The organism is Roseomonas chloroacetimidivorans (genome assembly GCF_049629625.1).
GTDB classification, from domain to species: Bacteria; Pseudomonadota; Alphaproteobacteria; order Acetobacterales; family Acetobacteraceae; genus Roseomonas; species Roseomonas chloroacetimidivorans.
In genome coordinates this window covers 224,661-279,068 of record NZ_JBNBZS010000001.1, presented here as the reverse complement: position 1 = coordinate 279,068, position 54,408 = coordinate 224,661, and the positions used below count along the sequence as shown (strand labels likewise).

General features: G+C 68.7%; 58 protein-coding genes (2 of these 58 running past the window's edge). 41 read left to right on the top strand and 17 right to left on the bottom strand.

The features are described from left to right. From ACO1BU_RS01330 to ACO1BU_RS01305, 6 genes are all read left to right on the top strand, one after another. A protein-coding gene (locus ACO1BU_RS01330) for a M81 family metallopeptidase (protein ID WP_424134090.1) crosses the window boundary here: on the top strand, positions 1-1,356 show its 3' portion. Its footprint begins 99 nt before the window's first position; only the last 1,356 of its 1,455 coding nucleotides appear in the window; its start codon lies off the left edge, out of view; its stop codon occupies positions 1,354-1,356. A 156-nt stretch (positions 1,357-1,512) separates the two neighbouring features. Further along, on the top strand, positions 1,513-3,501 hold the full coding sequence (locus ACO1BU_RS01325; RefSeq protein ID WP_424134089.1) for a hypothetical protein: 1,989 nt from the start codon (positions 1,513-1,515) through the stop codon (positions 3,499-3,501). Positions 3,502-3,697: 196 nt separating this feature from the next. Next, positions 3,698-4,831, top strand: a complete 1,134-nt coding sequence (locus tag ACO1BU_RS01320; RefSeq protein ID WP_424134088.1) for a calcium-binding protein — start codon at positions 3,698-3,700, stop codon at positions 4,829-4,831. 180 nt (positions 4,832-5,011) lie between these two features. Continuing rightward, a complete protein-coding gene (locus ACO1BU_RS01315; RefSeq protein ID WP_424134087.1) occupies positions 5,012-5,851 on the top strand; it encodes a FadR/GntR family transcriptional regulator in 840 nt (279 codons plus the stop codon). Beyond that, positions 5,751-6,734: a Bug family tripartite tricarboxylate transporter substrate binding protein gene (locus ACO1BU_RS01310; protein WP_424134086.1), complete on the top strand. Its 984-nt coding sequence runs from the start codon at positions 5,751-5,753 to the stop codon at positions 6,732-6,734. Before ACO1BU_RS01315 ends, ACO1BU_RS01310 begins: the two co-directional genes overlap by 101 nt. Positions 6,735-6,747: 13 nt before the next feature. After that, the gene (locus ACO1BU_RS01305; protein ID WP_424134085.1) at positions 6,748-7,911 is read left to right on the top strand and encodes a mandelate racemase/muconate lactonizing enzyme family protein; all 1,164 of its coding nucleotides are present in this window, start codon (positions 6,748-6,750) and stop codon (positions 7,909-7,911) included. A 66-nt stretch (positions 7,912-7,977) separates the two neighbouring features. Here the strand turns inward: ACO1BU_RS01305 and ACO1BU_RS01300 are convergent, their stop codons facing one another. Continuing rightward, positions 7,978-9,207: a polyhydroxyalkanoate depolymerase gene (locus ACO1BU_RS01300; protein WP_424134084.1), complete on the bottom strand. Its 1,230-nt coding sequence runs from the start codon at positions 9,205-9,207 to the stop codon at positions 7,978-7,980. 242 nt (positions 9,208-9,449) lie between these two features. Between ACO1BU_RS01300 and ACO1BU_RS01295 the strand changes: the two genes are divergently transcribed. Continuing rightward, positions 9,450-10,115 carry a glutathione S-transferase gene (locus tag ACO1BU_RS01295; protein WP_424134083.1) on the top strand — a complete coding sequence of 222 codons (666 nt, stop codon included), beginning with the start codon at positions 9,450-9,452 and terminating at the stop codon, positions 10,113-10,115. A 46-nt stretch (positions 10,116-10,161) separates the two neighbouring features. On the opposite strand, the gene ACO1BU_RS01290 is transcribed toward ACO1BU_RS01295, so the two are convergent. Together ACO1BU_RS01290 and ACO1BU_RS01285 are read right to left on the bottom strand one after the other, a co-directional pair. After that, a complete protein-coding gene (locus ACO1BU_RS01290; protein WP_424134082.1) occupies positions 10,162-11,160 on the bottom strand; it encodes a Bug family tripartite tricarboxylate transporter substrate binding protein in 999 nt (332 codons plus the stop codon). Between the two features lie 4 nt (positions 11,161-11,164). Beyond that, on the bottom strand, positions 11,165-12,166 hold the full coding sequence (locus ACO1BU_RS01285; protein WP_424134081.1) for a Bug family tripartite tricarboxylate transporter substrate binding protein: 1,002 nt from the start codon (positions 12,164-12,166) through the stop codon (positions 11,165-11,167). Between the two features lie 218 nt (positions 12,167-12,384). Here ACO1BU_RS01285 and ACO1BU_RS01280 point away from each other — a divergent pair, with 218 nt between their 5' ends. The 3 genes from ACO1BU_RS01280 to purU all read left to right on the top strand — a co-directional run bounded on the left by ACO1BU_RS01280 (position 12,385) and on the right by purU (position 15,689). Continuing rightward, positions 12,385-14,166 (top strand): glucan ABC transporter ATP-binding protein/ permease, encoded by a 1,782-nt coding sequence (locus ACO1BU_RS01280; RefSeq protein WP_424134080.1) that lies wholly within the window; start codon positions 12,385-12,387, stop codon positions 14,164-14,166. 98 nt (positions 14,167-14,264) lie between these two features. Further along, entirely contained in the window at positions 14,265-14,696 is a 432-nt protein-coding gene (locus ACO1BU_RS01275; protein ID WP_424134079.1) for a CBS domain-containing protein, read from the top strand. A gap of 114 nt (positions 14,697-14,810) precedes the next feature. Next, on the top strand, positions 14,811-15,689 hold the full coding sequence (purU, locus tag ACO1BU_RS01270; RefSeq protein ID WP_424134078.1) for a formyltetrahydrofolate deformylase: 879 nt from the start codon (positions 14,811-14,813) through the stop codon (positions 15,687-15,689). Between the two features lie 46 nt (positions 15,690-15,735). Here purU and ACO1BU_RS01265 read toward each other — a convergent pair whose 3' ends face one another. Continuing rightward, positions 15,736-17,124 (bottom strand): CoA transferase, encoded by a 1,389-nt coding sequence (locus tag ACO1BU_RS01265; protein ID WP_424134077.1) that lies wholly within the window; start codon positions 17,122-17,124, stop codon positions 15,736-15,738. A gap of 74 nt (positions 17,125-17,198) precedes the next feature. Here ACO1BU_RS01265 and ACO1BU_RS01260 point away from each other — a divergent pair, with 74 nt between their 5' ends. Then, a complete protein-coding gene (locus tag ACO1BU_RS01260) occupies positions 17,199-18,335 on the top strand; it encodes a citrate/2-methylcitrate synthase (protein WP_424134076.1) in 1,137 nt (378 codons plus the stop codon). 43 nt (positions 18,336-18,378) lie between these two features. Here the strand turns inward: ACO1BU_RS01260 and ACO1BU_RS01255 are convergent, their stop codons facing one another. After that, positions 18,379-19,989, bottom strand: coding sequence for a GGDEF domain-containing protein (locus ACO1BU_RS01255; protein ID WP_424134075.1), 1,611 nt, complete (start codon positions 19,987-19,989; stop codon positions 18,379-18,381). A 265-nt stretch (positions 19,990-20,254) separates the two neighbouring features. On the opposite strand from ACO1BU_RS01255, the gene thrS reads away from it, so the two are divergent. The 4 genes from thrS (at position 20,255) to ACO1BU_RS01235 (ending at position 25,256) form a co-directional block, all read left to right on the top strand. Then, positions 20,255-22,216 (top strand): threonine--tRNA ligase, encoded by a 1,962-nt coding sequence (thrS, locus tag ACO1BU_RS01250; protein WP_424134074.1) that lies wholly within the window; start codon positions 20,255-20,257, stop codon positions 22,214-22,216. Between the two features lie 127 nt (positions 22,217-22,343). Beyond that, positions 22,344-22,868 carry a translation initiation factor IF-3 gene (infC, locus tag ACO1BU_RS01245; RefSeq protein WP_424134073.1) on the top strand — a complete coding sequence of 175 codons (525 nt, stop codon included), beginning with the start codon at positions 22,344-22,346 and terminating at the stop codon, positions 22,866-22,868. Positions 22,869-23,201: 333 nt separating this feature from the next. Then, complete coding sequence (locus tag ACO1BU_RS01240) at positions 23,202-24,131, top strand: DUF305 domain-containing protein (protein WP_424134072.1); 930 nt, start codon at positions 23,202-23,204, stop codon at positions 24,129-24,131. Positions 24,132-24,266: 135 nt separating this feature from the next. Next, positions 24,267-25,256, top strand: a complete 990-nt coding sequence (locus ACO1BU_RS01235) for an aldo/keto reductase (protein WP_424134071.1) — start codon at positions 24,267-24,269, stop codon at positions 25,254-25,256. Positions 25,257-25,333: 77 nt separating this feature from the next. Here the strand turns inward: ACO1BU_RS01235 and ACO1BU_RS01230 are convergent, their stop codons facing one another. Then, entirely contained in the window at positions 25,334-25,879 is a 546-nt protein-coding gene (locus ACO1BU_RS01230) for a hypothetical protein (protein ID WP_424134070.1), read from the bottom strand. Between the two features lie 139 nt (positions 25,880-26,018). Between ACO1BU_RS01230 and ACO1BU_RS01225 the strand changes: the two genes are divergently transcribed. Both ACO1BU_RS01225 and ACO1BU_RS01220 read left to right on the top strand, forming a co-directional pair. After that, entirely contained in the window at positions 26,019-26,468 is a 450-nt protein-coding gene (locus ACO1BU_RS01225; RefSeq protein ID WP_424134069.1) for a hypothetical protein, read from the top strand. Positions 26,469-26,723: 255 nt separating this feature from the next. Further along, on the top strand, positions 26,724-27,053 hold the full coding sequence (locus ACO1BU_RS01220) for a YMGG-like glycine zipper-containing protein (protein ID WP_424134068.1): 330 nt from the start codon (positions 26,724-26,726) through the stop codon (positions 27,051-27,053). Between the two features lie 110 nt (positions 27,054-27,163). Here the strand turns inward: ACO1BU_RS01220 and ACO1BU_RS01215 are convergent, their stop codons facing one another. Together ACO1BU_RS01215 and ACO1BU_RS01210 are read right to left on the bottom strand one after the other, a co-directional pair. Further along, entirely contained in the window at positions 27,164-27,778 is a 615-nt protein-coding gene (locus ACO1BU_RS01215) for an HD-GYP domain-containing protein (protein WP_424134067.1), read from the bottom strand. 180 nt (positions 27,779-27,958) lie between these two features. Then, a complete protein-coding gene (locus ACO1BU_RS01210) occupies positions 27,959-29,227 on the bottom strand; it encodes a M20 family metallo-hydrolase (RefSeq protein WP_424134066.1) in 1,269 nt (422 codons plus the stop codon). Between the two features lie 146 nt (positions 29,228-29,373). On the opposite strand from ACO1BU_RS01210, the gene ACO1BU_RS01205 reads away from it, so the two are divergent. Both ACO1BU_RS01205 and uraH read left to right on the top strand, forming a co-directional pair. Beyond that, complete coding sequence (locus ACO1BU_RS01205) at positions 29,374-30,813, top strand: SidA/IucD/PvdA family monooxygenase (RefSeq protein ID WP_424134065.1); 1,440 nt, start codon at positions 29,374-29,376, stop codon at positions 30,811-30,813. Then, the gene (uraH, locus tag ACO1BU_RS01200) at positions 30,810-31,157 is read left to right on the top strand and encodes a hydroxyisourate hydrolase (protein ID WP_424134064.1); all 348 of its coding nucleotides are present in this window, start codon (positions 30,810-30,812) and stop codon (positions 31,155-31,157) included. The genes ACO1BU_RS01205 and uraH overlap by 4 nt, the downstream gene beginning before the upstream one ends. A 21-nt stretch (positions 31,158-31,178) precedes the next feature. On the opposite strand, the gene ACO1BU_RS01195 is transcribed toward uraH, so the two are convergent. After that, positions 31,179-31,598 (bottom strand): cupin domain-containing protein, encoded by a 420-nt coding sequence (locus ACO1BU_RS01195; RefSeq protein WP_424134063.1) that lies wholly within the window; start codon positions 31,596-31,598, stop codon positions 31,179-31,181. A 141-nt stretch (positions 31,599-31,739) separates the two neighbouring features. Next, positions 31,740-32,483, bottom strand: a complete 744-nt coding sequence (locus ACO1BU_RS01190) for an SOS response-associated peptidase (protein ID WP_424134062.1) — start codon at positions 32,481-32,483, stop codon at positions 31,740-31,742. 109 nt (positions 32,484-32,592) lie between these two features. Between ACO1BU_RS01190 and ACO1BU_RS01185 the strand changes: the two genes are divergently transcribed. Then, complete coding sequence (locus ACO1BU_RS01185; protein WP_424134061.1) at positions 32,593-32,784, top strand: CsbD family protein; 192 nt, start codon at positions 32,593-32,595, stop codon at positions 32,782-32,784. Between the two features lie 56 nt (positions 32,785-32,840). Here ACO1BU_RS01185 and flgH read toward each other — a convergent pair whose 3' ends face one another. The 4 genes from flgH to ACO1BU_RS01165 all read right to left on the bottom strand — a co-directional run bounded on the left by flgH (position 32,841) and on the right by ACO1BU_RS01165 (position 36,152). Further along, positions 32,841-33,575 (bottom strand): flagellar basal body L-ring protein FlgH, encoded by a 735-nt coding sequence (gene flgH / locus ACO1BU_RS01180; RefSeq protein WP_424134060.1) that lies wholly within the window; start codon positions 33,573-33,575, stop codon positions 32,841-32,843. 11 nt (positions 33,576-33,586) lie between these two features. Beyond that, positions 33,587-34,528, bottom strand: coding sequence for a flagellar basal body P-ring formation chaperone FlgA (gene flgA, locus ACO1BU_RS01175; protein ID WP_424134059.1), 942 nt, complete (start codon positions 34,526-34,528; stop codon positions 33,587-33,589). Positions 34,529-34,533: 5 nt separating this feature from the next. Next, positions 34,534-35,319, bottom strand: coding sequence for a flagellar basal-body rod protein FlgG (gene flgG, locus ACO1BU_RS01170; RefSeq protein ID WP_424134058.1), 786 nt, complete (start codon positions 35,317-35,319; stop codon positions 34,534-34,536). A gap of 89 nt (positions 35,320-35,408) precedes the next feature. Beyond that, the gene (locus ACO1BU_RS01165) at positions 35,409-36,152 is read right to left on the bottom strand and encodes a flagellar hook-basal body complex protein (RefSeq protein WP_424134057.1); all 744 of its coding nucleotides are present in this window, start codon (positions 36,150-36,152) and stop codon (positions 35,409-35,411) included. A gap of 239 nt (positions 36,153-36,391) precedes the next feature. Here ACO1BU_RS01165 and ACO1BU_RS01160 point away from each other — a divergent pair, with 239 nt between their 5' ends. The 10 genes from ACO1BU_RS01160 to ACO1BU_RS01115 all read left to right on the top strand — a co-directional run bounded on the left by ACO1BU_RS01160 (position 36,392) and on the right by ACO1BU_RS01115 (position 44,694). Next, entirely contained in the window at positions 36,392-36,943 is a 552-nt protein-coding gene (locus tag ACO1BU_RS01160) for a flagellar basal body-associated FliL family protein (protein ID WP_424134056.1), read from the top strand. Continuing rightward, positions 36,940-38,028, top strand: coding sequence for a flagellar motor switch protein FliM (gene fliM / locus ACO1BU_RS01155; RefSeq protein ID WP_424134055.1), 1,089 nt, complete (start codon positions 36,940-36,942; stop codon positions 38,026-38,028). The genes ACO1BU_RS01160 and fliM overlap by 4 nt, the downstream gene beginning before the upstream one ends. Beyond that, complete coding sequence (locus ACO1BU_RS01150) at positions 38,025-38,432, top strand: DUF6468 domain-containing protein (RefSeq protein WP_424134054.1); 408 nt, start codon at positions 38,025-38,027, stop codon at positions 38,430-38,432. Before fliM ends, ACO1BU_RS01150 begins: the two co-directional genes overlap by 4 nt. Further along, positions 38,429-39,046 (top strand): MotE family protein, encoded by a 618-nt coding sequence (locus ACO1BU_RS01145; protein WP_424134053.1) that lies wholly within the window; start codon positions 38,429-38,431, stop codon positions 39,044-39,046. Before ACO1BU_RS01150 ends, ACO1BU_RS01145 begins: the two co-directional genes overlap by 4 nt. 13 nt (positions 39,047-39,059) lie before the next feature. Further along, the gene (locus ACO1BU_RS01140) at positions 39,060-39,446 is read left to right on the top strand and encodes a chemotaxis response regulator CheY (protein ID WP_424134052.1); all 387 of its coding nucleotides are present in this window, start codon (positions 39,060-39,062) and stop codon (positions 39,444-39,446) included. Next, positions 39,439-39,993 (top strand): protein phosphatase CheZ, encoded by a 555-nt coding sequence (locus ACO1BU_RS01135; protein ID WP_424134051.1) that lies wholly within the window; start codon positions 39,439-39,441, stop codon positions 39,991-39,993. The genes ACO1BU_RS01140 and ACO1BU_RS01135 overlap by 8 nt, the downstream gene beginning before the upstream one ends. Then, positions 39,993-42,770: a hypothetical protein gene (locus ACO1BU_RS01130; protein WP_424134050.1), complete on the top strand. Its 2,778-nt coding sequence runs from the start codon at positions 39,993-39,995 to the stop codon at positions 42,768-42,770. Before ACO1BU_RS01135 ends, ACO1BU_RS01130 begins: the two co-directional genes overlap by 1 nt. 158 nt (positions 42,771-42,928) lie before the next feature. Continuing rightward, positions 42,929-43,375 carry an adenosylmethionine decarboxylase gene (gene speD, locus ACO1BU_RS01125; protein ID WP_424134049.1) on the top strand — a complete coding sequence of 149 codons (447 nt, stop codon included), beginning with the start codon at positions 42,929-42,931 and terminating at the stop codon, positions 43,373-43,375. Positions 43,376-43,448: 73 nt separating this feature from the next. Next, the gene (gene speE, locus ACO1BU_RS01120; protein WP_424134048.1) at positions 43,449-44,321 is read left to right on the top strand and encodes a polyamine aminopropyltransferase; all 873 of its coding nucleotides are present in this window, start codon (positions 43,449-43,451) and stop codon (positions 44,319-44,321) included. A 130-nt stretch (positions 44,322-44,451) separates the two neighbouring features. Next, the gene (locus ACO1BU_RS01115) at positions 44,452-44,694 is read left to right on the top strand and encodes a hypothetical protein (RefSeq protein WP_424134047.1); all 243 of its coding nucleotides are present in this window, start codon (positions 44,452-44,454) and stop codon (positions 44,692-44,694) included. A 23-nt stretch (positions 44,695-44,717) separates the two neighbouring features. On the opposite strand, the gene fliP is transcribed toward ACO1BU_RS01115, so the two are convergent. The 3 genes from fliP to ACO1BU_RS01100 are packed head-to-tail and all read right to left on the bottom strand — an operon-like array spanning position 44,718 to position 45,937. Further along, on the bottom strand, positions 44,718-45,449 hold the full coding sequence (gene fliP, locus ACO1BU_RS01110; protein ID WP_424134188.1) for a flagellar type III secretion system pore protein FliP: 732 nt from the start codon (positions 45,447-45,449) through the stop codon (positions 44,718-44,720). Further along, positions 45,428-45,673 (bottom strand): flagellar biosynthetic protein FliO, encoded by a 246-nt coding sequence (locus ACO1BU_RS01105; protein WP_424134046.1) that lies wholly within the window; start codon positions 45,671-45,673, stop codon positions 45,428-45,430. The genes fliP and ACO1BU_RS01105 overlap by 22 nt, the downstream gene beginning before the upstream one ends. A gap of 12 nt (positions 45,674-45,685) precedes the next feature. Further along, complete coding sequence (locus ACO1BU_RS01100) at positions 45,686-45,937, bottom strand: hypothetical protein (protein ID WP_424134045.1); 252 nt, start codon at positions 45,935-45,937, stop codon at positions 45,686-45,688. A gap of 95 nt (positions 45,938-46,032) precedes the next feature. Between ACO1BU_RS01100 and flgB the strand changes: the two genes are divergently transcribed. From flgB to alaS, 11 genes are all read left to right on the top strand, one after another. Next, on the top strand, positions 46,033-46,434 hold the full coding sequence (gene flgB, locus ACO1BU_RS01095; protein ID WP_424134044.1) for a flagellar basal body rod protein FlgB: 402 nt from the start codon (positions 46,033-46,035) through the stop codon (positions 46,432-46,434). A 54-nt stretch (positions 46,435-46,488) separates the two neighbouring features. Further along, a complete protein-coding gene (gene flgC, locus ACO1BU_RS01090) occupies positions 46,489-46,896 on the top strand; it encodes a flagellar basal body rod protein FlgC (RefSeq protein ID WP_424134043.1) in 408 nt (135 codons plus the stop codon). Then, positions 46,896-47,201, top strand: coding sequence for a flagellar hook-basal body complex protein FliE (gene fliE / locus ACO1BU_RS01085; protein WP_424134042.1), 306 nt, complete (start codon positions 46,896-46,898; stop codon positions 47,199-47,201). Before flgC ends, fliE begins: the two co-directional genes overlap by 1 nt. Positions 47,202-47,217: 16 nt before the next feature. Next, positions 47,218-47,493, top strand: a complete 276-nt coding sequence (locus tag ACO1BU_RS01080; RefSeq protein ID WP_424134041.1) for a flagellar biosynthetic protein FliQ — start codon at positions 47,218-47,220, stop codon at positions 47,491-47,493. After that, a complete protein-coding gene (locus ACO1BU_RS01075; protein WP_424134040.1) occupies positions 47,490-48,254 on the top strand; it encodes a flagellar biosynthetic protein FliR in 765 nt (254 codons plus the stop codon). The genes ACO1BU_RS01080 and ACO1BU_RS01075 overlap by 4 nt, the downstream gene beginning before the upstream one ends. 17 nt (positions 48,255-48,271) lie before the next feature. Next, on the top strand, positions 48,272-49,321 hold the full coding sequence (locus tag ACO1BU_RS01070) for an EscU/YscU/HrcU family type III secretion system export apparatus switch protein (protein ID WP_424134039.1): 1,050 nt from the start codon (positions 48,272-48,274) through the stop codon (positions 49,319-49,321). A gap of 8 nt (positions 49,322-49,329) precedes the next feature. Further along, the gene (locus ACO1BU_RS01065; RefSeq protein ID WP_424134038.1) at positions 49,330-50,865 is read left to right on the top strand and encodes an ATP-binding protein; all 1,536 of its coding nucleotides are present in this window, start codon (positions 49,330-49,332) and stop codon (positions 50,863-50,865) included. A 193-nt stretch (positions 50,866-51,058) separates the two neighbouring features. Next, positions 51,059-52,096, top strand: coding sequence for a recombinase RecA (recA, locus tag ACO1BU_RS01060; protein ID WP_424134037.1), 1,038 nt, complete (start codon positions 51,059-51,061; stop codon positions 52,094-52,096). Between the two features lie 191 nt (positions 52,097-52,287). Beyond that, positions 52,288-53,379 (top strand): SMP-30/gluconolactonase/LRE family protein, encoded by a 1,092-nt coding sequence (locus tag ACO1BU_RS01055; protein ID WP_424134036.1) that lies wholly within the window; start codon positions 52,288-52,290, stop codon positions 53,377-53,379. 133 nt (positions 53,380-53,512) lie between these two features. After that, positions 53,513-54,115: a transposase gene (locus ACO1BU_RS01050; RefSeq protein WP_424134035.1), complete on the top strand. Its 603-nt coding sequence runs from the start codon at positions 53,513-53,515 to the stop codon at positions 54,113-54,115. A 105-nt stretch (positions 54,116-54,220) separates the two neighbouring features. Next, positions 54,221-54,408 carry the 5' end (the start) of an alanine--tRNA ligase gene (gene alaS, locus ACO1BU_RS01045; RefSeq protein ID WP_424134034.1) on the top strand. Its footprint extends 2,461 nt past the window's final position, so only the first 188 of its 2,649 coding nucleotides appear in the window; it begins with the start codon at positions 54,221-54,223; the stop codon falls past the right edge of the window.

The window sequence follows — 54,408 nt, the reverse complement described above, 5'->3', positions numbered from 1 at the left end:
GGCCCCGAAGCGCTCTCCCGCTACGCCGGCACTGCCGTCGAGCTCGGTGCCGTTGCCACCTTCCTCGCCGCCCGCCCGGACTGGTCCGCCGCGATCCTGCGCTGCGCTAGCGCGCAGCCCGGCGGCCCGATGGCCGATGAAGTCCTCTCCACCTGGCTCGGTGAGGTCATTCCCGCCCTCCGCGCCACCCGCTTCGACGGCGTCTATCTGTCCCTGCACGGCGCCTGCGTCACGGAATCCGATCCTCAGGCCGATCTGACCATCCTCCGCGCCGTCCGCGCCGCAGTCGGCCGCGACACCCCCGTCACCGCCTCCTTCGACTTCCATGCCAACATGGCGGAGGAAGCCGCCACGCTCCTCGACGGCGCCAGCGCCTACCGCACCTATCCCCATGTCGACATGGACGTGGCCGCCGCCCGCGCGCTGGCCATCCTCGAACGCCGCATCGGCGGCGCCCCCGCCCTGCATGGCGCGGTGGAGAAGCGCCCCTTCGTCCTGCAATCCCTGAACATGCGTTCCGCCGGCGGTCCCATGGCCGAGGTCTGGGCCCTGGCCGCTGAGCTGGAGGAAGGCCCGGTCTGTGAGGCCTTTCCCTTCGGCGGCTTCTCCTGGGGCGACAGTCCCCACGCAGGCCCCACCGGCATGGCCTGGGCAGCCGACCCCGGTGCCGCCCGCGCCGCCGCCGCCCATATCGCGGAAGCCATCGAAGCCCGCCGTGACCGCTTCGCCGTCTCCCTGCCGGGCCCCGAGGAAGCGCTGTCGCGCATCCTCCAGGGCCCGCCGGGTCTCGTTGCGCTGCTGGATCCGGCTGACAATCCCTTCTCCGGCGGCATCGCGGATACGCCGGCCATGCTGCGTGTCCTGCTGGAGAACCCGCCCCCGGTTCCCGCCGTCTTCGCCTTCCTGCACGATCCCGCCGCCGTCCAGGCCGCCATCGCGGCCGGGGAGGGGGGGCGGATCACCCGCCCCCTGGCCGCTCAGGTCACCGACGCCTTCGGCCCACCCGTTCCGTTCCGTGGCGTGGTGGAGCGCCTGACCGAAGGCCGCTTCGTCAATGAAGGCCCGATGGAGCGCGGCTCCCCCGTCGATCTCGGCCCCACCGCCGTGCTGCGCGCCGGTGATCTCCGGATCGTCGTCACGACGCGGAAGGAAGCCGCCGTGGACCCCGCCTTCTTCGCTCTCCATGGCATCGACCTCGCCGCCACCCGCCTGATGGCGAACAAGGGCAAGAACCATTTCCGCGCCGCCTTCGCCGAGCGCTGCTCCCTCATCCTGGAATGCGACTGTCCCGGCCCGGCCTCGCTCGACCTCGCCGCGCTTCCTTTCCGGCATGTGCCGCTGGAATGGCGGCGCTGAGAACCGCCGCGCATGCCTTGCGGATCACCAGCCGGAACCCGATGCTGAACCCTCCGCAGGAGAGATGAGGGAAGGGTGCAGGATGGCGGCGATTACTGGCGGCCGCACGGAAGTTCCGAACACGCTGGACAGCGCCGGCCTCGCTGCAGGAACCCGATGACCGCTCCCTCCGACCAGTCGCCGCCTTCCACCCCTGCGCCGTCCAAGGAGCCCGTGGAGGAGCGCTTCCGCCGCCAGCGGGACGAGGCCCGCGCGCAGCGCGACACCGCCCGCGCGCAGCGTGACAAAGCCCGTGCCGAGCGCGATGCGCTACGCGCCCAACTCGCCAGCCTGGCCGAAGATGCCGTGGACGGCCTGCCGCTCGCGGGCGGCGCCCTTACCGAGATCGATGTCTATGAGGAGGAGGTCCAGCGCGCGCAGCGGATTGAGGTGATCCGCGCGCAGCACGAGGCCGGCCTGCCGCTCTCCGTCCGCAAGATAAGCCTCATCCATGACCGGATGGTGCCGCCGCTCCATCGCGGCTTGGTGGAGCGGCGCTGCCCTGGCGAGGACGTCGCCTTCCTCACCGTCGCGAATGCCCGCTTCATGCCGGGGCTGGAGGCGCTGCTCCTCTCGCTGCTCGCCACCTACCCGGAGCTGCGCAGCCCCTTCCACATCTGCCATGACGGCACGCTCACCCCCTTCCTCCAGGCCCGCCTCCGCGCCCTCTACCCGCGCCTGGTCTTCCTCACCCCCGACATGGCCTGGTTCGACAAGGTCCCGACCGCGTCGGACAACCACAAGCGCATCGGCCGCCTCGGCTACATGAACATGCAGGGCCTCGCGCTCACCGGCTTCCGCCGCGTCGTCCTGCTCGATGCCGACCTCCTCATCCTCGACGACATCTCCGCCTTCTGGCAGGGCGAGGACTTCACCATCTGCTACGATGTGGGCGACCGCGAATATGTCTCGCGCTCGCCCTTCACGGGTGACTGGGTGTTCAACAGCGGGCTGATCGGCATCCCCGGCCACCAGACCGGCCCCGAGGCCCTGGCCGCCTTCCAGGATCTGGTGCTGCGCCACGCCGCCGAGCCGCTCTGCCCCATGCTCGACCGCTTCGCCGACCAGAAGATCTGGAACATCTACCTGCGCGACAAACCCCGGCTCTACCTGCCCGTGAACCTCAACTGCAGCGTCAAATACCTCGCCCAGGTCCTCGAGGGCCGGACCGAGGGCCTCTCCGTCCTGCACTTCACCGGCAACAAGCCCTGGAACGACCGCAACTACCTCCCCTCCGGCGCCGTCCAGCCCTCCACCCGCCGCGCCGTCGAGTATCCCAGGCCCTGGACCGACAGCTATCGCCGCCTCGCCTATGCCCAGCGCCTCTCGGCCTACCGCACCCATGCCCGCGCCCATCGCCGCGGCCGCCCGGTGCGCGAGGACAGCCTGGCGCAGGGCCGCCCCACCTGCCTCATGATCGGCAACGGCCCCTCGTTCGCCCACACCGACCTGACACCCGCGGCAGGGCTCGAGAAGTTCGCCTTCAACTGGTTCATCCTGCACGAGCGCTTCGACGAGATCCGCCCCGAGCACCTCGTCCTCGGCTCGCACATGTTCTTCGGCGGCTGGTCCACCCCCGACCCGCGCTTTCCGCCAGGCTATCTCGAGCAGCTGCGCGCCCATCGCCACCGCCCCGTGCTCTGGACCGCCTTCTACTTCCGCGAATCCCTGGAAAGCCTCGGCCTGCACCGGGAGTTCGAAATCAACTACGGCCTGTTCGAAAAGCCCTTCAAGCGCTTCGTCGACCGCGCCGGCCGCTACAACCCCGACCTCGACGGCTTCCTCGATGACGCCCGCACCGGCGTCCTCTCCCTCGGCGTGCCCGCCGCCCTCGCCATGGGCTTCCAGCGCATCCTGCTGGTCGGCTGCGACAGCAACTACAACCAGCCCGGCACGGAGACGAAGTACTTCTACGACATGGCCCGCCACACCTCGGCCGAAACCAGGGAAAGCGAGCTCACCGCCACCTGGACACCCCAGGGCCGCGGCCCCTTCGTCTACCGCCTCGCGGCCGAGGAACTCGCCCGGCGCAACATCGACCTCATCGACTGCACCCCGGGCGGCGCACTCTCCATCACCAAGGGACGACTGGAAGAATGCGTGTGACGGCCGCGCCGGCTCATCCGCGGCTGCACAGTCCCTCAAGGAGCATCCTGAGCGGGTAATTTCGTCAAGCCAGGACAACCGCAGCGCGAAGTGTTGAATTGCACAACCGATGCCCTGCCGCTTTGTTGCTGAAGGCCAACGGGGACGATCCGGCAGGGTGCCCGGCGCATGATCCCCGGGCCGGGGAGATGACCAGATGCCGACGCCCACCAACGGGAATGATCGCCTGACCTATGGCGACGAGAATGACGAGGTATATGCCCTGGACGGCAAGGACATCGTCCATGGCGGTGCCGGTGGCGACATTCTCCATGGCGGGGCCGGGGACGACCGCCTCTACGCCGATATCGGCGTGCAGCCTCCGCTGACCGATCACTGGGACATCCTCTACGGCGATGAGGGCAAGGACACCCTCTACGGCGGAACCGGCTATGCCGAACTGTTCGGCGGCACGGGAAACGACATCATCCACGCTGGCACCGCCGGCCAGGACCTCTATGGCGAGGACGGCAACGACAAGCTCTACGGCAGCAGCGTGGGCGACTCACTCTATGGCGGCACCGGAAAGGACCTGATGGATGCCGGCGCCGGCAATGACTGGCTCGAGGGCGGCGAGGGGCATGACAAGCTTTACGGCAATGATGGCCGGGACATCATGTTCGGCGGGGAGGGGAATGACCGCCTCTATGGCGGCGAGGATTCCGACTACCTGGAGGGCAATGCGGGCAAGGATATGCTCGATGGCGGGGAAGGCGTGGACTACGCCTATTTCCATGGCAGCCGCGCCGATTACCGCATCACGACGAATGCCGAGGGCGTCACCACGGTCGAGGATCTGCGAAGCAATGGCGGGATGGACGGCACCGATCGCCTGGTGAATGTCGAGCGCCTGAGCTTCAACGATGGCCAGCTGGTGCTGCGGAACGACGACGCGGACAGCCGCTTCGCCGGCGCCAATGCCCTCACTCCGGAGGATTTCGAGGACGGCCATTTCAGCACGACGACGCAGTTCGAATACCGGGACGATGTCGATATCTGGAGCATCGTGCTCCAGTCTGGCCAGACCGTCACCGGTCGCGTGTCCACCGATTACGAATATCCCGAGCCGCGCATCACCCTCTGGGGCCCTGCCGGGGAACTCCTGGAAACAGAGAGCGTCTGGGACGACGGCGAGATCACCTTCACGGCTGAAGCCGCCGGCACCTACTACTTCGCCGCCTCCGTACGGCGGAACGAGCCGGTCGACGATCCGGACCTCGCGAACGGCCCTCATTACACCAATACCGGCCGCGATCCGGGCGCGGATTACGTCTTCAGCCTGGATATCTGACGGCATCACCAGGCCTCGACCGTAGAGCCATTTCGCAGCAGCGCCGCCGCCAGGCCAGAAGCCCGCCCTGGCGGCGGTTGGCATGCCCAACAACCCGGAAATCTGTCCGCTCCATTCCGGCCGCGTCCAACGGCCCAGCCATTGACCGCCCGCCGAAAAGACGTCTAGTGGTATGACCACATGAGCAGTTCCGACATCCGGCCGGTCGTCCGCCCATCCCTCTCGACGGAAATCCGCCGGAGCCTTCAGGCCTATATCGCCGAGCAGCGCCTCTCGCCCGGCGAGCGCCTTCCATCCGAACGGGAACTGGCCGAGGCCCTTGGCGTCAGCCGCCCGGCCCTGCGGGAGGCCATGCGCGAACTCGGCGCGCTGGGCATCCTGCAGATGCGCCACGGCTCCGGCGCCTATGTCGCCTCGCCCCAGCATCCCGCCCTGACCAGCCTCACCCAGCTCGGCTCGGCGGAGCGTCTCCGGATGCTCCGACAGGCCTCCGAGGCCCGCGCCCTGGTGGAGGTCGAGGTCGCCGGACGCGCCGCGTCCCTCGACCCGGAGGCCCTTTCCGCCGCCCTCCGCGCACTGGACGAGGCCGAGCGCGGAAGCGAAACCGAGCGCCACCGCCACCGCCTGGACTTCACCTTCGAGCAGCGCCTCTCGGCGGCGGTCGGCGATCCCTACCTGATCGAATTGCAGCGCCACGCGCAGCGCCTTTTCGCGGAGGCATGGGAGGCCTGCGGTGTCATCCCGCGTCCGCATGAGGAGCGCCACGCCCAGCATCTCGCCATCCGCGAGGCGCTGCTGGCCGGCGATCCCGCGGAAGCCCGCCGCCGTATGCGGCGGCATCTGGATATCGACGTGCGCGTCTCGGCCACGACCGGCCGCGCCGGCGTGGTGAAGAATCAAAACCAAATGGAGGAACCGAATGCCGAACTGGAGGAGGCGCGCCCTGCTGGGCGCCGCGGGGGGCGCGCTCGCCGCGCCGCACCTGGCCCGCGCGCAGGGGGTAGCGGGCTGGCCGAATAAACCAGTCACCATCCTTGTCCCCTATGGGCCCGGCGGCACGACGGACATCGTGGCGCGCATCGCAGCGGACCACCTGAAAGCCGCCTTTGGGCAGCCTTTCGTTGTGGAGAACCGCGCCGGCGCTTCCGGCACGATCGCCATGGCGGCCGTGGCCCGCTCAGCGCCCGACGGGCACACGCTGCTGGCCAACGACATCGCCCAGACGGTCGTCTCGGCCCTCATCGCGAAGCTGCCGATCGATCCCATCCAGGATCTGGTGCCCGCCACCATGATCGCGGAAACCCCGGTCGTGCTCGCCGTTGCCAACAAGGTCGAAGCACGCACCCTTCCGGAGTTCATCGCCCTGGCCAAGCGCCGCCCAGGTGAGATGAATTACGGCTCCGGCGGCACGGGCTCCGGCCCGCATCTCGCGATGGAGTTCTTCAAGAGCCTGACCGGCACCGAGATCACCCATGTCCCCTATCGCGGCTCGGGTGCCGCGGTCACGGACCTCGTTGCGGGCAATATCGACGCGCTCAGCTCCGCCGGCCCCACCATCGCGCCGCACGCGGCCAATGGTTCCATGCGCGCGCTCGTCGTCTCCGGCAAGCAGCGCATCCCGCAGCTTCCCAATGTGCCGACGGCAGCGGAAGCGGGCCTGCCCGACTTCATCTTCTCGCTGTGGTTCGGCCTCGCCGCACCGCGCGGCACGCCGCGGCCGATCCTCGACGCGCTGCACCGCGAGGTTGTTGCGATGGCTTCCAAGCCCGAGATCCGGGAAAGGCTGACAGGCGCCGGCGCCGATCCCTCCGCCACCGGGCCGGACGCCTTCAGCCAGCGCATCAAGGAAGAGAACCAGCGTTGGACGGCCTTGATCCAGCGCGCCGGCATCAAGCCGGAATAAGGACAGCAACAGCATGAAGATCGCCAGCGTCCGCCCGGTCCGGGCGGGACAATTCCTCTACGCGCGCGTGGAGACGAGCAACGGCCTGGTCGGCTGGGGCGAGAGCGGCGCCTGGGGCCATCTGGAAGCCTCGGCCACTGCCGTCGAGAAATTCGCCGACTATCTGGTAGGGCAGGACCCCCGCCGGATCGAGCTGCATTGGAATATCATGCAGCGCTTCGCCCATTTCCGTGGTCACGCGGTGAATGGCGCGGTTTCGGCCATCGATATTGCCTTGTGGGACATCGCCGGCCAGGCCCTGGGCGTTCCGGTCCACATTCTGCTCGGCGGCGCGGTACGGGACGAGGCGCGCCTCTACGGCCATGTTTACGCCCCGACCATCGAGGAGGTGCTGGAGGAACTGCGCGGCCTTCGTGCGCAGGGCTTCACCGCCGTTGGCCACATCAACCCCTTCCTCGATGAGTCCGAAGAAGACCGCTTCTTCAAGCCGCAGCTCCGCAAGCTCGGTGATGCGGCCGAGAATGTGCGCCGTTTCCGGGAAGCAGCGGGCGAGGGCATGGACCTGCTTCTGGAACTGCACCGCCGCCTGAATCCGTCCGAGGCCGACCGCCTCGCGCGACTGGTGGAGCCCTATGAGCCCATGTGGCTCGAGGACCCGATCCGCCCCGAATTCCACGACGAGATGGGCGCCCTGGCCAGCCGCATCCCGCTTCCCATCGCGACCGGTGAGCGCTTCACCGGCCCCACGGAGTTCAAGGCCCAGTTCTCGCGCGGCCCAATCGGCTTCGCGCGCATCTCCACCTGCGTCGTCGGCGGCATCACCGGCGCGAAGAAGGCTGCCGCGATCGCCGAGGCCTTCGACATCCCGATCGCGCCGCATAACCCACTCTCGCCGGTCGGCCTCGCCGCCTGTCTCCAGGTCGCGGCCGCGGTGCCAAATTTCGCGATCCAGGAGTATCCCACGGGCTTCAAAAACCTGGAGCTGCGCTCCGACGGCGTGCTCCTCGGCTCGGAATTCGTGGACGCGCCGCCAAAGGCGGAAAATGGCTTCGTGAAGATTCCAACCCGCCCGGGCCTCGGCCTCGCCGTGCTGGAAGATGTGGTCGCACAGACCAAGCCGACGACGCGGCGCGTCTCCATGCGCCGCCATCGCGACGGCTCGCCCATCGACCAGTGAAAAGACCGAACGCCGCGCCAGGAGGCGCGGCGTTCGAAAACCAGTATTGCGGCCGGGGAAGCGCGGTTAGCTGTTCGCCTCAATCATGGCGCGCACCTTCGGATAGACCTCGGTCGCCCAGCGGCGCCCGCTGAACACGCCGTAATGCCCGACGCCGGTTTGCAAATGATGCTGCCGGTTGGCGAGCGGGATGTTCGGGCACAGATCCAGCGCCGCCATGGTCTGCCCGATGGCGCAGATATCGTCCCGCTCGCCCTCCACCGTCAGCAGGGCGGTGCGGCGGATCGCCTCCGGCCGCACGGGGCGGCCGCGATAGGTCAGTTGCCCCAGCGGCAGGTCATGGTCCTGGAAGATCCGCTGCACGGTCTGAAGGTAGTAATCCGCCGGCAGATCCATCACCGCGAAATACTCGTCGTAGAACCTGCGATGGGCGGTTGCGGCCTCGGTGTTGCCGGCCACCAGATTGTCGTATTGCGCCTGATGGGCCTTGATGTGGCGGCCGAGATTCATGGCCATGAAAGCCTGAAGCTGGACGGCTCCTGGATAGACCCGCCGGCCTGCACCGGCATAGCGTGCCGGGACCATGCCGATCAGGTTCCGCTCGAACCAGTCGATCGGCTTGGACTGCGCCAGCTCGTTCACCTGGGTCGGGTTGATCCGCGTATCGATCGGGCCCGCCATCAAGGTCATGCTGGCGGGCGTGGCCCGGTTCCGGTCCTCCGCCATCAGCGCCACCGCGGCCAGCGTCGCCGGCGCCGGCTGGCACACCGCCAGCACATGGCTTCCTGGTCCCATCACCTCCAGGAAGCGGATGATGTGGTCCGTGAAATCGTCAAAGCCGAACTCGCCCGCGGAAAGCGGAACGTCCCGCGCATTCACCCAGTCCGTGATGTAGACGTCATGATCCTGCAGCAGCACCTCCACCGTGCCGCGCAGCAGCGTGGAGAAGTGCCCGGACATCGGCGCCACCACCAGCACGCGCGGCTGGTGCATCGGCGTGTCCTTGGCGAAGCGCAACAGCGTGCCGAAGGGTGTCTCATGCACCACCTCTTCCGTCACCTCCACGTCGCGGTTGCCCACGCGGATGGTGCCGAAGCCGTAATCAGGGCGGCTATGGGTGGTGCGGGAATGCGCGATCAACTCGCAGACGGCACTCGCCCGCCGGATATAGGGCGCGGCCAGCGGCATCGCGGCGGTGATCGGCTCCCACTGGCGGAGAATGCGCCCTGCGGTTTCGGCAAAGGCCCTGAATGGAAATTGGACGTCCTGCTGCGCCTGCAAAAGCTGATAGATCATGCTGTGTGTAATCTGGTCGGGCGCATGGGATGGGAACGGCCCCGATGGGTGCTGGTTTTGATCAGGTCCTGGATCGTGACCGCTCGGACCACCCCGGTCAACCATTTGTGATCGGAGAGGAGGGCGCGACCCTCCAACACCGGCCAAGGAGCACCCCGCCCCCCGCTGGAACAGTTCTGGCATAAACTCCCCCCTTGGGGGCGCTTGCCAGTAACCGGCACCCCCATAGGGAATGTTACGCCATGGACCCGGCCCGGCTTCTCATCAGCAGTCGCAATTATTCGTCATGGTCCCTCCGGGGCTTCCTGCTCGCCCGGCTGGCCGGCCTGGACTTCGTGGTGGAGCCGGTGAACCTCAACGATCCAGCGGTCCGGGCGGAACTGCTGCTCCAGTCCTCCTCGATCCGTCTTCCCTGCCTCATTCATGACGGGCTGCGGATCTGGGACACCATGGCCATCGCCGAATATCTGGCGGAAATCCGCCCGGAGGCCGGTCTCTACCCCGCGGATCGCGTCGCCCGCGCCCGCTGCCGCTCCATTGCCGGCGAAATGCATGCCGGCTTCCACGCCCTGCGCGCATCCCTGCCGATGAATCTGCGCGCCCGGCGGCCGGGCTTCCGCGTCTGGTCCGGGCCGCGCGCCGACATCCAGCGCGTCCTGCAGATCTGGCGGGACTGCCTGGGCACATGGAAAGGCCCCTGGCTGTTCGGGGACCGCCCCTGCATGGGCGACGCCATGTATGCCCCGGTGGTGACGCGCTTCCTGACCTATGACGTGAAGCTGGACAGTGACTGCGCAAGCTATGCGCAGCAGGTCATGCAATGGGCGCCCATGGCCGAATGGATCGCGGCGGCCCAGGACGAACCCGAGCCGCCGATCCATGAGTTGGAGGTCGAGGCGGAGTTCTGACCGCGCCTCCGGGCGGCGGCGCAAGGCCCCGCCGCCCGCTGGTGCCTCAGTCCAGCTTCGCGCCGGACGCCTTCACCACATCGCGCCACTTGTTGTTCTCGGCCGCGATGTAACGGTCCAGCTCGGCCGGCCCGAGCGGCCTGGGTTCGCTGCCGATGTCCCGCAGCCGGTCCATGATGGCCGGCTCCTTCAAGATGTCGGTCACGGTCTTCGCCAGCTTCTCCACGATGGGCCGGGGCACGCGCGCGGGCGCCTGGTACCCGAACCACGCCACCGCCTCGAAATCCGGCACCCCGGCTTCCTGCACCGTCGGCACGTCCGGCAGGGAGAACCAGCGCTTGCCGGAAGTGACGGCAAGGGCGCGCAAGCGGCCTTCCTTCAGATGCGGCAGGTAGCCCGGAAGATTGTCCATCGCCACATCCAGCCGGCCGGCGAGCAGGTCCGGAATGATCTGTGACGTGCCGCGATAGGGAACATGCAGCATGTTCACCCCGGTCTTCGTCTTCAGGTATTCGGCGCAGAGATGGCCGGAAGTGCCATTGCCCGGGCTGCCATGGGTCAGCTCCCCAGGCTTCGCCTTTGCCGCCGCCAGCAGATCCTGCAACGTGCGATAGGGCGAGTTAGGCCCTACCGCGATCACGTTCGCCACCTCGTTGATCAGCGCGACGCTGGTCAGGTCCTTGTTCGGATCATAGGGCAGATGCGTGTAGAGGAACTGGTTGATGCTGGCCGTACCGATGGTGAAGGTCAGCAGCGTGTATCCGTCCGGTTCCGCCTTCGCGACCATGTCGGTCCCGATATTGCCGCCGGCGCCCGGACGGTTGTCGATCACCACGGGTTGGCCCAGCAGCGTACCCATGCGCTCTGCCACCACCCGCGCGGTCAGATCCGTCGCGCCGCCGGCCGGGAAGGGCACGACGATGCGGATCGGCCGGTTGGGATAGCTGGCCGCGCCATTGGCGCCCTGGGCCCGGACCACCGCGGGGGCGGCCAGCGCAGGCAGCGCCAACAGAGCGCCGCGGCGGGTGATCGAAGAAGATGTCATCAAGTTACTCCACAGTTGCGCCGGATCTGCGAACCACGTCGCCCCATTTGGCGATCTCGGCGCGGACAAAACGTGTGAAAGCCTCAGGCGATGTGCCGCCATCCGGAGTCAGGCCCGGCATCATCCCGCCCAGGTCAGCTAGCTTGGCCTTGGTTGCGGGTTCCTTGATGACGGCGTCGATCTCGGCACCCAGCCGCTCCACGATGGGGCGGGGCGTGCGCGACGGGGCCTGGATCCCGAACCAGCCCGTGGCCTCGACCCCCGGATAGCCCTCCTCGGCCGTGGTCGGCACATCCGGCAATGCAGGCGTGCGCGTCGTGGTCGTCACGGCCAGCGCCCGCAGCCGCCCGTCCCGGATATGCCCGATGGCGGAAGGCAGGTTGTCCACCCCCATCTCGATCCGGCCCGCCATCACATCGACCATCATCGGCCCGGCCCCGCGGAAGGGCACATGCGTGATCTGGACCCCTGCCTCCATCTTCAGCAACTCGCCGGTAACATGAAGCGAGGTGCCGGCGCCGGAGGAGCCGAAATTCAGCTTGTTTGGGTTGGCCTTCGCATAGGCCACCAGCTCCCGCAGCGTGCGGACAGGCAGGGAAGGGGTCACGAAGATGACATTCGGCACCTTCGTCACAAGCCCCACCTCCACCAGGTCATCGGGCTTGTACGGAATCCTGTCGCCATAAAGCGTATAGTTGATCGCCCCGCTCGAGACGGTCTGCATCAGGAAGGTGTAGCCGTCCGGTTCCGCCTTCGCGACGAAGTCCGAACCGACATTGCCGCCGGCGCCCGGCCGGTTCTCGACCGTGAAAGGTTGGCCCAGCCGCCCCTGCAGCCGCTCGCTGACGATGCGGGCGGCCACATCCGTCGTCCCGGCGGGGGTGAAGGGCACGACCACACGCACGGGGCGCGTCGGCCAGTTTCCCTGTGCGCCGGCGGTCCGGGCATGCAGGGCAGGGATGGCAAGGACGGGTGCGGACAGCACCGCGCGGCGGGAAAGGCTCATGGATATCCTCCGATGGCTCCGCGTGCCGGGGTCTTCTGCCTGTGTTGCGAGTCGCGGATGCCGGCAGATTGGTGCCGCGCCCGATGCCCCCTTGCAAGGGGCGCGCAGCGCGCGTCTTCATCCGGTGCCGGGCTGCATCCGATGCCCGGTTGGGGCGTTGCGGGTGCTGCCGGGTTTGCCGGCGGGCCCGGGTGGTGGTGAGGGGATCGGAAATCAGCATGGGCTTTCTCCAGACCTATGCCCGCGTTCTGGGGCTTCTTGCCCCCGATAAATGGGTGGCGATCGGCCTGGCCCTCGCCGCGCTCGCCCTGGCCGGGCTACAGTTCCTGGAGCCCGTACTCTTCGGCCGCGTGGTCGATGTCCTCTCCGGCGCCGATCGGCTGCCCGAGGAAATCGTGTGGAAACAGGCCATCTCGCTCCTGGTGGTCTGGGCGGCCGTCGGCCTCACGGGCATTGCCGCCAATGTCGCGGTCAGCCTGCTCGCTGACCGCATGGCCCATCGCAACCGGCTGGCGGTCATGCACCGCTACTTCCAGCACGTCCTGGCCATGCCGCTCTCCTTCCATGGGGACACGGCCTCGGGCCGGCTGATGAAGATCATGCTGGTCGGCACGGATCATCTCTTCGCCATCTGGCTGAACTTCTTCCGTGAACATCTGGTGACCTTCATCACAGCCATTGTGCTGCTGCCCCTGACATTCCTCATGAACTGGCGGCTCGCCCTGGTTCTGCTGGCGCTGGTGGTGGTCTTCTGCGTCGTGGCCGCCTTCGTCGTCAGCCGCACGCAGGAAGCGCAGGAAAAGGTGGAGAACTACCAGTCCCAGCTCGCCGGCAATGCGCAGGACGCGCTCTCCAACGTGGTCGTGGTGCAGTCCTTCACGCGCATGAGCGCGGAGGCCAAGCTCTTCGGCGACATCATGCGGCAGGTGCTGGACCACCAGTTCCCCGTGCTGAACTGGTGGGCAGTGGTGTCGGTCCTCACCCGCTCGGCCAGCACCATCAGCATCATCACCATCTTCATCCTGGGCACCTGGCTGCACATGAATGGCCGGGCCTCGGTCGGCGAGATCGTCTCCTTCATGGGCTTCGCCACCATGCTGATCGGGCGCCTCGAAGGCGCGGTCGGCTTCGTCTCGCGCCTCCTCATGCAGGTGCCCGGGCTGCGCGAGGTCTTCTCCGTGCTGGATACCCGCAGCTCGGTTCCCGAGAAGCCCAACGCCATCACCCTGCCGCGGGTCCGCGGAGAGGTGGTCTTCGACCATGTCGCCTTCGGCTATCCCGGCGGCGGCCGCATCCTGAACGATGTCTCCTTCGAGGCGCATCCGGGCAAGACGGTCGCCCTGGTCGGCCAGACCGGCGCTGGCAAGTCCACTGCCATGTCCCTCCTCCAGCGCCTCTGGGATCCGATCGAGGGCCGCATCACCATCGACGGCCACGACCTGCGCGACATCACCCTGGACAGCCTGCGCCGCAATGTCGGCGTGGTCTTCCAGGACGCCATGCTGTTCAACCGCACCATCCGCGAGAACCTCCTGATCGGCCGCCCCGACGCGACACAGGAGGAACTGGAGAATGCCTGCCGCATGGCCGAGGCGCATGACTTCATCACGCGCCAACCCAATGGTTACGACTCTCGGGTAGGGGAACGCGGCACGAGCCTTTCCGGCGGTCAGAAGCAGCGCCTCTCCATCGCGCGCGCCCTGCTGAAGGACCCGCCCATCCTCATCCTGGATGAGGCGACCAGCGCGCTCGACGCCGCCACCGAGGCCCGCGTGCAGAAGGCGCTGAAGGCTCTCATGGCCGGCCGCACCACCTTCATCATCGCCCACCGCCTCTCCACCATCCGCGATGCGGACGAGATCCTGGTCTTCGAGCAGGGCCGGATCGTGGAGCGCGGCAACTTCGATGAGTTGGTAACGCTGGGTGGCCGCTTCGCGGATCTGGTGCGCACCCAGCTCTCCGGCGCCGAGGCGAAGCAGGCCGCGCCCGTTCCCGCCTGACCCCCGATCAAGGACTGGTGAGACGTCAGGTTTCCGCTTGTAACAGGCCCCGCCCTACGCGCCACCATTACCGCAGGTAGAAGCTGGTGGAGTAGGCCATGACGATCGCGTCCATCCTGCGGAGCAAAGGCAACCAGGTGGTCAGCGTGCGGCCCGACGACCTGCTGGGGGATGTGGCCCGCACCCTGGTGCACCATCGCATCGGCGCCGTGCTGGTGCGGGACGGGGAGGCACCGCCTGCCGGCATCCTGTCCGAGCGCGACATCGTCCGTGTCTTCTCGGAAAAGGACGGCGCGACCAACACGCTGACCGCCTCGGACGCCATGACCCGGATCCTTCACACCGTCACGCCCGATACCCCGATCACCCGCGCGCTGGAGATGATGACCGACCGCCGGGTGCGGCACCTGCCGGTGCTGGACGGCCAGACCCTCCTCGGGATCGTTTCCATCGGCGATCTGGTGAAGGCCCGGATCGAGGCGGCGGTGGGGGAGGCCGAGGCGCTGCGCGAGTATGTAACGGCGACCTGAACCGCCCTCCAGGCCGGTTCACCCCCTGCAAGGGGCTGGCCCGCCGGCGCCGGTGGTGGCAGAGGCAGGGCGCTGCGTCGGCTTCCGGCGCGCCTGCCAGCCCGCGAGTCCCCCATGCCCCACGCCACCACCCCCCGGCCCGAGCACGTCCTGACCCTCTCCTGCCCGAACCGCCCGGGCATCGTGGCCGCCGTCGCCACCTGCATCTTCGAGCATGGCGGTAATATCCGCGAGGCGCAGCAATACGACGACGTCGAAAGCCGCCGGTTCTTCGCCCGCATCACCCTGAACCACCCGGAGGACGCGCTGGACGTCTCCGCCCTGCGCGCCGGCCTCGCCCAGGTGGCCGAGCGCTTCTCCATGGAGTGGATGCTGCGCGACCGTTCAGAGCGCCGGAAGGTCATCATCCTCGTCTCGAAATTCGACCACTGCCTGGCCGATATTCTCTACCGCTGGCGCCTGGGCGAGCTGCCGATGGATCTCGTCGGCATCATCTCCAATCACCCGCGCGAGACCTATCAGCACCTCGACTTCACCGGCGTTCCCTTCCACCACCTGCCCGTGACCAAGCAGACCAAGCTGGAGCAGGAAGCCGAGGTCTGGCGCGTGATCCGCGAGACCGGCGCCGAGCTGGTCATCCTCGCCCGCTACATGCAGGTTCTCTCAGACGGCCTCGCCGCCAAGCTCGCCGGCCGCTGCATCAACATTCACCACTCCTTCCTGCCGGGCTTCAAGGGCGCGCGCCCCTACCACCAGGCCCATGCCCGCGGAGTGAAGCTGATCGGCGCCACCGCCCATTTCGTGACGGCTGACCTCGACGAAGGCCCGATCATCGAGCAGGACGTCGAACGCATCAGCCACAATGACACCCCCGACGACCTCGTTCGCCAGGGCCGCGACATCGAACGCCGCGTCCTCTCCCGCGCCCTGCTCTGGCAGCTGGAGGACCGTATCCTGCTGAACGGTGCCCGCACGGTCGTCTTCCGGGACTGACCCGCCGGACCCTGAAACCTCGGCTTGAGGAACCAGCAGGCGGCCGTCACCACATCGCATCCGCCGAGCCGAGTTCCGATGCGGGGCGGTCCCAGCGCAAAGGCATATCGCCGATCAGGATGGGAGACCTCAGCCGCAAGGCCGGCCCCCACGCTGTGTGCTCGACATCCGTTGCGTAATCCTCGTCGCTCAGCGCGGTGAAAGCCGGTTCCGAGAAGCCGCCGCCACTGTCCGTCAACGCCGTGGCCGTTCGTGCGAGCGAAAGCCTGGCGGTGACGGCGGCCGCATCACCTGCGCGGGCGATCAGGCCGCGAACCGCCGCGGCCGCCATCAGATAGCCCGTCGCATGGTCGAGCGCCTGGACCGGCAATGGCACCGGCCGGTCGGCCTGCTTCCAGCACATCCCGGCCGCGGCAATGCCCGAGGACATCTGTACGAGACTGTCGAAGCCGCGCCGCTCCGCCCAGGGCCCCGTCCAGCCATAGGCGCAGAGCGAAACATCGATCAGCCCGGCGTTGAGCCTGCGGCGCTGCGCTTCGCCATAGCCGAGCCGCTCCAGCGCACCCGGCCGATAGCCGTGCACCAGTATGTCCGCCTCAGCGAGCAGGCCTTCAAAGCGGCGCCGATCACCGGCCCGATGAAGATCGAGCCGCGCGCAGCGCTTGCCGAGCGTAACGTCGGGAACCACCGCGGGCTCGTTCCAATCGGGCGGATCAATCCGCAGCACATCGGCGCCCAGGCCGGCAAGAAAGCGCGTCGCGACCGGCCCTGCCAGCACGCGCGTCAGGTCCAGCACCTTGACCCCGGCGAGCGGCCGGTCCGGTTCCGGGCGCCATGGCTGCCTGGCGGCAGTGCCGACCCGCTCCAGCGCCACCAAAGGCTCGGCCCTGACCGACCGGCCCTGCTCATGATCCCGCCAGCCCGTCAGCGAGCGCATGGCCGCGGCGCAGCCGCCAGCGCGCAGGATGGCGGCTTCCAGCTCGTCAGCGGCATGCCTCGCAACGGCCGCCGCAACCCTGTCACGCTCGCCCTCGCAGCCGAGCACGGTCAGCGCCGCAGCGCGATGGCGCGGCGCATTGGTATGGAGCCGGATCCAGCCATCAGCCGCCCGGTAATCCCCGGCAATCGGGTCCCAGGGATCGGGCAGCGTCCAACCTTGCGGCCGCAGCGAGCGCAGGAACCAGGCCGAGGCCAGATGTCGATCGACTGTGACCCGCAGGGGCGACCGGCCATTGAGGCTCAGCAGCTCGGAAACAGCCAGCCCTGCGGCTCCGATTGCCGCCACCGCCAGATCAGTCACCGGGAAGCAGGACGGTAGGTTCTCGTCGCCTGTGACCAGCATTCGGCTCTGGACATCCGATGTCAGCCCCAGAGCGGTCAGCGCCTCCACGAGGATCGTGGCGAAGGGGAAGCGGGTCTGAAGCGTCTCTGGCATTTTCGGCACCCTTGCGGTGCCGTTCAGCCTGTCCACCGTCGACACATTGATCAATCTTGATACATCTCATCAACATGAAGGAGTGGATTGATCGCGCCGAGGCGCTCGGCTTGCTCGGCGTCAAGCCACAGACGCTGTACGCCTATGTCAGCCGCGGCCTGATCGAGGTGCGGCGCGTGCCCGATGCCCGGCGCAGCCTCTATCGCAGCGAAGATGTGGCAACGCTGGCTGGGCGACGAGGCCGGAGCCGCAGGCCCTCGGCCATCGCCGCGAGTTCGATGGCCTGGGGCGAACCCTCGATCGTAACGGCGATCTCCACCGTTCATCGCGGGCGTCTGATTTACCGTGGCCTCGACGCAGCCGATTTCTCGCGCAGCGCCGCACCTGAAGCCACTGCGCGGCTACTGTGGGGCAACAAGGGCGACGTGGTCTTCGCTATTCCGCCGGCTGCCGCCAACAACGCCTTCTCGGCACTGGCGGCACTCGTGCCAGAGAGCGAAGCCTCCATCGGTCGCGGCAGCGAGCGCCTGTGCCGCGACGCACAGGCGGCCATTTCGCACCTCGCCGCCGCTTGCGGGCTACGGCCGGGCCCGGGGCCGCTCCATCTCGGGCTGGCCGAGCTATGGTCGCTCGGGCAGGAGGAGGCCGACCTGGTCCGCCAGGCGCTTGTCCTGGTCGCGGATCACGAGCTCAATGCCTCGGCCTTCGCGACCCGGGTCGCCGCCTCGACCGGCGCACCCATCGCGGCCTGCCTCCTGGCGGGCCTCAGCACCTTGTCGGGACCGAAGCATGGCGGCGCGGCCTCGGCGGTGTTGCGGTTGCTCGACGAAGCGGCCGCAGTCGGGCCGGAAACGGCCGTGCGGGCCTGGCTGGATCGGGACGGCTTCCTTCCCGGCTTCGGCCATCCGCTCTACCCAAATGGCGATATACGCGCGGCCACCCTGGCCACGCGGCTGACGGCCGATTCCCTCATGCGGGAATTGCAAGAATGCGTGCTGGAGGCGACCGGCACGCTGCCCAATATCGACTTTGCCCTGACGGCGCTGGTCCGCATGACCCGCCTGCCGAGGAGCGCGCCTTTCACGATCTTTCTGCTGGGCAGGAGCATCGGCTGGGCCGCCCACGCCATGGAGCAAGCGCGCAACAGGGAGCTGATCCGTCCGCGTGCCCGCTATGACGGATCAATCCTGCCCTCCCAGGTGAAGAGCTAGCGCTTGCTTTGGGAGACCGCGCCTCGGCTTCCACTGTCCGGGGTCAGGTCCGTAAGACCCCGGAGGAGCCCTGCCCGTGTCCTGCGGGCGCATGAACCTGCCCAGCCTGGAGGGCCGGCGCCGCCACGCTCCGGTTCCGGCCAAGGCGCTTGGCCTCGTACAATGCCTGGTCCGCCTCCTGCACCAGCATCGGGGACTGCTCCCCGCAAAGCCCAGGGCGAGGAATCACCGTCGCGCAGCCGATACTCGCCGTGACGACGCCGCTCTCCGGGTTCGCCTCGTGAACGAGTCCTAAGGCCTGCACCGCCTCGCGTACCCGCTCCGCCATGTGCAGCGCGCCACTTGCCTCGGTGTTGGGCAGGATCACGGCCACCTCCTCGCCGCCATAGCGCGCGGCCAGGTCGGCGGGCCTCCGGATCGCGCCCTGCACGGCGGCCGCCACGGCACGCAGGCAATCATCGCCCGCACGATGTCCGTAGTGGTCGTTGAACAGCTTGAACCGGTCCACGTCGAGCAGCAGCAGCGACAGGGGAAGTTCCTCCCTTGCGGCACGGCGGCATTCGAGATCCAGCACCTCGTCGAAATGACGGCGATTGGCCAGGCCCGTGAGCGAATCCGTGCGCGCCGCCACGGCCTGCGCCTCGGCGGCGGCGGTCAGCTGCTCCTCTGCTCCCAGGCGGCGCAGCATCTCCCGTCGGAAGAGCAGGCAGAGCACCACCAGCGCGCTGCAAAGCGCCCCCAGGATGAGCCCGATTGTCACCGCCTTGCTCCACCATTCCGAGAAGATGTCCTCCACCCCCCTATTGACGGAGAGGATCAGCGGAAAATTCGCGATATGACGGAAGCTGAACTGGCGTCGCACCTGGTCGATGGCCGCGATGCCCACGAAACTGCCCGCCGGCGCCGCCCTGAACTGCGCGAAGGCCTCGCCGGCGCTCAGGTCACGGTCGATATCCTCCTCCCGGAAGGGATAACGGGCCACGACACGTCCATCGCTCCGGAACAAGGTCACGGACCCCCGGGGCCCCAGGTCCAAGCTGTTAAAAAGATCCTGAAAGTACGCGAGCCGCAGGGTCCCGACCGCCACGCCCAGAAAGCGGCCATCCGGTCCTTCGATCCGCCGGCTGAGGGCGATGCTGGGATCGCCCTCGCGCAGCCGGCTGTGGAAAGGACGGCTGACGAAAAGCCCGGCGTCCTGCCGCTCCTGGTGGACGCGGAAATAATCACGGTCCGCGAGCGCCAGCTTAGGGGGAGACAGGGAGGTCGAGGCTTCCTGCAGCCTGCCATCCGGCCCGACGAACAGGACGGAGCCCAGATATTCCGCGCTCGTGGCACGATCGAATAGCGCGAGGTGCCGGATCTCGGGGCTGGCCTGATCGATGCCGGGCTGCCGGAGTGCCGCTGCGACCCCGGACAGCGAGAGGTCATACAGCGCCATGTTCCGCGCGATATCGCGCTCCAGGGCCTGGACGAGGTTAGCGGAGGCCAACTCTGCCCGCCGCCAGGTGTCCCGGCGGAGATCCAGCAGGATCCACCCTCCCAGCGCCAGCACGCCGAGCGCCACGGCGGCGCCCAGCGCACCGAGCCAGCGCAGGGCACGGAGGCTGCCACGGCGTCCGGAAGCGATCGGATGATCCGGTACGGGCTCTCGCATCGCCATTCCTTGGCCCAGTTTATGAGGCGGGGGGTGAGTAGCTGCCTCCCGCCGCGCCGCCTCTACTGCCGGAAGAGGCCGGCGACAAATCCACAACCGGGGAGACGGATTAAAGTCCGGCCAGATCGGCAGCCGGTACCATCCGCCTGCCCCGCGAAGGGCAGGGGCAGGGCTGATCCGCCCAGGGCGCGCTTGACCTCGGGAAGGGCGGGTGCCATCGCTCCCGCCCTTCCATATGCTCTCTCGGAAAGGCCGTAACGCCCCCATGCCCGCGATCACGCTGCCCGACGGTTCCGTTCGATCCTTCGACGGTCCTGTCACGGGCACTACCGTGGCCGCGTCCATCGGCCCAGGCCTCGCCAAGGCGGCCCTTGCCATGGAAGTGGACGGCGTCCTGAAGGACCTCTCCGTCTCCATCGATCAGGATGCGCGCCTGCGCTTCATCACCCGCAAGGACCCCGAGGCCCTCGGGATGATCCGCCACGACGCCGCGCATGTCCTGGCAGAGGCGGTGCAGGAGCTCTTCCCCGGCACGCAGGTCACGATCGGCCCGGCCATCGAGAACGGCTTCTATTACGACTTCCACCGCAACCAGCCCTTCACGCCCGAGGAGCTGCCGGCCATCGAGGCCAAGATGCGGGAGATCATCGCCCGCAACGCCCATTTCGAGCGCGAAGAGTGGGATCGCGACGAGGCCATCTCCTTCTTCGAGAGGAAGGGTGAGCGCTTCAAGGCCGAGCTGATCCGCGACCTGCCGGAATCCGAGACCATCTCGATCTACCGCCAGGGCGAATGGCTCGATCTCTGCCGCGGCCCGCATATGCGCAGCACGGGCGATATCGGAACCGCCTTCAAGCTGCAGAAGGTGGCCGGCGCCTATTGGCGCGGCGACCACCGCAACCCCGTCCTCTCCCGCATCTACGGCACCGCCTGGCGTGACCAGAAGGAACTGGACGCCTATCTGACGATGCTGGAGGAGGCCGAGAAGCGCGACCACCGCCGCATCGGCAAGGAGATGGACCTCTTCCACCTGCAGGAGGAAGCGGTCGGCTCCATCTTCTGGCATCCCAAGGGCTGGCGCCTCTACCGCACGGTGGAAGGCTATATGCGCCGCCGCCTCGAACAGGCCGGCTATGACGAGGTGAAGACCCCCCAGCTGCTCGACCGCAAGCTCTGGGAAGCCTCGGGCCACTGGGAGAAGTTCCGCGAGAGCATGTTCATCGCGACGGTCGAGGATGAGTCCGAGAAGGACCGCGTCCTCGCGCTGAAGCCCATGAACTGCCCCTGCCACGTGCAGATCTTCAACCAGGGCATCCGCAGCTACCGCCAGCTCCCCTGGCGCATGGCCGAATTCGGTTCCTGCCACCGCTACGAGCCCAGCGGCGCCCTGCACGGCATCATGCGCGTCCGCGCATTCACGCAGGACGACGCCCATATCTTCTGCACCGAGGACCAGATCGCCTCGGAGACGGTCCGCTTCGTCGAACTGCTCTCCTCGATCTACCGGGACTTCGGCTTCCAGTCCTTCCGCGTGAAGTTCTCGGACCGCCCGGCCAAGCGCGCCGGCACGGACGAGACCTGGGACCGGGCCGAGGGCGCCCTGCGCGAGGCCTGCAACACGGCCGGCGTCGAGTATGAGCTGAATCCGGGGGAGGGCGCCTTCTACGGCCCCAAGCTCGAATTCGTCCTGCGCGACGCCATCGGCCGCGACTGGCAATGCGGCACCCTGCAGGTGGACTTCGTCCTGCCCGAGCGCCTGGACGCGGAATATGTGGGCGAGGACGGTGCCAAGCACCGCCCGGTGATGCTCCACCGCGCCATTCTCGGCAGCTTCGAGCGCTTCCTGGGCATCCTCATCGAGGAACATGCCGGCCGCTTCCCGCTCTGGCTCGCCCCGACCCAGGTCGTGGTCGCCAGCATCGTGGATGACGCCGCCCCCTATGCCGAGGAAGTGGCCGAAGCCCTCCGCGCCGCCGGCATCGCGGCCAGCACCGACATCCGGAACGAGAAGATCAACCGCAAGGTCGCCGAGCATATCGAGGCCCGCGTGCCCATCCTCGCCGTGGTCGGCCGACGCGAGGCCGAGGAGCGCAACCTCGTCCTTCGCCGCCTTCCCGGCCGCGAGCAGGAGACCCTCCCGCTGGCCGACGCCATCGCCCGCCTGGTTACCGAGGCCGCGCCGCCGGACCGCCGGGGCAGCTTCGCCACGACGGACGTGGCGGCCTGACCGTTTCGGGTCCGGCTGATTTCAAAAACCAGCTTGACCTTCCCGCTCAGCAGTTGCAGACGCCGCCGCTGCGCACCATAACTCCATTTGCTCACCACTATAGGAGACGACCCTGGCCCGAGGCCCAATGCCCAATACTCTCCCGACCCGCGACGGACCGCGGGTAAACGAGGAGATCCGCGCACCCCAGGTCCGACTGATCGACCAGGACGGGGAGATGATCGGCGTGATGAGCGCGCGCGACGCCCTCGCGCGGGCCTACGAAGTCGGCATGGACCTGCTGGAGATCAGCCCGAACGCCGAACCGCCGGTGTGCAAGATCACCGACTTCGGCAAGTTCAAGTACGAGCAGCAGAAGAAGGCGAACGAGGCGCGCAAGCGCCAGAAGGTCGTCGAGATCAAGGAGATCAAGGTCCGTCCGAACATCGACGACCATGATTACGAGGTCAAGATGAAGCAGATGAAGAGCTTCATCGAGGAAGGCGACAAGGTGAAGGTCACCCTGCGCTTCCGCGGCCGCGAAATGGCCCACCAGGATCTTGGCGTGAAGGTGCTCGAGCGGATCCGGAACGAGATGGCCGAGGCCGTGAAGGTCGAGTCCATGCCCCGGCTGGAAAACCGTCAGATGATCATGGTGCTCGCGCCGAAGTAACCGGCCCGCATCCAAGGCTGACGAAGCCGGCGGTCCCGCAGGGGACGCCGGCTTTTTGCTTTCCGCTTCCGGCACGAAGGGCGGCGGGCCGGGGCGCCCTGCCTGGGTCCATCTGGAACCGCTCCGTCATGGCTCCAGTTGATCCTTCCCTGCCCACGGAGGTCCGGGGCGGCACCACTTCCTCATCCCCGCTGCTCCCCACCAGATCGGCCGACCCGCCCCCGCCAGCCACTAACCTTGCTCGCCGAGCGACGCCGCCTTTCCGGGCCCTTGACCTTCCCACAATGGGAAGCCCCACCTCAGGCGCCTCTTCAGGTAGCAGGACTGCAAACCATGTTCTTCGTGACCCTCGGGAGCGGGGCCCGGCAGCGCCCGTCCGGCCCGATGGCCGCCACCCTCGCAGCGGCCGTCCTTCTCGCCGCCGCCACCCCCGCCCGCGCCATGGTGGGGGAGGAATTTGCGCCGGAGGCCTCGCCCGTTCTCTCCCCCAGCTACACCGTCCTCCCGGCCACCGAACTCGCCGCCGCGATCCAGGCCGACCGGAGCTATGTGACGGGCATGCGGGCCCATCACGCCGGCGCGCTGACCATGTCGGATGAGTATCTGAACGACCCGGAGGCGAGCAGTCCGGTCCTCAAGGCGCTCGCGCAGGCGATCATCCACAACCAGCGCTACGAGATCGCCCTGCTCGACGCGGTCGCGCAGAATCTCGACCAGCCCGCGCGGATCCTTGATCTCGGCTTCACCCGGCTCGCGATCCAGCCGGCGGCGACCGAGGGCATCCCGAACCGCTACCGCTTCTTCAAGGCTCCGGTTCCCGGCCCTCTCGCCGCCCTGTCGCGGAAGGATCCAGCTGTGACACGGCGGGATGTGCAGTTCGCCAAGGCGATGACGATTCACCACCAGGGCGCGCTCGACATGGCGCGCGCCTATCAGGCGGATCGGAACGGCCGGAACACCTATCTCGGACTGCTGAACGTGGACATCCTGACGGACCAGACCCAGGAGATCGCGCTGATGCGTCGCGTCATCGCGACATATCCTGGCGATGCAGAGGCGGTCCCGGTGCCGCCCTCCATGGTGCATGGGATGGAAGGCATGTCGCATGGCGGCCATGCCGGTCACGGCGCAGCTCCGGCACCGGCCCCTCATGCCGGCCATGGCCCGGCCCATGAGGCTCCTGCAGTTACCCCGGCGCCCCGCGAAGCTGCGCCTGCGCCACATGGCCCGCGGCGGCCAGAAACCCATCATCACGCGCACTGACGAAACGGCCCGGCGGCCCCGCCGCCGGGCCCGACCGGCGCTCCCCGCGTCGGGGCTGTGGCTGGCATGCAGGCCATGGCATGAACAACCGGTGACGCCATGCGTTCACACGGCCCTAACCGGAGAGACTCTCTGATGGCCAACAGTCAGCACTACGCCCCACCAGGTCCCCTCGGCTTCGGCGGTGCCCCCCTGGGCAACATGTTCGAGCGCGTGTCCGATGCCGACGCCATCGCGACGCTCGAGGCCGCCTGGGATGCGGGCATCCGCTACTTCGACACCGCACCCGAATACGGCCCCGGCATTTCCGAGCACCGCTTCGGCCAGTTCCTTCGCAACAAGCCCCGTGACGAATACGTGCTCTCCACCAAGGTCGGCCGCCTGCTGCGCGCCGACGCGACCAAGGGCGGCCAGCACGGCCCCTTCGTCGCCGGCCTGCCCTTCCGCGTGGACTACGACTACACGGCCGATGGCGTCCGCCGTTCCATCGAGGACAGCCTCCAGCGCATGGGCATCGCCAGCATCGACATCGCCTACATTCATGACTGCGCCGAAGACGCGCATGGCGACCGTTGGCTGGAGGTGTTCGACACCGCCATGAAGGGCGCCGCCGTCGCGCTGACGCAACTGCGCGAAGAAGGCGTGATCCGCGGCTGGGGCCTGGGCGTGAACCGCGTCGAGCCCTGCGTCATGTGCCTGGACCGCGCGGACCCGGATGTCTTCCTCCTGGCCGGCCGCTACAGCCTCCTGAACCAGCCTGCCCTCGACGAATTCTTTCCCCGCTGCGCCGAGCGCGGCGTGCATGTCGTCGTCGGTGGCCCCTACAACTCGGGCCTGATCGCCGGCGGCCGCAACTTCGAATACCAGGAAGCCCCGCCCGACAAGGTGGCCGCCCGCGACCGCCTCGCCGCCATTGCGAAGCGCCACAATGTGGACCTGCGCGCCGCCGCCCTGCAGTTCTGCGCCGCGCATCCGGTGGTGGCTTCGGTCATCCCCGGCACCAAGAACCCCCAGCGGGTGCATGAGAACGCGGCGCTGATGAAGCAGCCAATCCCCGTCGAATTCTGGCAGGAGCTGAAGCGCGAGCGCGTGTTGCCGGAAAACGCCCCGACCCCGGCTGGCTGACAGCCCGGATCATCGGCGCTGAACCGCCGGGGCACCTGTCACGGTGCCCCGGCGGGCCGTCCTGACGCGCCGTCCGCTCAGCGCCAGGTCGGCGCGCCAAGGCCCGGGGGGCTGCTCTCCCGCGCATAGGGCTCTGGAGCGCGGTCTTCCCATTGGCCACCCGGGGGAAACTCGCCCGACTGCCCGTAGGGCTGCGGGGCACGGGAGGGGGGCTCATAGGGCGCCCGGTCCTCCTGCCGGTAGGCCGGCCCGTCTTCCTGTCTGCCGCCCCGGTCCCACGGATTCGGCTGATCGGGCGCGGGGCTGCCATAGGGCGGTTCGGCCGGGGAGCCATAGCCGCGGCGGTCATCGAACCGCTGCTCCCCGGGCGGGGATGACGGCGGCACATCATAGGGACGGTAGGTCGGTCCACCGCCATATGGCCGGTACTGCGGCAGCCCATCGGGGCGGACCGGCGGCGGAAGGTTATAGGGGCGGTATTCCGGTTGCGCTCCATAGGGCTGGCCATAGGGCTGGTAGGGGCCGCCATAGCCCGGACCATACCCACCCCACGGATCGCTCGCGCAGCCCGCAAGCAGAAGACAGGCTACTCCGACGGCGAGACAGCCATTTCCGCGATGCACGGACACCTCCTGCGGGCGACTGAAGATCCCTCTTACGCCGGGATCTGGGCAGAACTTTGCCGCATTGGCCCGGTTCCATCGCAGCTCTCCGGCAATGCCAGAAAGCATGGGCCGGCGCATGGCCCTTCAGGATGCAGGAATGCGCACAACGTCCGGTCAGTTCCAGTCTTCCGGCCCTGGCGACACCGCGGGCACGATCCCTGGCGGAAGGTTCAACGCCACAGCCCGATGGAAAACCATTCTCCTGGGCTGCATCCTGCTGGGTCTTGCCGCCCCGGCCTCGCCCGTGCTCGCCGATCCCTGGAAGGACAGGGGTGGGCATGGACGCCATGGGCGCCACGATGAACGCCGCTGGAACCATGACCGCGATCGCGAGGAGCATCGCCGCTGGGCAGCGGAACGCCGCCGCGAACGGAAGCGCGAGGGGCGCTGGGCCTGGGAGCAGGAGCAACGGCAGCACTGGGCCGGCACGCGGGAAGCCGCCCGGCCTGCCCGAATGGCCCGCGTTCCCGTCCCGGTGCCGGCTGTCCCAGCTCCCGTGCCTCCGGCGCCGGCCAGTCCAGAGGCACCTCGCCGCGCCTGGCAGTAGGCTGCATGTCGCCGTGGGCGGGGCTTGCGCCGCACCGGCCCTCCGGCAGCCATGTCGCAAGGCAGCTCGCGAGTCCCGGGCCTCATGCCGAAGGCGCCCAATCCAGGGCAGACCCAGCCACAGTCCAGCCGCGATCGGGATTCAAGGATGTGTGGGAACGGCAACCCGCCCGGTCCGTCCGCACTTCGTATGAAGGCCCTTGTGAAAGAAACGACGATGAAGTGTGTAGCGAAATCCTGTCTGCTCGTAGTCGCGATGGCCACGGGCCTCGCGGCCTGCACGAACCCCTATGATCCCGGCCAGCGCGCGGTTGGCGGTGCCGCCATCGGCGCCGGCAGCGGCGCGGCACTCGGGGCGGCCATCGGCGGCGGCCATGGAGCAGGGGTCGGCGCTCTGGCCGGCGGCGCCCTGGGCGCCGTCACGGGAGCAGCGACAACGCCGCAGCCAAGCTATGGCTATGCGGCACCTCAGCCGAGCTACGGTTATGCGCCGCCGCCGCCCGCCTACTATCCCGCGCCGCCTCCGGCTTACTATCCGGCCCCGCCGCCCGCCTATTATCCGGCGCCGGGCTACTACCGCTACTGATCGCGGCAGCGCCGCCGGTCCCTTGAACCGGCGGCGCCTGAGCTGTTGCGGCGCCTGCGCAGGCAGGCCCCGCTGCACATCCTTGCTGGGGCCGGGAAGCGCCGGGCCTGTCAGCCGCCTTCGGCGAAGGCGGCCCGGAACACCGCCTCGTGCCTGCTGAGCATGGCGAGCAATTCCGGATCGAACTTGCCGGGCATGGTCGGGCCCCCGGGGTCCCCGACCAGGATCAGCCGCATCGCCTCCTCATGGCTGATGGGCGGCTTGTAGGGCCGCTCCTCACGGATCGCATCATAGACGTCGCATAGCCCGACGATCCGCGCCTCCCGGCTGATGGCTTCCCGCGCCAGCCCGTCAGGATAGCCCGACCCGTCCCAGCGCTCATGGTGCCGCAGCGCGACCTCGGCGGCGAGCAAGGCAACCGGATCGCTGATCTGCCCCAGAATTTCAGCGCCGAACGCGGAATGCTGCTGCATCGCCTGTCTCTCCGCGGCATCCAGCGGGCCGCGCTTCTCCAGGATGGCGTCGGGAATGGCCAGCTTCCCGATATCATGCAGGCTCGCGGCGAGGGCGAGCCTCTCCCGGTGCCCGTCATCGAAGCCCATCAGCCCAGCGACCCTGTGGCAAAGGCGACCGACCCGTTTCTCGTGCTCGACCAGGCGCACCGAGCGCAGCCGCTCGACGGCGGTAAGGCAGTCGCGCGCGGAGCGCGCGTTCTCAGACAACATGGAACCACTTCTGGAACAGGGATGCCGCCCGGCTAAGGGCGGGCGATCCTCGACATATCCGGCAAAAGGAGCAGGTCCGCGCCCCCGGCGCCTCCGGGCAGCCCGCCCCGCGGGCGAGCCGCCGTCCGTTAGCACCGCCGGGAGCAGGGCTGGGGCGCTCCTCCGCCCCAGCTGCGCGTTCTACCGGTTCGCCAGCTCCACCAGCGTCGCCGCCAGCACCCGTGCACCCGCGGCAAGCTGCCCGGGCTCCGAATACTCCGCCGGATTATGGCTCACCCCGTTCCGGCAGGGCACGAAGATCATCCCGGTCGGGCAGAGCGGCACCATGAACTGCGCGTCGTGGAAAGCCCCGCTGGGCAGGCTGATGCTGGAAAGCCCTTGCGCATCCGCTGCGCGCTGCACCGCGTCGGAAACCAGCGTGTCGAACTCCACGGGCAGCGCATGGAAGCGCTCCGTCACGGTCACTTCGCAATTCTTGATGGCACTGCGGATCGTTGGCTCGATCGCATCGCCGTTGGTGATCAGCATGTCCTTGTCCGGGTGCCGGAAGTCGATGGTGAAGCGCACCAGATCGGCCACGGAGTTGGAGGTGTTGGGCGAAACCTCGATCCGCCCCACGGTGAAGCGCAGCACATCCGTCGGGTCGGTCATCAGCGCGTTCAGGGCGCTCACCGCCCGGATCATGTCCTGCACCGCATCCTTGCGGAGCGAGAGCGGTGCCGTGCCCGCATGTGCCGTCGCGCCACGCAGTTCCACGACGAACCAGCGGCTGCCCTGGATGCCCGTGACGACGCCGATATCCTTCCCCTCGGCCTCCAGCCGCGGCCCCTGTTCGATATGGGCCTCGACATAGGCGAAGGGCTTGCCCCCCAGCGGCCGGCGGGGAAGGTCCGCCTCCTCCTTCAGGTGCTCGTCCAGCGCGGCCCGGAAGGTCACGCCATCCGGGTCCGTCACCCCATCCCATTCGGTCGAGGGCTTGTAATGGGCATAGGCCATGCTGCCCATGCAGCCCGGCGCGAAGCGCCCGCCCTCCTCATTGGTCCAGGCCACGATCTCGATCGGCCGCCTGGTCGCGATGCCCGTCTCCCGGATGGCCTGCACGGCCTCCAGCGCCGCGATCACGCCCCAGATGCCATCGAAACGCCCGCCATTCGGCTGGGTGTCCATATGGCTGCCAGTCAGGACCGGCGCCTCATCCGCCTGCGTGCCTTCATGCCGCAGGAACAGGTTGCCGATCTCGTCCACGGAAGCCGTGAGCCCCAGCCTCTCCGCCCAGGAGATCAGCAGCCGCCGCGCCTCGCGGTCCAGCGGGGTCAGGCAGGCCCGGTTGACGCCCGGCGAGCCATCCGACCCGGTGATGGCGCCCAGCCTGGCCATCTGCATCAGCCGGTCCCACTGACGGGCCTCGTCCACAGCCGCGATCAGGTTGGGGGCGGTGCTGCTGCTCATTGGGATCCTTCCGGCGCAAGGGACGCCCGGCATTTGCGATGGCCAGTGCCAGGGAATCAACCCGCGGCCGCTGGATTTCGCCCAGGCCGCCCCCGGCACGGCGCGTGCTACACCCTCCGGAACATCCGAATGCCCCGGGAGACTTCATGCCGGACAACACCCCCGTCCTGACTCAACTGGCCGAAGAAGCCCGGCACCAGCTCGAGTTGCTCGACTACCCCCGCCACCCCTGGGTTCCCCCGCATGGGGAGGGGGTGCTGGACGTCGCCATCCTCGGCGCCGGGCAGACGGGCCTGGCCACCGCCTTCGGCCTGCTGCGGGAAAAGGTGGAGCGCGTGCGGATCTTCGATGCCGCCCCACCCGGCGGCACCGGCGTCTGGACCACCTTCGCCCGGATGCGGACCCTCCGTACCCCCAAGCACGTCACCGGCCCCGATCTCGGCATCCCCGCCCTGACACCACGCGCCTATTTCACCGCCCGCGATGGCGCGGATGCCTGGAACCGCCTGCACAAGATCGGCCGCGTGGACTGGCAGCGCTACCTGGACTGGCTGGAAGCCACTCTGGCCCTGCCGGTCACCCACAATCACCGCCTGCTCCGCATCGGCCGAACCGGCATCGCCGATCCGCTGGAACTCACCTTCGGCACCGGCAGCGGCGAAGTCACCATCCGCGCCCGCAAGCTCGTCCTCGCCACCGGCATGGATGGCATGGGCGGCTGGACCATCCCCGCGCCCTTCGACCAGCTTCCCGCCGCCCGCGTCTCCCACACTTCCGGTTCCGTGGATTTCGACGCCCTCGCGGGCAAGCGCGTCATCGTCATCGGCGCCGGTGCCTCGGCCTTCGACAATCTGGCGACCGCGCTGGAATCCGGCGCCGCCCGCGGCATCATGCTGGTCCGCCGTCCCCAGATGCCGCGTGTGAACCCCTTCCGCTGGATGGAGCAGTCCGGCTTCCTCGGCCAGCTCTACGCCATGCCCGACGCGACGCGCTGGCGCTTCATGCAGCACATCTTCTCCCTCAACCAGCCGCCACCCTATGAATCCTGGGAGCGCGTGGCCGACGATCCCCGCTTCGAACTCCACATGGGCAGCCCCGTCAGCAGCGTGCGTGAGGAAGGCGAGGAGATCGTCGTTACCACCCCGCGCGGGGAGCATCGCGGCGACCACGTCATCGTCGGCACCGGCACCGCCTTCGACCTCGCCCTGCGCCCCGAACTCGCGCCCTTCGCCGACCAGATCCTCCTCTGGCGCGACGCCTACACACCGCCGCCCGGCCTCGAATTCCCGGCGCTCGGCGCCTGCCCCTATCTGAACCCCGACTTCTCCCTGCGCGAGAAAACGCCGGGGGCCGCCCCCTTCCTCACCAATATCCACATGATCAACTACGGCGCCACCGCCTCCATGGGCCTGGCCGGCGCGACGATCAGCGGCATGAAATACGGCACGGCCCGCCTCGTGGACGGCATCTGCCGCCGCCTCTGGCTGGAGGATGCCGACCACCACCTGAACAGCCTGCTCACCTATGCCGAGCCCGAGCTGACCCACATCATCCCGCAGGAACTGCCTGCCCTGGCTGCCGAATGAAATCCTCCGCCCTCACCACACATGTGCTGGACACCGCCAACGGCATCCCCGCCCGAGGCATGGCCATCGAATTCTGGCGCATGGAGCCCGAGCCCGTTCTCCTCGTCAGCACCGTCACGAATGACGACGGCCGAACCGATGCTCCGCTTCTCGCGCCCGATGCCTTCAGGCCCGGTCGCTACGAGCTGCGCTTCGATGTCGGTGCCTATTTCGCCGCCCGCGGCACCGACCCCGGCTATCTCGGCATCGTCGCGCTGAATGTCGGGCTGAAGGAAGGGGAGGGGCACTACCACGTCCCGCTCCTCTGCTCCCCCTGGTCCTACTCCACCTATCGAGGCAGCTAAGGCTGCTCGCCCTGTGCCGTGTCAGTGAACCGGATCGAGAAAGGGCGTACCGGGATCGGCGACATAGAAAATCACGAGCCGCAGCGTCTCCGTCGCGCTGCGGTTGTAGCCGGTCATCCGCACACCCGGCGGCTCCACCATGGACTGCCCGGCGCGAACCGTGACGGGCTCCCGTCCCTCCAGCTCCAGCGTAAAGGCGCCCTCAAGGATATAGACAGTCACGGGAAAGCGGTGCGTGTGAAAGATGGTCGCCTGACCCGGCGTAAGGACGGCCGTCGCCACCTGCACTTCCTGTCGTTCGCCGCGCGGCATGCCCTCGACGATCTCCCGCAGGACGAGACCCGGCCTTGCCGGCCCCTGCTGCGCCGAGGCAGCCGCCGACCATAGGCTGGCCGCCACGCCAAGAAGCAACGCAGCACGCGAAGCCGGTGTGCCGAGCATCATCGAGGCTCCTCCGCCTGAATGCGGTGAGGAGCATCCTCATCCCTGGCGCGCGCCGATGGATAGCCACAATTGCGGGATGTTCCGTCCGGTTCCGTACCGAAGGGATGGCCTCCTCGCGCCGTGGCCCCGGGCTTCCGCCTAAGCCTCGTAGGGGGAGGGATCGTTCAACCCCTCGGGCGCCACCACGGTCCGGTCCGGCCGGATCAGCTCCGCGTCATTCTCCGACACCTTGTTGGCTCGCTTGTTCACGGGCCAGCAGGCCAGCCATTCCGGCGGACAAGGCCGCAACAGCCCCAGCAACTTCTCCGCCCCCGCCGGCTCCTCCCCGAGCCATGCCGCCCAGGTCTCGCGCGGCAGGATCACGGGCATCCGGTGATGCAGCGGCGCCTGTTTCGGATTCGCCTCCGTCGTGATGATCGAATAGGTCCGGAGCCAGTTTCCTTCCGGATCTTTCCAGTTCTCCCAGAGCCCCGCAAAGGTCATCGGCTCCCCGTTCGCCATCGCCACCGCAAAGGGCTGCTTCGGATCGCGGGGGCGCGCTTCCTTCGGCGAAAGCCATTCATAGAACCCATCCGCCGGCACCAGGCATCGCCGCTTCGCGAAGGCATCACGGAAAGAGGGTTTCTCCGCCACGCCATCCGCCCGCGCATTGATCAGCCGCGCCCCGTCCTTCGAATCCTTTGCCCAATGCGGCACCAGCCCCCAACGCAACAGATCCATTTGCCGCTCACCGGTCTGCGGATTGCGCCGCAGCACCACGCCGTCCTGCGTCGGTGCCATGTTCCAGTTCGGGGCGAAATTCGGCGTCGGCTTGCCGGGGCCGGTTCCGTAATGCCTCGCCAGACCCGCTGGATCACGTTGAAGAAAATACCGCCCGCACATCTGCCCAGCCGTCCCGTTTCAATCCGTCATGTTGCCCCGAACGGCGCCAAGGCAACCCGCCTGGCACCGCCACGTTTTTAACCCAGAGCAACAAGACAGGAGATACGCCATGGCTATCGACAAGGATCGCGTCGCGGGTTCCCTGAAGCAGGCCGGCGGCGCTGTGAAGGAAAATGTCGGCGCCGCGCTCGGCGACAAGAAGATGGAAGGCGAGGGCGCGGCCCAGCGCGCCGAGGGCAAGGTCCAGAACACCGTTGGCGGCGTGAAGGACAAGGCCCGCGAGGTTCTCGACAAGCACTGAGCGATCCATCCGCTCAGAAGGGGCGGGCTGCCTTCGGGCGGCCCGCCCTTTTGTGTTCAGAAGGGCAGCACCGCGTCCAGGATCTGCTGCCCATAGCGCGGCTGCTGCACATCGCTCACCGTGCCCCGCCCGCCATAGGCGATCCGCGCCTCCGCCAGGCGGTCATGCTGCACCGTGTTGTCACTGGCGATATCCTGCGGCCGGATGATGCCCGCAATGCTCAGATCGCGCATCTCATGGTTCACGCGCACCTGCTGCCGCCCGCCAACCACCAGATTCCCATTTGGCAGCACCTGCGTCACCGTCGCCGCGATCCGCATCGTCACCGCCTCCGTCCGCTGCACCCGCCCCTTGCCGAGGGATGAATTGGCCGAGGACGCCTCAAGCAGCTTCGATGGGTCGATCCCATTCGGCAGGAGACGCGCATAGGATGCATCCAGTCCCAACAGCCGCGGTATTCCCATATTCTCCGAATTGTCCCGCGACCGCTCCGTGCTGTTCGACAGATCCGCCGCATCCTTGATCGAAACCAGGATGGTGATCAGGTCGCCCACGCTCGCCGCCCGCTGGTCCCGTAGGAAGGTCCGGCTTCCCGGACGCCACAGCGAATTGGCCGACAGGTTGCGCGCATCCTGGGCGGCCGGCATCGGCATCGAAACCGGCCGGTAATCCGGGCTGCGCGTGGGATCGGCGATCGGCGCCATCTCAGGCGCGCGCCCGATCCGTGCCAGCCGCTCCGCCGTACCGCAATGGGCCAGCAGCAGCAGTGGCAACAGCATCGCCACCCGCATGATTCCCTCCGTCACCGGCTCACCGGAACGCTGCCGAAGGCCACGCGCACGCGCCCCGGCCCGATCGCCTCCGCCTCCACCACGGCGTGGGAGGCGAGATTCATCACCGGCACCATCTCGCCCCGCCCAGCGGCCGCCATGGCGCGCCCCCGCGCGGTGATGCTTACCCCCGGCCCCTCCACCACCATGGTGACCATCGCGTTCCTCTCGACCACCGCAGGCGAGGTGAGGTCGTTCACCGCGAAGCCGGCGCCCGCCATCACCGGCCGCCGCAGCGCCTTGCCCAGCACCTGCCCGGGATCGCTCGCCAACCCCGGACGAACCCGCTCCGCCCGCTGCCGCACCAGCCGCAGGTCGCCCGGCCCCACCACCTCGCCCAGCGCCAGCCGCCGCGTCGCCACCACCACCGCGGCCGTGGCCACCGCCCGCCCGGCGATCCGCTGCCGCAGCGTGGGCATCCCCTCCGCCACCACCACCAGTGTCGCGGAGAACCGGTTGGTCGCCGTCTCGAACCAGCTCTGCTCCAGCGCAAGCTGCGTGAAGGCGGCCAGCGGCACCATCACCGGCTGGAACCCCGGCAGCTCCAGCTCCGCCTCAGCATCCAGCCCCATCGGCCCCAGCTCACCGCGCAGCAGGTCCAGCACCTCCTCGCGCGGCACGGCCCGCCCGGGTCGCTCCACCACCACCGTGTCCGCCGAGGTCAGGGGCCGCCACACCACCCCATTCGCGCGCGCGATGGCCAGGAGCTGGGCCGGCTCCACCACCACGCGCCGTCCTGGCGCGGGGGCGGGGCCGACGACACGCCCGGCATTCTGCCCGGCATTGTCGAACAGGTCGGAAAGCCGGATCACGGCATCCTCCACCACGGCATGCGGCCGCAGCAGCGCCAGATCCGCCTGCGCAGGGCCGGCGAAGCCCGCGGCGAAAAGAAAGGCGAGAACCGCGCGCCGCATCGCCATCACCGCAGCCGCGCCACGGTGCTGAGCATCTCGTCGCTTGCCGTGATCACCTTGCTGTTCATCTCATAGGCGCGCTGCGCCGTGATCAGGCTCGTGATCTCCTGCACGACATTCACGTTCGACGTCTCGACGAAGCCCTGCATCAGGTTCCCGAAACCCGGCGAGCCCGGCGTCCCCTGCTGCGCCAGGCCCGAGGAGGGCGAAGCCATCAGAAGATTATCCCCGATGGCCTCCAGCCCGCCCTCATTGGCGAAGACGGCAAGCTGCAACTGCCCCACATTCTGCGCGGCCACCTGCCCATCCAGCTTCACCAGCACCTCGCCATTGCCGTTGATGGTCACGTCGGTCGCATTGGGGGGAATGGTGATGCCCGGCAGCACCGGATAACCCTCCGCCGTCACGATCACCCCTTCCGGTGAAAGCCCCAGCGTCCCGTCGCGCGTATAGGCCGTCTCGCCCGATGGAAGCTGCACCTGCAGCATGCCGTTTCCCCGGATCGCCAGGTCGAACTTGTTCTCGGTCTGCTGCAGGCTTCCCTGTTCATGGATGCGGTAAACCCCAGCGGTCCGCACACCCAGCCCGACCTGCGTGCCGGAAGGCAGCGTGGTCCCGGTATCCGAGGACTGCGACCCGACCCGCCGCATGTTCTGGTACATCAGGTCCTGGAACTCCGCGCGCCTGCGCTTGAATCCCGTGGTGCTCATATTCGCGATGTTGTTGGAAATGACCTCGACATTCGTCTGCTGGGCCATCATCCCGGTGCCAGCGGTCCAGAGCGCACGCATGATCTAGCCTCCCCGCACCGGCACCTGCCGGCACTGTTTCTTCAGACGACGCTTCCCCGAACGGCGCCCCGCGATCCCGCGCGCGCGCATCAGCCACGCCGCCCGAGGATGCGCTGCACGGCACCAGAAAGCCGCTCGCCCTCCTTCTCCGCGAATTGCGCCATGAACTGGAATTCCCGCATCTCCGCCGTCAGCCGCGTCATCTCGATCACCGGCCGGACATTGCTGCCCTCCAGCGCCCCCTGGACCAGCGCCGGGCGCTCCAACGCTTCCGGCGCCTGCCCATTCCCCGCCAGCAACCGGTCGCCCTCGGCGAGCAGCCGCTGCGGTTCGGCAAAGCGCACCACCCGGATGCGGCCGATCTCGCCATTTTCGCTGGACAGCGTTCCGTCGCCGCGGATCACCAGCCGCGTGTCATTCGGCGCCACGCGCAGCGGATTCCCGCCCGCATCCAGCAGCGCGTTTCCCTCCATGTCCACGATCGATCCGTTCGGCCCCAGGGAGAACCGTCCGGCCCGCGTGTAGCGCTCCCCGCGCGGCGTCAGGACGGAAAAGAACCCCTCGCCGGAAATCGTGACATCCAGCGGATTGCCCGTCGTCTGCACCGCCCCGGGCGTCTCGTCGCGCCAGGTCGCGCGGTCCTGCGAGAAGTGGACGGATTCGCCGCCGGGCACCGTATTCGAGTCACGCTGCCGTTCCAGGAACTCCGCGAAAAGCGGCCGCGACGCGCGGAAGCCCGGCGTCTCCGCATTCGCCATGTTGTGCGCCAGCACATCCACCGCACGGTTCTGCGTCACCAGCCGCGAGAGCGCTATGTAGCCGGGATTGTCCATCCGCTCCGTCCGCCTTCTGCCTTCTGGGGCGCCATGCTGCGGCGCCAAGATTGCCAAAGCCTTGGCGCAACCCCCGTGCCAGCCATCCCGCGCGGAACGCAGCGCGCATCCTGCCGTCCCCCGGCAGCATCTGCCGGGGCAGGGGGCTCTCCCTGCCGCCCGCCGCCCGCGAAATCCTTTGTTAAGCCGGGTTGGAGAGGATCGCCCCATCGGACCAGCAGAAGGCGACCCGACCCACCATGGCCCAGGCGGCAGCACCCACGGCGAACGGCCCGCAGGCAGCGCCTGTGAAGGGTGGGAAGAAGAGGTTGCTTCTCATCGCCCTGCCGCTGCTGCTCGGCGCGGCCGCCACGGGCCTCTGGTTCGCGGGCATGCTGCCCTTCGGCGGCATCGCCGGGCAGGGTGCGGGGCAGGCCGGCACGGCAGCCCCCAAGGGCGATCATCCCGGAACCGCGGCATCCGCCGCGTCAGCCCAGCCATCGCGCCCGCGGGTCTATATGGACCTGCCGGAAATCCTCACCAACCTGAACGTCGCGGGCCGCCGGGCCACCTTCATCCGCCTTCGTGCCAAGCTTGAACTCGCATCGGAAGCCGACGCCGCCGCCATCCTGGCCGCCATGCCGCGCCTGCTGGATCTCTTCCAGACCTATCTCCGAGAGATGCGGCCGGAGGAGCTGCGCGGCAGCCAGGGCACCTACCGGCTGCGGGAGGAGTTGCGTGCCCGCGCTGGCATCGCCGCCGCACCCGCCAAGGTGCAGGACATCCTCTTCATCGAGATGATCGTCCAGTGAGTTCCCCCGGAAGCACCCCCGGAAGTACCGAGGAAGAGGATCTCGCCGCCGCCTGGGGCGCCTCGCTGGAAGAGGAGGAGGAAGGGGCGGAAGCGCAGGCCGGCAGCGCCGATGCCGCCCGCGTCCTGAACCAGGCCGAGATCGACAGCCTGCTCGGCTTCGACAGCGAGCAGGTGGACGAAGCCAAATCCGCCATCGAGCGAATCATCGGCAGCGGCCTCGTCTCCTATGAACGCCTGCCGATGCTGGAGATCGTGTTCGACCGCCTCGTGCGGCTGATGAGCACGACCCTCCGCAACTTCACCTCCGACAATGTCGAGGTCTCGATTGACGGCATCTCGTCGCTGCGTTTCGGCGACTATCTCAACTCCATCCCGCTTCCCGCCATGCTCGCCGTCACCAAGGCCGTGGAGTGGGACAATTACGGCCTGATGGTCGTCGATTCCGCCATGATCTACTCGGTGGTCGATGTCCTTCTCGGCGGCCGGCGCGGCACCGCCGCCATGCGGATCGAGGGCCGCCCCTACACCACCATCGAGCGCACCCTGGTCGAGCGCCTGATCGGCGTCGTGCTGCGCGACGTCTCCGCCGCCTTCGAGCCGCTCTGCCCCGTAGAGTTCCAGTTCGAGCGGCTGGAGGTCAATCCGCGCTTCGCCGCCATCTCCCGCGCTTCCAACGCCGCCATCCTGGTGAAGCTCCGCGTGGAGATGGAGGATCGCGGTGGCCGCATGGAGCTGCTGCTTCCCTACGCCACGCTGGAGCCGGTGCGCGAACTCCTGCTCCAGCAATTCATGGGCGAAAAATTCGGCCGCGACTCCATCTGGGAGAACCATCTGGCCGACGAGTTGCGCCACACCGATGTCTCGCTCGACGTGGTGCTGGACGAACAGCCCCTCCCGCTCTCCACCGTCATCAACCTCAAGCCCGGCGACCGCCTGACCCTCAATGTCGGCCCCGGCGCCCCCGTGCGCCTGCGCTGCGGTGAGGTTCCACTTTTCGAGGGAATGCTCGGCCGGCGCGAAAACCGCCTGGCCGTCCGCATCGAACGCGAGCTGAAACGCATGAGCACGGAGGAGACGGCGTGAGCACGGTCGAAACCATCCTGCAAGGCACTCTCCTGCTGTTGCTCCTTGCAGCGCTTCCCTTCGTGCTGCGCCTGGAACGCGGTCTGGCCGCGCTGCGCCGCGACCGCGCCGCCCTGGCCGAAGGCGCCCAGGGCTTTGAGGCCGCGACGCGTGACGCCCAATCCGCGCTCTCCGGCCTGCGTGCCGCGCTGGAGGTCCAGGGCCGGCAGAGTGCCGCCGCCGAATCCCTGCGCGAAGACCTGCGCTTCCTCGTCGAGCGCGCCGAAGGCCTCGCCGACCGGCTCGAATCCTTGGTGCGCCAGGGCCGCTCCGCCGCCAGCGCAGCGCCAACCCCGCCCGAGGATTCCGCGCCGCTCAGCCAGGCCGAACGCGACCTCCTGCAGGCCCTGAGGATGGCGCGGTGAGGCTGCCGCAACTCCCCAGGCCGCGTCTGCTGCCCGCCATCCTCGCCGCCTGCGGCGCCCTTGCTTCGGTCAAGGCGCAGAGCCTGTGGTCCGCCCTGCCGAGCCAGCCCGGCTTCGTCGCGAGCGCCGCCGCCTCCGCTCCGCCCGCAGCTGCTCCAGCGCGCGCCGTGCAGGCGCCCGCACCGGCCCCCGATCCGGTGGACCAGGCCGAGCGCGCGCTCCTTACCCGCCTGCGCGAACGCCGCACGGAGATCGATGCGCGCGAACAGGCCGTTGCCGCGCGCGAAACCGTCCTCGCCGCCGCCGAACGCCGCCTGACCGAGCGCCTGGAGGAAATGGCCGCCCTCAAATCCCGGCTTGAGGCATTGGAGCACGGCCGCGACGAGCGCGAGGAAGCCGGCTGGCGCAGCCTGGTGAAGACCTACGAAGCGATGCGTCCGCGCGATGCAGCCACCGTCTTCGACGATTTGGAAATGCCTGTGCTCGTACAGATCGTGAATCGGATGCGGGAGGCGAAGGCCGCCCCGGTAATCGGGGCCATGCGCCCCGACCGCGCCCGCAGCCTGACCGCGGAGCTGGCCCGGCTCCGCGCTGCCACCACCCGCACGGAGTGAAGGAGAAGAACCCATGGCCCTGGACAAGACCACCAGCGTGCTGATCGTCGACGACTACAAGACGATGCTGCGCATCATCCGGAACCTGCTGAAGCAGCTCGAATTCGACAATGTCGAGGAAGCGACGGACGGCCAGGAGGCCCTGTCCAAGCTCCGCGCCGGCAATTTCGGCCTCGTCATCTCCGACTGGAACATGGAGCCCATGACCGGCCTGGACCTGCTGAAGGAAGTGCGGGCCGATGCCAGGCTGAAATCCACGCCCTTCATCATGGTCACCGCCGAGAGCAAGACCGAGAACGTCGTCGCCGCCCGCGCCGCCGGCGTCTCCAACTACATCGTCAAGCCCTTCAACGCCGAAACCCTGCGCGAGAAGATCGAGAAGGTGATGGCCCATGCCTAAGGTCGATCGCGCCGAAGTCGCGCTCCAGGTCATGTCCGGCCTCAACCGTACCGAGGCCGCGCTGCTGGCCGAACTCGAATCCCTCGGCCGCATGGTCGCCGCCGCGAAGGAAGAGATCGCGGCCATGCGCGTGGAGAATGTGGACGCCACCCATCTCCCCGCTGCAACGGACGAGCTGGACGAGGTGGTTCGCAGCACCGCCGACGCCGCCAACGAAATCCTGGATGCCTGCGAGGCGCTGGAAAACCTCCAGCCCAGCCTTTCCGGCGCCGCGGCTGAAACGGTGGGCGCCTGTGTCACCCGCATCTACGAGGCCTGCGCCTTCCAGGACATCACGGGCCAACGCATCGGCAAGGTGGTGAACGCGCTGAAGCAGATCGAACAGCGCGTGCGTGAGACCACCGGCCGCTACGCCCCCTCCACCGCGCTCCCGGCGCGCACCGCCCCGCCGCGCACGGAGGGCGAGCGCCTGGCCAACGGCCCCCAGCCCACGGCCGCCGCCTCCTCCCAGGCGGAAATCGACGCCCTCTTGGCGAGCTTCGATTGATGCGCGGCGCGGTGGCCTTCGCCTTCCTCCTGCTCGCCACCCCCGCCTTGGCGGAGCGGGTGGCGGTGCGGATCGGCGACCATCCTGGCCATGGCCGGGTTGTCCTGGACCTCGCCGCGCCGAACATCCCCTATCGGGTCGAGGAGGGGGCCGAGGGCACGCTGATCCGGCTCAGCCCCGATCTTTCCCTGGACCTCCCGGCGCGCCGCCCCCCGCGCAATGTCCAATCCCTAAGCGCCGAATCCGACGGATTGCGCATCGCCCTGCGCCCCGGTGCCCGTCTTCGCCATTACCGCCTGGGCAACCGCCTCGTGCTGGACGCGCTGGATGCTGCCCCGCCATCGGAACGCAACCCGAAACCGGCCGCGTCGCCGCGCGCCACGCCGGCCCCGGAAGCCGCGCCCGCGCCACGGCGCAGCCCTCCCGCACCGGGCCTCGCGCGCACGGCACGGCCCATCGCCCCCAGCTCCGATCCCGCGATACCCGCCGCCGCTTCCGCACCAGACCCCACGCCCGTGCCAGTTGCAGCCCCCACACCCCCGCCGCCACCGGCCCCTGCGGGCCTGCCCCTGCGTGTCGTTGAGGGTCCTTCCGGCCGCGCCCTTGCCCTGCCGCTTCCGGCGGAAACCGGCCTCGCTATGCTCCGGCGCGGCGACACGCTGCTGATTGTGCTGGACCAGCCCCAGCTTCTCGATACGACCCCGCTGCAGAAGGATCCCATTTTCGTCCATCTCCAGGCCGAGCAGCGTCCTGACTCCACCATCCTGCGGCTTCCCATCGCTGCCCCCGCCGCCCTCCAGGCCCGGCGCGACGGCGATCGCTGGCTGCTCACGCCAAAGCCATCCTTCGAGCAAGAGCGCAGCATCCTCGCCGAAGCCGATTCCGCCCGCCTCATCCTCCGCGTGTCCGCCCCGGGTCGCCCCATCCCCGTCACCGATCCCGAAACCGGCCTTCCGCTCCTGATCGGCACGGTGCGCGAACCCGGTCAGTCCATCGCCGCCCCGCGCAGCCTCTCCCAGGCTGATCTCCTTCCCACCCAGCTCGGCATCGCCGCCCTGGCCCGGTCCGATTCCGCCGCCCTGCGCCGCTCGGGCGAGCGCTTCATTCTCTCCGGCGCCGGTACGCCCTCCTCGCGCGACACGCCGCCCGATGCCGCGCCCATGACCACCCTCATGGATCTTCCCTTCCTGGACGCCGCCGCCGCCCAGACGCGCCTCCGCGCCCAGCAGGCCAGCATCGCCGGCGCCCCGCCCCTGGCGCGCCTGCCCCTGCGCCGCGCCACCGCCGAAGGCCTCCTGGCCCTGGGCCTCGCGCAGGAAGCCCAGGCCATGATCCGCCTTGCCTTCCAGGAGGATCCGCGCGCCTCCGCAGACCCGCGCAGCCTCCTCATCCATGCCGCCGCCGCGCTCCTCGCCGGCCGCCCCGCCGAGGCCGAGGCCCTCACGGCCGGAACAATCCCCCCCAGCGACGAACTCACTCTCTGGCGCGCGCTCCTCGCCGCCCGCAACGGAGAGGCCGAAGCCGCCGCCCACGGATTTGCGGCCACTCAGCCTCTTCTTCTTGCCTATCCCGAAGCCTTGCGTGCCCGCCTCCTGCCCGCCGTTGCCGAGGCCATGCTGGAGGGCAAGGAGCTTCCCGCCGCCCGCCGCCTCCTCCGCGCCGCCGGCGACCGCCCGGACCTCGCCTATGCCCGCGCCCGCCTCACCGAGGCGGAGGGCAGGGAAGGGGAGGCCCTGTCTCTCTACGCCGCCCTGGCCAACGGCCGGGACCGCCATGTCCGCGCCCGCGCCCTCCACCGCAGCATTGAACTACGCCTTGCCTCCGGTGCCCTGGATGCCGCCGGTGCCGCCGCCGCGCTGGACGCCACCCTCTTCGCCTGGCGCGGCGGCAATGAGGAACTCACCACCCGGCTTCGCATCGCCACTCTGCTTCAGACCGCTGGCAAGGCCCGCACGGCGCTGGATCTCCTGAAAGACACCGCCGAAGCCTTCCCCGACCGCCTCGCCCAGATCCGTCCCGCGCAGGAGGAAGCCCTGCTGCACGCCCTGGCGCAGGAAATCCCGACTACCGCCGTCGCCCTCTCCGAGGCTCACTCCGCCCTGCTGCCGCAGGACGCTCGCGGCGCCGAGGCCCTCTCCCAACTCGCCGATCGCCTCGCCGCGATGGACTTGCCTGACCGCGCGGCCAGCTTGGCAATGCAGGCCCTCCAATGGGCCGCTCCCGCGCAAAAGCCCGCCCTGTCCCTCCGCCTGGCGACGCTGCGCCTCTCCACCGGCGATGCTCCCGGCGCCCTCGCCGCCCTTGAACTCGCCCCGGCCACGCCCGAGCAGGCGGAATCCCGCGCCCTGCTGACCGCACGCGCGAAAGCGGCCCTGGGCGACACCGCCGGCGCTCTCGACATCCTCCGCGGGCTCGGCACGCCCGGCCTGCCCGCCCTGGCTGCCATGCTGACAGAGCGGCAGGACTGGTCCGCCGCCGCCGCCGCATTGGAAGACTTTGCCCGGGCCCGCCCCGGTGACACGGCCCTGCCATCGACGCTGCTTCGCGCCGCCGCCTTCGCATCTCTGGGCGGAGACGCAGCGCGCCTTGCCGCTCTGCGCGCGCACTGGCTTTCCAAACTCGGCGAAGGGCCTGTTACACAGGCGTTCAATCTTCTCACGACCGATCCCGTGCGCGCAGTTTCCGACCTTCCGCGCCTGGATCGTGAACTGAACCTTTTCCGGCAATTCCCGAACGGGCTGGAGGCCTTCCGGACAGCGCGGCTAAGTTCAGGTTGAGCCACGCGCCAGACGCGGGGGGGGACCGCGTTTTTTTCGGCCTGAGGGGACCAAATTCACTTGCGATGGGGGGCCGCTTGCCTCATATGCCGCAGCCGTTGACCTGATCGATTTCCGATCACCCAGGTCATCTGCCGGTCGAGGAATGGGGGCCCACCATGGACTTTCACGTTGCTCAACTGGGGATGGTCTCGGATGAAAGCCCGAGCGAAGCCCAGTTCACAGAAGAGACGAAGGATTACTTCGTCGAGAAGAACGGCGTTCGCTTCGCCGGGACTCACCTGATTATTGATTTGTGGGGCGCCACGAATCTCGACGATCCCGCGCACATCGATGAGGTGCTGCGCGAGGCTGCGATCGAGACGGGCGCGACGATCCTGCACGGCCACTTCCATCACTTCCAGCCGAATGGCGGGGTGAGCGGCGTGCTCGTGCTGGCCGAGAGTCATGTCTCGATCCACACCTGGCCCGAAAAGTCCTACGCCGCGCTGGACATCTTCGTCTGCGGCGTCTGCGACCCGTATCTGGCAATCCCCGTGCTGAAGCGCGGCTTCCTGCCGGAGCGCGTGCAGCTGGCGGAACACCGCCGCGGCATGCAGGCCTGACGCAAAGACGTCACGAGACGAGACCAGGGGGCGGGCCCTAGGGTCCGCCCCCTTCTTCTGTCCGGAGGTTCAGATGACCACTGATTCCTGGGTCAACGAAACGCTCTACCCCGCCTGGGGGCAGCGCTTCCGCGTTACCCGCGAGCTGGCGCGCGTGAAGTCCGACTTCCAGGACATCATGGTCTTCGAATCGGAGACGCATGGCCGTGTCATGCTGCTCGACGGCGTCGTGCAGATCACCGAGATGGACGAGTTCGTCTATCAGGAGATGCTGACCCATGTGCCCCTGCTGGCCCATGGCGATGCCAAGCGCGTGCTGATCATCGGCGCCGGTGACGGCGGCGTCCTCCGCCGCGTGCTGGAACACAAGAATGTCGAGAAGGCCGTCATGGTCGAGATCGACGGCGAGGTGATCCGGCTCGCGAAGGAATTCATGCCGAAGATCGCCGGCAATGCCTGGAACGACCCGCGCGCCGAAGTGCTGGTCGCCGATGGCATCGACTATGTCCGCAAGGCTGAGGCCGGCAGCTTCGACGTCGTGATCGTCGACAGCACCGACCCGATCGGCGTGGGCGAGGTTCTCTTCACCGACGAGTTCTACGCCAATGCGGCGCGCCTGCTCTCGGATCGCGGCCTGATCGTGAACCAGTGCGGCGTTCCCGCCATGCAGGCCGAGGAACTCGCCGAGACCTCCATCCGCCGTGGCAAGGTCTTCCCGGATATCTGGGCCTATGTCGCCGCCGTCCCCACCTATGTCGGCGGCTACATGACGCTTGGCTGGGCCGCGAAGGACGCCTCCATGCGCGCCGTGGGTGTGGAAGAGATCCGCGCCCGCGCCCAGCGCGCCGGCATCCTCGGCAATACGGGCTACTGGACGCCCGAGATCCATGTCGGCGCCTTCCACCTGCCGCCCTATATCGCGAAGCACCTTCCCAAGAAGGGCTGAGAACAGGGGCTAAGCGGCTTCGGCCGCCGCGTCTCACCGGTTCCCCTCTGGCCGTCGCCCGCCGCATCGCGGCGCGCGGTGACGGATTGGGAACACGGCAGCGCGGCGGCCGTATCTCTCTTCGGCCGCCATGTTCCACCGGTTCCCGTCATGGCCGCCGCCGGTCGCGCTGATGCGCGGCGCCTGGCTGGCGGATTGGGAACGCGGGGACATGGCGGCCGTATTACCGCTGTCACGCGACGCTTTCGGCCGCCGCGCTCCACCGGTTCCCGTTTGGCCGCCACCGGCCGCGCTGATGCGCGGTGTTCGGATAGCGGATTGGGAACGCGGGGGCGCGGCGGCCGTAATCCTTTCTGCTGCGCTGGTCGCCTGAAGGCCGAACCTCGCAGCACGTCATCACTGCCCAGAGAACCCCTGCACCAGGCTCGCCGAGACCAGCCGCCAGCCATCGACCATCACGAAGAAGATGATCTTGAAGGGCAGGGCGACGACGCTCGGCGGCAGCATCATCATGCCCAGCGACATCAGCAGCGACGCCACCACCAGGTCGATCACGAGGAAAGGCAGGAACATCAGGAAGCCGATCTCGAAGCCGCGCTTCAGCTCGCTCACCATGAAGGCCGGCACCAGCGCGCGCCAGGGCGTCTGATCCGCGCTCTCTGGCGCCGGAAGCCGCGCCAGATCGAGGAACAAGGCCAGATCGGAATCCCGCGCATTCGCCGCCATGAACTTTCGGAACGGCTCCGCCGAGGCTGAAAGCCCGTCCAGCTCCGACATCTGCCCGGCCAGCATGGGCTGCAGCCCATGCACCCAGGATGCCTCGATCACCGGCTGCATGACGAAGAAGGTCAGGAACAGGGCCAGCCCGATCAGCACGGGATTCGGTGGGATGCCCTGCGCCCCGATCGCGCTCCGCAGCAGCGACAGCACAATCACGATCCGCGCGAAGGCCGTCGCCATCACCAGCAGGGATGGCGCGATCGACAGCAGCCCGATCAGCGCGGTCAGCTGCACCAGCCGCGCCGTGCTGCCGGAACCGGAGCCACCCAGATCCAGCGACACCGACTGCGCCAGCGCCGCCCCCGGCAGCAGGAGCAGCGCGGCGATCAGAGCCAGCCGACAAAGCAGTCCTGCGGCCCCCCGGTCACGAACAAGGCGTCGCGCCCATCCACGCGCAGGATTACGGCGCGCCGCCGCGTGTCGATCGGCGTCGTCTCCACCACACGGATGCGCCGCGGCCCCGGCGCCGCCAGCCCGCCGCGCCGCGCCAGCCGCGCCACGATCCAGATCAGCCCCAGCACCAGGGCCAGAGCCGCCGCCGCGCTGACCCACTGTCCCACCGCGCCATTCATGGCCGCCCCCGCTCATTCACGGCACGTGGGGAGATGCGAGAGCAGCCCCTCCACCCTCGCCAACAGGCTGGTAAGGGCAGGGCGCGCGCTGCGCCCCTCTTCCGCCGGCAGGGCCGCCGCCGCCGCGCAGAGCGCCGCGACTTCCCCATCCAATCCACGAAGATCGAGTCTCCTACCGGAGAGCAGGAGCAACTCGGCAAGGCCCAGCACGCCCTGAAGTTCGTCAGCGGCGGCGAGGACGGCATTTTGCGGCGTTCTCGTCATGCCGCCAGCATGGCCGCCCTGGTCCTGCCAATTGATTAACCGCGCATCCCCGGCGATTCAGCATTGGTTAGCCAGCCCGGCAGATGATGCCGCCCATGAAGCTCCCGGGGCAGGCATTCAGCAACCCGCTCGAACTCGCGGAAAACCGTCTTCGCTGGCTGGACCGGCGGCAGGAGGTACTGGCGCGCAACATCGCCAATGCCGACACCCCCGGCTACCGCGCGCGCGACGTCACGCCCTTCGCGGAGCATCTCTCCCGCGCAGGCGGCACGACGACCCTCGCGCGCACAAGCGCACTCCATCTCGCAGGCGCGGGCGGGGAGGGGCCCCGCACCCGGCCCGACCGCGCTGAGGAGATCTCGCCCGATGGCAACGCCGTCTCGCTGGACGAGCAGGCGCTGAAGGTCGCCGAAACCGATTCCGCGCATGCCCTGGCCTTCGGCCTCTATCGCCGCTGGCTCGGCATGTACCGCACCGCGCTCGGCCGCAACGGATAGACCCGGTTCCGGCGGTGTGATGCCACACCCCGAACCAGGGAAGGAGGAACTCGGATGGAACTCGACAAGGCGCTCCGCATCTCAGCCGCCGGCATGGCCGCGCAGACCACACGCCTCCGCGTGGTGGCCGAGAACCTCGCCAATCGCGACAGCACCGGCGAAACTCCCGGCGCGGATCCGTATCGCCGCCGCACCGTCACCTTCGCCAACCGCATGGACCGTGCCCTGGGCGCGCAAACCGTCGGCGTCGCGCGCATCGGCCAGGCCCCCGGGGAATTTCCGCGCCACTATGATCCCGCCCATCCCGCCGCCGACGCCCAGGGCTATGTGAAGACGCCGAATGTCGACAGCCTCATCGAGGTGATGGACATGCGCGAGGCCCAGCGCAGCTACGACGCCAATCTCTCCGTGCTGGAAACCACGCGCGGCATGCTGGCCCGCGCGATCGAGGCGCTGCGCTGATGCCCGCCCCGATCGGCGCCGCCGGTGCCGTCGCGGCCTACCGAAGCGCCGCAGCCCCCGCATCGAACGCGCCCGCATCGAACGCCGCGGAAGGCTTCGGCGGGGCGTTGAAGCGCGCCATCGAAGGCGCGGTCGAATCCGGCCACCAGGCCGATGCCGCCACCACCGGCGCCCTGATGGGCCGTGCCGATGTCACCGAAACCGTGCTGGCCGTCAGCCGTGCCGAAATGGCGCTGCAGACTGCCGTCGCGGTGCGGGACCGCGTCGTCGCCGCCTATCAGGACGTCATGCGCATGCCGATCTGATCAGGGAGAAGCCCGGATGGACCTGGACCTCGTCGCGCAGTCGATCCGCGACACGATGTGGGTCTTTCTGCAGGTGGCCACGCCGCTGCTCATCGCTCTCCTGGTGGTCGGCCTGGCGGTCTCCGTGCTGCAGGCGCTGACCCAGGTGCAGGAAGCCTCGCTCGCCTTCCTGCCAAAGTTGGCCGTCGCCGGAGGCGTCATGCTGCTGCTTGGCCCCTTCATGACTGGCGTCCTCCAGGCCTGGACCACCATGCTCTTCGACCGGATGGTCACGCTTGGCGGCCTGCCGTGACGGAGGATGCGCTGCCCGCGCTCGCCTTCCAGGCGGTGCTCGTGCTCGCGCGCATGGGGGCCGCCGCCATGATCCTGCCCGGCCTGGGCGAGCAGGATATCCCGACCCAGATTCGCTTGGGCATCGCGCTCTCCCTCGTCCCGCTCCTTCTCCCCGTCCTGGCCCCCAGCCTTCCCCCAGCCCCGGATTCCGTCGGCGAGGCCCTGCGCCTCCTCACGCTCGAACTCGCCGCCGGCCTCTGGATCGGCGGCCTGGCGCGCCTTCTCGCCATGGCCCTCTCCGTCGCGCTCCAGACCGGCGCCTCGATGCTCGGCCTCGCCGCCATCCTCGCGCCCGACCCCTCGCTCGGCGGCGGGGCCTCCGCCCTTGGCCGCCTCGGCACGCTGGCCGCCGCCGTGCTGGTGCTCTCCACGGGCCTGCACGCCCTTCCGCTCCGCGCCCTGGCCGAATCCTACACGCTGATGCCCCCGGGCTCCCCCTGGCCCGCCGGCGCCGCCGCCGCCGAATTCGCCGAGGCCGGGGCAGAGATGCTCTCCCTCGCGCTCCGCCTCGCCGGCCCCTTTGTCCTCGCTGCGATGACGATCAATCTGGCCCTGGCCCTGGTCGCCCGCGTCGCGCCCTCCATCCAGGTCTTCTTCGTCGCCTCGCCCGGCCAGATCCTCGCCGGCCTGGCCCTGCTGGGCGTGCTCGCCCCCTCCCTGCTCGGCGTCTTCCACCAGGCCCTGCTGGCCGGCTGGGCCACGCTGCCCGGCTTGCGATGACAGGCCCCGGCTGACCCATGGCGGAGGAAAACGAGGCCGAGGATCGCACAGAGGCCCCCAGCGCCCGCCGCCTCGAACAGGCGCGGCAGGAAGGCCAGGTTCCCAACTCCCGGGAACTCTCCGGCTTCGCCGCTCTCCTCCTCGCCGTCATCGCCGCCGCCATGGTCCTGCCATCCCTCGGCCGCGACCTTCTGCGTGCCCTGCGCGGCATCCTCGAACGCGGCCACGAACTCACCCCCGATCAGGCCCTCGAAGTCCTGCTCCCCTCCAGCCTCCTCCTGCTTCCCATCCTCGGCGCCGCCGCGCTCGGGGCCGTAGCCACCACCCTCCTGCAGACCCGCGGCCTCTTCTCCGCCAGGGGCCTCACGCCCCAACTCTCCCGCCTGTCTCCCGCCGCTGGCCTGAAGCGCATCTTCGGCGCGGAGTCGCTGCTCGAATTCCTCAAGACCCTGCTAAAAATGGCCCTGGTCGGCGCCGCCATCTGGCATGCCGGCGATGCCCCAGCGCTGCTGGAACCCGCCATGCACCAGCCCGCCGCCGCTCTCCTGTCCCTCCTGGCCGACCAGGCCCTGCGCCTCATCGCCGCAACCCTCGCCGCCTTCGCCCTGCTCGCCGCCGCCGACCTCTTCCTCACCCGCTTCCGCCATCTCCGCCGCCTGCGGATGAGCCGCCAGGACATGAGGGAGGAAGCCAAGGACACCGATGGCGACCCGCATGTGAAGGCGAAGCAGAAGGCCATCCGCGCCCAGCGTGCCCGCCAGCGCATGCTCGCCGCCGTGCCCAAGGCAGCCGTGGTCATCACCAATCCCACCCACTACGCCGTCGCCCTCGGCTATGAGGAAGGCTCCGCCGCGGCCCCGAAGATCCTCGCCAAGGGCGCCGACGAGGTCGCCGCCCGCATCCGCGAGGCTGCCCGCGAGGCCGGCGTTCCCCTCGTCTCCAACCCCCCGCTCGCCCGGGCCCTCTTCCGGCTGGAGGTCGACACCGAAATCCCGCCCGAGCACTACCAGGCCGTCGCCGAGATCATCGCCTTCATCTGGCGCGCCCGCACCCGCCCGCCCGCATGACCCGCAGGATGGACGTCCCCCCGCTCCGCGCTACGCTGCGCGCCATGGTGGACAGCACATGGCAGGGCCTGCGACCCACAGATCCCGTTGAGCCCGGCCTCCTGGCTCTCCTGGACGGCCTCCCGGGCCCCGCCGCGCTGCTCGATGACCAGGGCTCATTGCTGCGCGCGAACCCCGCCCTGCGCGCCCTGATCGGGCCGTCCCTGCCGCTCCGCCCCGGCCTCCCCGCCACCGCCCTCGTCCCTCCGCCGGCGCGCGCTTCCCTGGCCACCTGGCTGGAATCGCCCGACCCCGTCCCCCTCGAAGCCCCCCTGACCACCCCGGACGATCACCCCCCGCGCCACGCCCTTCTCCGTCTCCTCCCACTCCCAGGCGGCACCCGCGCCCTCCTTGTCGAGGACCTCTCAGACCGCGCCCGCCAGCGGGAGGAAGCCGAAGCCACCGAACGCCTCCGCGCCATCGGCCAGCTCGCCGGCGGCATCGCCCACGACATCAACAACCTCCTCTCCATCATCCACGGCGCCCTCGACGCCACCCGCACCGCCACCCCCGCCACCACCGACAGCCTCCAGCCCGCCCAGGACGCCGCCGACCGCGGCGCCGCCCTCGTCCGCCGCCTCCTCGCCTTCGCCCGCCGCCAGCAACTCGCCCCCCGCATCCTCGACCTCGACGACTCCATCACGGGCGCCGCCCCCCTCCTGCGCACCCTCCTCGGCCCCGGCATCATCCTGAACATCCACCCCGGCGCCCTCGGCCGCCGCATCCGCGTGGACCCCTCCCAGCTCGATCAGGTCCTCCTCAACCTCGCCGCCAATGCGCGCGACGCCATGGCGGGGCAGGGGACCCTCACCATCGCCACCGACACCACCATCGCCCTGCAGGAAGAACCCGGCCTGCCCGACGCACTTCCCCCCGGCCGCTGGACCGTCCTGGACGTCACCGACACCGGCCCCGGCATTCCCCCCGAACTCCTCCCCCGGATCTTCGAACCCTTCTTCACCACCAAGGCAGGGCAGGGGGGGACAGGCCTCGGCCTCGCCACCGTCCACGGCATCGTCCGCCAGTCCGGCGGCGCCCTCCAGCTCCACACCCGCCCGGGCCAGACCCGCTTCCGCATCCACCTCCCGCGCCACGAAGGCGAACCCGAACCCGCCCCCCCGCCGCCCGCTCCGGCCCAGGCGGAACCAACCCACCGCCACATCCTCCTCGTGGACGACGAAGCCCCCCTCCGCCGCCTCGCCGCCACCGCCCTCGAACGCGCCGGCCACCGCGTCACCCAGGCCGAGGACGGCGACTCCGCCCTCGAACTTCTCGATTCCGGTCTCCAGCCCGGCGCCATCGTCTCCGACATCGCCATGCCCGGCCTCGACGGAATCGCCCTGGCCCGTGCAGCCCGCGCCCGCCAACCCCACCTTCCCGTGGTACTGATGAGCGGCTACGCCGAAGCCGCCCTCGACCAGGACATGACCGGGGACAACCTCCACTTCCTCTCCAAGCCCTACCGCCCCGCCCAGCTTGTCGAGATGGTCGCGAAGCTCCCCTGAAATCCCATTCGGAGCTTGAACTTCATGGTCGAGAACGTAATATGAACATCCCGGACCGGAGTCGTCCTCGGCGCTTGTGCGCGAACGTCTCGGCCGGTTAACAAGCGCGTGAGGCGACGGGGTGAATCCCGCTCCCTCATCCGCCGGTGGCACCCGGAAACGCGTCCACCGATCGCAAGGGGCACTTCCCACTATGGAAAAGAATAAGGCTCTCGAAGCCGCTCTCTCTCAGATCGAGCGCTCCTTCGGGAAGGGCTCCATCATGCGAATGGGGGGCAAGCAGATGAACGAGGAGGTGGAGGTCATCTCCACCGGCTCCCTCGGCCTCGACCTCGCCCTCGGCATCGGCGGCTTCCCCAAGGGCCGCATCATCGAGATCTACGGGCCGGAATCCTCGGGCAAGACCACCCTGGCCCTCCAGGCGATCGCCGAGGCCCAGAAGAAGGGCGGCACCTGCGCCTTCATCGACGCCGAGCACGCCCTCGACCCCGGCTATGCCCGCAAGCTCGGCGTGGATGTGGACAACCTCCTCATCTCCCAGCCCGACGCCGGTGAGCAGGCCCTCGAAATCGCCGATACCCTCGTCCGCTCCGGCGCGGTCGACGTGCTGGTGGTCGACTCCGTCGCCGCCCTCGTCCCCCGCGCGGAACTCGAGGGTGAGATGGGCGACAGCCATGTCGGCCTCCACGCCCGTCTGATGTCGCAGGCGCTGCGGAAGCTCACGGGCTCCGTCTCCCGCTCCAACTGCATGCTGATCTTCCTGAACCAGATCCGGCTCAAGATCGGCGTCATGTTCGGCAACCCGGAGACGACGACGGGCGGCAACGCCCTGAAGTTCTACGCCTCCGTCCGCCTGGAAATCCGCCGCATCGGTCAGATCAAGGATCGTGAGGAAGTCACGGGCAACCAGACCCGCGTGAAGGTGGTGAAGAACAAGATGGCCCCGCCGTTCCGGCAGGTCGAGTTCGACATCATGTACGGCGAGGGCGTGTCCAAGGTCGGCGAGCTTCTCGACCTCGGCGTGAAGGCCGGCGTCATCGAGAAGTCCGGCGCTTGGTTCTCCTGCGACAGCCAGCGCATCGGCCAGGGCCGCGAGAACGCCAAGCAGTTCCTGCGGGACAACCCGGCGATGGCCGATAGCGTCGAGCAGCGCATCCGCGCCCAGGCCGGCGTCGTGGCCAATGCCATGATGGTCGCCCCGGACGCCGAGGAAGCCGCTGCGGCGGAGTGATCCCCGCGCCAGCACCGAAAGACCAAGGGCCGCACCTCCGGGTGTGGCCCTTTTTCATGCCCTCCGTTCCACCATGGGCGGCGGCCTGGGCGGGCAATGGGCGGAATGCTACCGAAAACGGGGCCGCCGCCTGAAAACGATTCGAACGTCCACGAATCCGGCAGGCCCATGAACCGGGAGGAGCAACCGAGATGAACATGTCACGTCGCCGCCTGCTAAAGGCCAGCGGTGCGGCCGCAGGCACCGCCCTTTTCGCGGGCGAAGCGGGCGCGCAGTCCTTCCCCTTCACGCCCAACCAGCGCTACCCCGATCCGGCCGTCCAGATCCTCGATCCGAGCTTCGCCAAGTACCGCATCTACAGCAGCACGGTCGAACAACTCGCCAGCGGCATGCGCTGGGCCGAGGGGCCGGCTTATTTTCCTGAAGGGCAGTATCTGCTCTGCAGCGACATCCCCAACAACCGGATCATGAAATACGACGAGAAGGACGGAAGCTTCACTGTCTTCCGCGGCCCCGCAAACTACGCCAACGGCAACGCCCGCGACCGTCAGGGCCGCCTCGTCACCTGCGAGCACTCCGTCACGCGGCGTGTCACCCGCACGGAGAAGGACGGCTCCATCACCGTCCTCGCCGACAGCTTCGAAGGCAAGCGCCTCAACGCGCCCAATGACCTGGTCGTCAGGTCAGACGACACGATCTGGTTCACCGATCCTCTGTTCGGCATCAACGGCGAGTGGGAGGGAAGCCGGGCTAGGCCCGAGCAGCCCACCACGAATGTCTATCGCATCAGCCAGGACGGCAAGATCACGGCGGTCATCACCGATCTCTTGAACCCGAACGGCCTGGCCTTCTCGCCGGATGAGAAGAAGCTCTACGTCGTCGAGTGGAGAGGGACGCCCAACCGCAGCATCTGGAGCTTCGACGTGAACCCCGACGGAACCGTCGGCAACAAGACCAAGCTGATCGACGCGGCCGACCAGGGAGCGCTGGACGGATTCAAGGTCGATCGCGATGGCAATCTCTGGTGCGGCTGGGGCAGCAACGGCCTGCTGGAGCAGGAAGCCCGCGATGTCGGCGGGCGCAGGGTCCACCAGCTCAGGGGAAAGTCCGAGGATCTGGACGGCGTGATGGTGTTCAATCCCGAAGGGAAGCCCATCGGCTTCATCCGGCTGCCGGAGCGCTGCGCCAACCTGACCTTTGGCGGCCCGAAGAACAACCGGCTCTACATGACGGCCAGCCACTCCCTCTACGCCTTCTATGTGGAGGCACACGGCGCCGTCTGAGCCGGCGCTCAGATCACCGGCAGGTTCCGGCACGGCGAGGGTCTCTCCCAGACCCTCGCTCCCGGCCAACGAAATCTTGACAAAAGGACTAAATTCCTTTACAAGATCGGCCGTCCAACTTCAGGGAGGCCCCATGCCCCGCACTGCCTCCCGCATCACTCCTCCTAAACCCTGGGGTCCTCTATCCGATGACCAGTGGGTCGCTCTCATGCCCTATGTGCTGCCAAGAGCCCCCCAGGGCCGCCGCATCGCCGACCTCCGCTCCCGCATGGACGCGATCTTCCACCTCGCCTCCACCCCCGGTCACCCCTGGCGCGACCTCCCCGCCCAGTACGGCAAGCCCGACACCGTCTCCCGCTTCTTCCGCCGCCTCACCCATGCCGGCCTCTGGCACCGCGTCCTCCAGGCCCTCCGCGAATGCGGCCCCAAGCACCCTCTCCGCACCCTCGAATACGCCATCTGCCGCGCTACCCGCCGCGCCGCCCGCCTCGGCGGCATGAACCTCCTCCTCCTCATCCGCCGCCTGGACCTCCGCTCCGCCCTCAACGGCCCGCCCTGGCTCCTCCCCAATCCCCTTTTGTCCGAAATGCTCGCCCGCGCCCCGCTACCCCCGGCGCCACACACCCGCCTTCAACTCGAAGCGGCGAAGAACCATTTCAAAAGTCTTGCAGCCCTCGCCAAAGCCGCCCTTGGCGCACGGCGCATTCCCCGCACCGTCCGCCTGGCTTGGCCCTGACCATGATCCCTCGCCCCACCCCCGCCGCCCCTCGACGCCTTGCCCCGCGCCGGGCTAAAGGCCCCGGTCGCGTTCCCGCGAGGAATCGAAAGTAAGAATGGCCCCATGACCAGCAGCAACGACGTCCGCGCTACCTTCCTGGACTACTTCGCCCGCAACGGCCATTCCGTGGTGGAAAGCAGCCCGCTGGTGCCGCGCAACGATCCCACGCTGCTCTTCACCAATTCTGGCATGGTGCAGTTCAAGAACGTCTTTACCGGCCAGGAAAAGCGCCCCTACAGCCGCGCCACCAC

Bases quoted from the DNA above. Each gene is read 5' to 3' on its own strand.
- speE (WP_424134048.1), top strand. From the start codon at position 43,449: ATGACCACTGATTCCTGGGTCAACGAAACGCTCTACCCCGCCTGGGGG.
- ACO1BU_RS01275 (WP_424134079.1), top strand. From the start codon at position 14,265: ATGACGATCGCGTCCATCCTGCGGAGCAAAGGCAACCAGGTGGTCAGC.
- infC (WP_424134073.1), top strand. From the start codon at position 22,344: ATGCCCAATACTCTCCCGACCCGCGACGGACCGCGGGTAAACGAGGAG.
- ACO1BU_RS01315 (WP_424134087.1), top strand. From the start codon at position 5,012: ATGAGCAGTTCCGACATCCGGCCGGTCGTCCGCCCATCCCTCTCGACG.
- ACO1BU_RS01140 (WP_424134052.1), top strand. From the start codon at position 39,060: ATGGCCCTGGACAAGACCACCAGCGTGCTGATCGTCGACGACTACAAG.
- ACO1BU_RS01165 (WP_424134057.1), bottom strand. From the start codon at position 36,152: ATGGACAATCCCGGCTACATAGCGCTCTCGCGGCTGGTGACGCAGAAC.
- ACO1BU_RS01305 (WP_424134085.1), top strand. From the start codon at position 6,748: ATGAAGATCGCCAGCGTCCGCCCGGTCCGGGCGGGACAATTCCTCTAC.
- ACO1BU_RS01070 (WP_424134039.1), top strand. From the start codon at position 48,272: ATGGCGGAGGAAAACGAGGCCGAGGATCGCACAGAGGCCCCCAGCGCC.
- ACO1BU_RS01320 (WP_424134088.1), top strand. From the start codon at position 3,698: ATGCCGACGCCCACCAACGGGAATGATCGCCTGACCTATGGCGACGAG.
- ACO1BU_RS01190 (WP_424134062.1), bottom strand. From the start codon at position 32,483: ATGTGCGGGCGGTATTTTCTTCAACGTGATCCAGCGGGTCTGGCGAGG.
- flgH (WP_424134060.1), bottom strand. From the start codon at position 33,575: ATGCGGGTGGCGATGCTGTTGCCACTGCTGCTGCTGGCCCATTGCGGT.
- ACO1BU_RS01130 (WP_424134050.1), top strand. From the start codon at position 39,993: ATGCGCGGCGCGGTGGCCTTCGCCTTCCTCCTGCTCGCCACCCCCGCC.
- ACO1BU_RS01310 (WP_424134086.1), top strand. From the start codon at position 5,751: ATGCCGAACTGGAGGAGGCGCGCCCTGCTGGGCGCCGCGGGGGGCGCG.
- ACO1BU_RS01065 (WP_424134038.1), top strand. From the start codon at position 49,330: ATGGACGTCCCCCCGCTCCGCGCTACGCTGCGCGCCATGGTGGACAGC.
- ACO1BU_RS01080 (WP_424134041.1), top strand. From the start codon at position 47,218: ATGGACCTGGACCTCGTCGCGCAGTCGATCCGCGACACGATGTGGGTC.
- ACO1BU_RS01265 (WP_424134077.1), bottom strand. From the start codon at position 17,124: ATGCCAGAGACGCTTCAGACCCGCTTCCCCTTCGCCACGATCCTCGTG.
- ACO1BU_RS01295 (WP_424134083.1), top strand. From the start codon at position 9,450: ATGGACCCGGCCCGGCTTCTCATCAGCAGTCGCAATTATTCGTCATGG.
- ACO1BU_RS01280 (WP_424134080.1), top strand. From the start codon at position 12,385: ATGGGCTTTCTCCAGACCTATGCCCGCGTTCTGGGGCTTCTTGCCCCC.
- ACO1BU_RS01185 (WP_424134061.1), top strand. From the start codon at position 32,593: ATGGCTATCGACAAGGATCGCGTCGCGGGTTCCCTGAAGCAGGCCGGC.
- flgC (WP_424134043.1), top strand. From the start codon at position 46,489: ATGGAACTCGACAAGGCGCTCCGCATCTCAGCCGCCGGCATGGCCGCG.
- ACO1BU_RS01220 (WP_424134068.1), top strand. From the start codon at position 26,724: ATGGCCACGGGCCTCGCGGCCTGCACGAACCCCTATGATCCCGGCCAG.
- ACO1BU_RS01055 (WP_424134036.1), top strand. From the start codon at position 52,288: ATGAACATGTCACGTCGCCGCCTGCTAAAGGCCAGCGGTGCGGCCGCA.
- ACO1BU_RS01290 (WP_424134082.1), bottom strand. From the start codon at position 11,160: ATGACATCTTCTTCGATCACCCGCCGCGGCGCTCTGTTGGCGCTGCCT.
- flgA (WP_424134059.1), bottom strand. From the start codon at position 34,528: ATGCGGCGCGCGGTTCTCGCCTTTCTTTTCGCCGCGGGCTTCGCCGGC.
- ACO1BU_RS01260 (WP_424134076.1), top strand. From the start codon at position 17,199: ATGAAGGAGTGGATTGATCGCGCCGAGGCGCTCGGCTTGCTCGGCGTC.
- ACO1BU_RS01215 (WP_424134067.1), bottom strand. From the start codon at position 27,778: ATGTTGTCTGAGAACGCGCGCTCCGCGCGCGACTGCCTTACCGCCGTC.
- ACO1BU_RS01205 (WP_424134065.1), top strand. From the start codon at position 29,374: ATGCCGGACAACACCCCCGTCCTGACTCAACTGGCCGAAGAAGCCCGG.
- ACO1BU_RS01105 (WP_424134046.1), bottom strand. From the start codon at position 45,673: ATGAATGGCGCGGTGGGACAGTGGGTCAGCGCGGCGGCGGCTCTGGCC.
- uraH (WP_424134064.1), top strand. From the start codon at position 30,810: ATGAAATCCTCCGCCCTCACCACACATGTGCTGGACACCGCCAACGGC.
- ACO1BU_RS01160 (WP_424134056.1), top strand. From the start codon at position 36,392: ATGGCCCAGGCGGCAGCACCCACGGCGAACGGCCCGCAGGCAGCGCCT.
- ACO1BU_RS01235 (WP_424134071.1), top strand. From the start codon at position 24,267: ATGGCCAACAGTCAGCACTACGCCCCACCAGGTCCCCTCGGCTTCGGC.
- ACO1BU_RS01100 (WP_424134045.1), bottom strand. From the start codon at position 45,937: ATGACGAGAACGCCGCAAAATGCCGTCCTCGCCGCCGCTGACGAACTT.
- flgB (WP_424134044.1), top strand. From the start codon at position 46,033: ATGAAGCTCCCGGGGCAGGCATTCAGCAACCCGCTCGAACTCGCGGAA.
- ACO1BU_RS01195 (WP_424134063.1), bottom strand. From the start codon at position 31,598: ATGCTCGGCACACCGGCTTCGCGTGCTGCGTTGCTTCTTGGCGTGGCG.
- ACO1BU_RS01240 (WP_424134072.1), top strand. From the start codon at position 23,202: ATGTTCTTCGTGACCCTCGGGAGCGGGGCCCGGCAGCGCCCGTCCGGC.
- ACO1BU_RS01285 (WP_424134081.1), bottom strand. From the start codon at position 12,166: ATGAGCCTTTCCCGCCGCGCGGTGCTGTCCGCACCCGTCCTTGCCATC.
- speD (WP_424134049.1), top strand. From the start codon at position 42,929: ATGGACTTTCACGTTGCTCAACTGGGGATGGTCTCGGATGAAAGCCCG.
- ACO1BU_RS01050 (WP_424134035.1), top strand. From the start codon at position 53,513: ATGCCCCGCACTGCCTCCCGCATCACTCCTCCTAAACCCTGGGGTCCT.
- ACO1BU_RS01325 (WP_424134089.1), top strand. From the start codon at position 1,513: ATGACCGCTCCCTCCGACCAGTCGCCGCCTTCCACCCCTGCGCCGTCC.
- thrS (WP_424134074.1), top strand. From the start codon at position 20,255: ATGCCCGCGATCACGCTGCCCGACGGTTCCGTTCGATCCTTCGACGGT.
- ACO1BU_RS01135 (WP_424134051.1), top strand. From the start codon at position 39,439: ATGCCTAAGGTCGATCGCGCCGAAGTCGCGCTCCAGGTCATGTCCGGC.
- ACO1BU_RS01255 (WP_424134075.1), bottom strand. From the start codon at position 19,989: ATGCGAGAGCCCGTACCGGATCATCCGATCGCTTCCGGACGCCGTGGC.
- ACO1BU_RS01115 (WP_424134047.1), top strand. From the start codon at position 44,452: ATGTTCCACCGGTTCCCGTCATGGCCGCCGCCGGTCGCGCTGATGCGC.
- recA (WP_424134037.1), top strand. From the start codon at position 51,059: ATGGAAAAGAATAAGGCTCTCGAAGCCGCTCTCTCTCAGATCGAGCGC.
- ACO1BU_RS01210 (WP_424134066.1), bottom strand. From the start codon at position 29,227: ATGAGCAGCAGCACCGCCCCCAACCTGATCGCGGCTGTGGACGAGGCC.
- flgG (WP_424134058.1), bottom strand. From the start codon at position 35,319: ATGCGTGCGCTCTGGACCGCTGGCACCGGGATGATGGCCCAGCAGACG.
- ACO1BU_RS01225 (WP_424134069.1), top strand. From the start codon at position 26,019: ATGCGCACAACGTCCGGTCAGTTCCAGTCTTCCGGCCCTGGCGACACC.
- ACO1BU_RS01300 (WP_424134084.1), bottom strand. From the start codon at position 9,207: ATGATCTATCAGCTTTTGCAGGCGCAGCAGGACGTCCAATTTCCATTC.
- purU (WP_424134078.1), top strand. From the start codon at position 14,811: ATGCCCCACGCCACCACCCCCCGGCCCGAGCACGTCCTGACCCTCTCC.
- fliE (WP_424134042.1), top strand. From the start codon at position 46,896: ATGCCCGCCCCGATCGGCGCCGCCGGTGCCGTCGCGGCCTACCGAAGC.